General features: G+C 68.3%; 41 protein-coding genes and 2 riboswitches (1 of these 43 running past the window's edge). Of the genes, 25 read left to right on the top strand and 16 right to left on the bottom strand.

Annotated elements, in window-relative coordinates:
- Positions 1–38, top strand: a riboswitch (TPP riboswitch) (it extends 106 nt beyond the left edge of the window).
- A 66-nt stretch (positions 39–104) separates the two neighbouring features.
- The 5 genes from AC1DRO_RS18555 to AC1DRO_RS18575 all read left to right on the top strand — a co-directional run bounded on the left by AC1DRO_RS18555 (position 105) and on the right by AC1DRO_RS18575 (position 6,095).
- Positions 105–752, top strand: a complete 648-nt coding sequence (locus tag AC1DRO_RS18555; protein WP_028275391.1) for an ECF transporter S component — start codon at positions 105–107, stop codon at positions 750–752.
- 28 nt (positions 753–780) lie between these two features.
- Positions 781–2,430, top strand: coding sequence for an ABC transporter ATP-binding protein (locus AC1DRO_RS18560; RefSeq protein ID WP_476951954.1), 1,650 nt, complete (start codon positions 781–783; stop codon positions 2,428–2,430).
- A complete protein-coding gene (locus tag AC1DRO_RS18565; RefSeq protein ID WP_476951955.1) occupies positions 2,427–3,230 on the top strand; it encodes an energy-coupling factor transporter transmembrane component T family protein in 804 nt (267 codons plus the stop codon). Before AC1DRO_RS18560 ends, AC1DRO_RS18565 begins: the two co-directional genes overlap by 4 nt.
- A 105-nt stretch (positions 3,231–3,335) precedes the next feature.
- Positions 3,336–4,859 (top strand): UDP-N-acetylglucosamine 1-carboxyvinyltransferase, encoded by a 1,524-nt coding sequence (locus AC1DRO_RS18570; RefSeq protein WP_028275394.1) that lies wholly within the window; start codon positions 3,336–3,338, stop codon positions 4,857–4,859.
- Between the two features lie 51 nt (positions 4,860–4,910).
- Positions 4,911–6,095 (top strand): glutamate--cysteine ligase 2, encoded by a 1,185-nt coding sequence (locus AC1DRO_RS18575; RefSeq protein ID WP_476951956.1) that lies wholly within the window; start codon positions 4,911–4,913, stop codon positions 6,093–6,095.
- 39 nt (positions 6,096–6,134) lie between these two features.
- Here AC1DRO_RS18575 and AC1DRO_RS18580 read toward each other — a convergent pair whose 3' ends face one another.
- Genes AC1DRO_RS18580 through AC1DRO_RS18590 form a run of 3 tightly spaced genes read right to left on the bottom strand, consistent with a single transcriptional unit; the run spans position 6,135 to position 8,068 of the window.
- Positions 6,135–7,343 carry an O-succinylhomoserine sulfhydrylase gene (locus AC1DRO_RS18580; RefSeq protein WP_476951957.1) on the bottom strand — a complete coding sequence of 403 codons (1,209 nt, stop codon included), beginning with the start codon at positions 7,341–7,343 and terminating at the stop codon, positions 6,135–6,137.
- Entirely contained in the window at positions 7,344–7,763 is a 420-nt protein-coding gene (locus tag AC1DRO_RS18585) for a rhodanese-like domain-containing protein (protein ID WP_476951958.1), read from the bottom strand.
- Positions 7,760–8,068, bottom strand: coding sequence for a DUF1737 domain-containing protein (locus AC1DRO_RS18590; RefSeq protein WP_476951959.1), 309 nt, complete (start codon positions 8,066–8,068; stop codon positions 7,760–7,762). The genes AC1DRO_RS18585 and AC1DRO_RS18590 overlap by 4 nt, the downstream gene beginning before the upstream one ends.
- Positions 8,069–8,080: 12 nt before the next feature.
- Positions 8,081–8,194: riboswitch (SAM riboswitch) on the bottom strand.
- Between the two features lie 318 nt (positions 8,195–8,512).
- Between AC1DRO_RS18590 and AC1DRO_RS18595 the strand changes: the two genes are divergently transcribed.
- A complete protein-coding gene (locus tag AC1DRO_RS18595) occupies positions 8,513–9,466 on the top strand; it encodes an ATP-grasp domain-containing protein (protein WP_476951960.1) in 954 nt (317 codons plus the stop codon).
- A gap of 6 nt (positions 9,467–9,472) precedes the next feature.
- Here AC1DRO_RS18595 and AC1DRO_RS18600 read toward each other — a convergent pair whose 3' ends face one another.
- Positions 9,473–10,441, bottom strand: a complete 969-nt coding sequence (locus AC1DRO_RS18600) for an aminodeoxychorismate lyase (protein WP_476951961.1) — start codon at positions 10,439–10,441, stop codon at positions 9,473–9,475.
- Between the two features lie 93 nt (positions 10,442–10,534).
- Here AC1DRO_RS18600 and cls point away from each other — a divergent pair, with 93 nt between their 5' ends.
- Positions 10,535–12,010, top strand: coding sequence for a cardiolipin synthase (gene cls / locus AC1DRO_RS18605; protein WP_476951962.1), 1,476 nt, complete (start codon positions 10,535–10,537; stop codon positions 12,008–12,010).
- Positions 12,011–12,033: 23 nt separating this feature from the next.
- Here cls and pabB read toward each other — a convergent pair whose 3' ends face one another.
- The 4 genes from pabB to AC1DRO_RS18625 all read right to left on the bottom strand — a co-directional run bounded on the left by pabB (position 12,034) and on the right by AC1DRO_RS18625 (position 15,828).
- Positions 12,034–14,115 carry an aminodeoxychorismate synthase component I gene (pabB, locus tag AC1DRO_RS18610; protein ID WP_476951963.1) on the bottom strand — a complete coding sequence of 694 codons (2,082 nt, stop codon included), beginning with the start codon at positions 14,113–14,115 and terminating at the stop codon, positions 12,034–12,036.
- Positions 14,112–14,684, bottom strand: a complete 573-nt coding sequence (locus AC1DRO_RS18615) for a low molecular weight protein-tyrosine-phosphatase (protein WP_476951964.1) — start codon at positions 14,682–14,684, stop codon at positions 14,112–14,114. The genes pabB and AC1DRO_RS18615 overlap by 4 nt, the downstream gene beginning before the upstream one ends.
- 75 nt (positions 14,685–14,759) lie before the next feature.
- Positions 14,760–15,299 (bottom strand): NUDIX hydrolase, encoded by a 540-nt coding sequence (locus tag AC1DRO_RS18620; RefSeq protein ID WP_476951965.1) that lies wholly within the window; start codon positions 15,297–15,299, stop codon positions 14,760–14,762.
- Positions 15,300–15,348: 49 nt separating this feature from the next.
- Positions 15,349–15,828, bottom strand: coding sequence for a MarR family winged helix-turn-helix transcriptional regulator (locus AC1DRO_RS18625; RefSeq protein ID WP_476951966.1), 480 nt, complete (start codon positions 15,826–15,828; stop codon positions 15,349–15,351).
- Positions 15,829–15,952: 124 nt separating this feature from the next.
- Between AC1DRO_RS18625 and AC1DRO_RS18630 the strand changes: the two genes are divergently transcribed.
- The 6 genes from AC1DRO_RS18630 (at position 15,953) to AC1DRO_RS18655 (ending at position 22,645) form a co-directional block, all read left to right on the top strand.
- Positions 15,953–16,888 (top strand): SDR family NAD(P)-dependent oxidoreductase, encoded by a 936-nt coding sequence (locus AC1DRO_RS18630; protein ID WP_476951967.1) that lies wholly within the window; start codon positions 15,953–15,955, stop codon positions 16,886–16,888.
- A 1-nt stretch (position 16,889) separates the two neighbouring features.
- Positions 16,890–17,783 carry an amidohydrolase family protein gene (locus tag AC1DRO_RS18635; protein ID WP_476951968.1) on the top strand — a complete coding sequence of 298 codons (894 nt, stop codon included), beginning with the start codon at positions 16,890–16,892 and terminating at the stop codon, positions 17,781–17,783.
- The gene (locus tag AC1DRO_RS18640; RefSeq protein ID WP_476951969.1) at positions 17,776–19,035 is read left to right on the top strand and encodes an acyl-CoA dehydrogenase family protein; all 1,260 of its coding nucleotides are present in this window, start codon (positions 17,776–17,778) and stop codon (positions 19,033–19,035) included. The genes AC1DRO_RS18635 and AC1DRO_RS18640 overlap by 8 nt, the downstream gene beginning before the upstream one ends.
- A 79-nt stretch (positions 19,036–19,114) precedes the next feature.
- Positions 19,115–19,570, top strand: coding sequence for a MaoC family dehydratase (locus AC1DRO_RS18645; RefSeq protein WP_476951970.1), 456 nt, complete (start codon positions 19,115–19,117; stop codon positions 19,568–19,570).
- A gap of 45 nt (positions 19,571–19,615) precedes the next feature.
- Positions 19,616–20,995 (top strand): MFS transporter, encoded by a 1,380-nt coding sequence (locus tag AC1DRO_RS18650; protein ID WP_476951971.1) that lies wholly within the window; start codon positions 19,616–19,618, stop codon positions 20,993–20,995.
- A gap of 42 nt (positions 20,996–21,037) precedes the next feature.
- Positions 21,038–22,645 carry an acyl-CoA synthetase gene (locus tag AC1DRO_RS18655; protein ID WP_476951972.1) on the top strand — a complete coding sequence of 536 codons (1,608 nt, stop codon included), beginning with the start codon at positions 21,038–21,040 and terminating at the stop codon, positions 22,643–22,645.
- Positions 22,646–22,678: 33 nt separating this feature from the next.
- Here the strand turns inward: AC1DRO_RS18655 and AC1DRO_RS18660 are convergent, their stop codons facing one another.
- From AC1DRO_RS18660 to AC1DRO_RS18670, 3 genes are all read right to left on the bottom strand, one after another.
- Entirely contained in the window at positions 22,679–23,302 is a 624-nt protein-coding gene (locus AC1DRO_RS18660; RefSeq protein WP_476951973.1) for a LysE family transporter, read from the bottom strand.
- A gap of 49 nt (positions 23,303–23,351) precedes the next feature.
- Positions 23,352–23,903 carry a dihydrofolate reductase family protein gene (locus AC1DRO_RS18665; RefSeq protein WP_476951974.1) on the bottom strand — a complete coding sequence of 184 codons (552 nt, stop codon included), beginning with the start codon at positions 23,901–23,903 and terminating at the stop codon, positions 23,352–23,354.
- A gap of 450 nt (positions 23,904–24,353) precedes the next feature.
- Positions 24,354–25,169, bottom strand: coding sequence for a methyltransferase domain-containing protein (locus tag AC1DRO_RS18670; RefSeq protein WP_028275419.1), 816 nt, complete (start codon positions 25,167–25,169; stop codon positions 24,354–24,356).
- Between the two features lie 142 nt (positions 25,170–25,311).
- Here AC1DRO_RS18670 and AC1DRO_RS18675 point away from each other — a divergent pair, with 142 nt between their 5' ends.
- Positions 25,312–26,700, top strand: coding sequence for an APC family permease (locus AC1DRO_RS18675; protein ID WP_476951975.1), 1,389 nt, complete (start codon positions 25,312–25,314; stop codon positions 26,698–26,700).
- A 15-nt stretch (positions 26,701–26,715) separates the two neighbouring features.
- Here AC1DRO_RS18675 and AC1DRO_RS18680 read toward each other — a convergent pair whose 3' ends face one another.
- A complete protein-coding gene (locus tag AC1DRO_RS18680; protein ID WP_476951976.1) occupies positions 26,716–27,294 on the bottom strand; it encodes a MarR family winged helix-turn-helix transcriptional regulator in 579 nt (192 codons plus the stop codon).
- A 226-nt stretch (positions 27,295–27,520) separates the two neighbouring features.
- Between AC1DRO_RS18680 and AC1DRO_RS18685 the strand changes: the two genes are divergently transcribed.
- Entirely contained in the window at positions 27,521–29,755 is a 2,235-nt protein-coding gene (locus tag AC1DRO_RS18685) for an MMPL family transporter (RefSeq protein ID WP_476951977.1), read from the top strand.
- A 39-nt stretch (positions 29,756–29,794) separates the two neighbouring features.
- Here the strand turns inward: AC1DRO_RS18685 and AC1DRO_RS18690 are convergent, their stop codons facing one another.
- Positions 29,795–30,757: an NAD-dependent epimerase/dehydratase family protein gene (locus tag AC1DRO_RS18690; protein ID WP_476951978.1), complete on the bottom strand. Its 963-nt coding sequence runs from the start codon at positions 30,755–30,757 to the stop codon at positions 29,795–29,797.
- 123 nt (positions 30,758–30,880) lie between these two features.
- On the opposite strand from AC1DRO_RS18690, the gene AC1DRO_RS18695 reads away from it, so the two are divergent.
- From AC1DRO_RS18695 to AC1DRO_RS18730, 8 genes are all read left to right on the top strand, one after another.
- Entirely contained in the window at positions 30,881–31,678 is a 798-nt protein-coding gene (locus AC1DRO_RS18695; protein WP_476951979.1) for a TetR/AcrR family transcriptional regulator, read from the top strand.
- A gap of 91 nt (positions 31,679–31,769) precedes the next feature.
- Positions 31,770–32,246 (top strand): hypothetical protein, encoded by a 477-nt coding sequence (locus tag AC1DRO_RS18700; RefSeq protein ID WP_476951980.1) that lies wholly within the window; start codon positions 31,770–31,772, stop codon positions 32,244–32,246.
- Positions 32,247–32,586: 340 nt separating this feature from the next.
- Positions 32,587–34,449 carry a molecular chaperone DnaK gene (dnaK, locus tag AC1DRO_RS18705; protein WP_223915273.1) on the top strand — a complete coding sequence of 621 codons (1,863 nt, stop codon included), beginning with the start codon at positions 32,587–32,589 and terminating at the stop codon, positions 34,447–34,449.
- A gap of 2 nt (positions 34,450–34,451) precedes the next feature.
- Positions 34,452–35,123 carry a nucleotide exchange factor GrpE gene (locus tag AC1DRO_RS18710; protein ID WP_028275424.1) on the top strand — a complete coding sequence of 224 codons (672 nt, stop codon included), beginning with the start codon at positions 34,452–34,454 and terminating at the stop codon, positions 35,121–35,123.
- Between the two features lie 313 nt (positions 35,124–35,436).
- A complete protein-coding gene (locus AC1DRO_RS18715) occupies positions 35,437–36,420 on the top strand; it encodes a DnaJ C-terminal domain-containing protein (protein WP_459385772.1) in 984 nt (327 codons plus the stop codon).
- A 15-nt stretch (positions 36,421–36,435) separates the two neighbouring features.
- Entirely contained in the window at positions 36,436–36,858 is a 423-nt protein-coding gene (locus AC1DRO_RS18720) for a heat shock protein transcriptional repressor HspR (protein WP_028275425.1), read from the top strand.
- Between the two features lie 557 nt (positions 36,859–37,415).
- The gene (locus AC1DRO_RS18725; RefSeq protein WP_476951981.1) at positions 37,416–37,814 is read left to right on the top strand and encodes a hypothetical protein; all 399 of its coding nucleotides are present in this window, start codon (positions 37,416–37,418) and stop codon (positions 37,812–37,814) included.
- A 91-nt stretch (positions 37,815–37,905) separates the two neighbouring features.
- Complete coding sequence (locus AC1DRO_RS18730) at positions 37,906–40,068, top strand: elongation factor G-like protein EF-G2 (protein ID WP_476951982.1); 2,163 nt, start codon at positions 37,906–37,908, stop codon at positions 40,066–40,068.
- A gap of 21 nt (positions 40,069–40,089) precedes the next feature.
- Here AC1DRO_RS18730 and AC1DRO_RS18735 read toward each other — a convergent pair whose 3' ends face one another.
- Entirely contained in the window at positions 40,090–41,499 is a 1,410-nt protein-coding gene (locus AC1DRO_RS18735; protein ID WP_243180602.1) for an aldehyde dehydrogenase family protein, read from the bottom strand.
- A 349-nt stretch (positions 41,500–41,848) separates the two neighbouring features.
- Here AC1DRO_RS18735 and AC1DRO_RS18740 point away from each other — a divergent pair, with 349 nt between their 5' ends.
- Complete coding sequence (locus AC1DRO_RS18740; RefSeq protein ID WP_476951983.1) at positions 41,849–43,318, top strand: APC family permease; 1,470 nt, start codon at positions 41,849–41,851, stop codon at positions 43,316–43,318.
- A 148-nt stretch (positions 43,319–43,466) separates the two neighbouring features.
- Here AC1DRO_RS18740 and AC1DRO_RS18745 read toward each other — a convergent pair whose 3' ends face one another.
- On the bottom strand, positions 43,467–44,438 hold the full coding sequence (locus AC1DRO_RS18745) for an AraC-like ligand-binding domain-containing protein (RefSeq protein ID WP_476951984.1): 972 nt from the start codon (positions 44,436–44,438) through the stop codon (positions 43,467–43,469).
- A 126-nt stretch (positions 44,439–44,564) separates the two neighbouring features.
- Positions 44,565–45,164: a TetR/AcrR family transcriptional regulator gene (locus AC1DRO_RS18750; protein ID WP_476951985.1), complete on the bottom strand. Its 600-nt coding sequence runs from the start codon at positions 45,162–45,164 to the stop codon at positions 44,565–44,567.
- A gap of 118 nt (positions 45,165–45,282) precedes the next feature.
- Between AC1DRO_RS18750 and AC1DRO_RS18755 the strand changes: the two genes are divergently transcribed.
- Complete coding sequence (locus AC1DRO_RS18755; protein WP_476951986.1) at positions 45,283–47,235, top strand: primary-amine oxidase; 1,953 nt, start codon at positions 45,283–45,285, stop codon at positions 47,233–47,235.
- Positions 47,236–47,476: the final 241 nt, after the last annotated feature.

Genomic DNA, 47,476 nt, shown 5'->3' on the forward strand with positions numbered 1-47,476 from the left:
GGTTAGTACCGGCGCAAGGGAGTCGAGTTCTCAGGGTGCGCGGAGGGCGGCGGAAGCCGAGACCGGCCGGCGCACCCTCCCCTCCTGTTCCTCAGGAGGACGACATGACAGATATTTCAGCACAGCATGGTTCCGCCAGCCGTTCATCCGCCCGGCGCAACTACAGCTGGCGTGTGGTGGACATTGTGGTGGCCGCGTTGATCGCCGTTGCCGGCGGCGTCATTTTCTGGGCCTGGTCCCAGGGCGCGAACCTGATCTCGACTCCGGTCAACGCGGTCTACCCGCCGTTGAGCGGACTCTACGCCGGCGGCTGGATGATCCCGGCGGTGCTGGGCATGCTCATCATCCGCAAGCCGGGCGCCGCGCTCTTCTGCGAAACCGTCGCGGCCACCGGCGAGCTCATCATGGGTTCGCAGTACGGCACCACGGTGCTGATCTCCGGCATCCTGCAGGGCCTCGGCGCCGAACTGGTCTTCGCGGCCTTCCTCTACAAGAAGTTCAACCTGCCCGTCTCCGTGCTGGCCGGCGCCGGGGCGGGCCTCTTCTGCGGCCTGAACGATTCATTCCTGCCGTGGGGCTGGAACATCGCCTACGAGGCCGGCGACAAGCTCGCCTACATCGTCTTCACGACGATCTCCGGCGCAGTGATTGCCGGCGGACTGGCCTGGCTCGCCACCCGCGGCCTGGCGAAGACTGGAGTGCTGGGCTCCTTTGCCTCCCGCAAGGCCGCCACGGAGCCCGTCTTTTCCTGAGCCCCGTCGCTGAATCCTGCAGAGAATCATGAGATCTTCACCGGGCGTCCGGCCGGCCGCCGTCACGGCCCGCGGCTGGGGCTGGCGGCATGCCGGACGGACCAGGCCCGCGGTCAGCGGCCTTGACCTGGACATCCGGCCGGGGGAGCGCGTGCTCCTGCTGGGGCCCTCCGGCGCCGGCAAGTCGACGCTGCTCCACGCCCTGGCCGGTGTGCTGGGCGACGGCGCGTCCGGCGACCCCGGCGACTCCGGCGACGCCGAGAACACAGACGAGACCGGCAGCCTCCTGATCGACGGTGCCGCGCCACGGGCGCAGCGCGGCCGCGCCGGGCTGGTGCAGCAGGACCCGGAAACGCAGGTGGTGCTCTCCCGCCTCGGTGACGACGTCGCCTTCGGGGCGGAGAACCTCGCCGTCCCGGCGGCGGAGATCTGGCCGCGCGTGCGCGAGGCCCTCGACGACGTCGGGCTGGGACAGCTGCCGCTGGACCACCCGACGGCGGCCCTCTCCGGCGGACAAAAGCAACGGCTGGCGCTCGCCGGGATCCTCGCGATGCGGCCAGGGCTGCTCCTGCTCGACGAGCCGACTGCCAACCTCGACCCCGCGGGCGTCCTGGAGGTCCGGGACGCCGTCGGCCGCTGCCTGGACAAGACGGGCGCCACGCTGGTGGTCGTGGAGCACCGGGTGGGGGTCTGGAAAGACCTGGTGGACAGGATCGTGGTGCTCCAGCCAGGGTCCGCCACGGACTCCGCGGTCTTGATTGACGGACCGCCGGACCGGGTCCTGACCGAGGCGCGGGACATGCTCATCGGTGCGGGCGTCTGGGTGCCGGGCTACGTCCCGGCGACGCGGATGCGGACACCGGCGCGGGGCGCGGGACAGACTCTGCTCACGGCCGACGCGCTCGCGGTGTCCCGCGAACGGCCGCGGCGGGCTGGGCTGCGCGACGGCTTCCGCACCATCGCGCCGCGTCCGGTCCAGTCCGGGGTCTCGGTCCGGGTCCGCGCCGGCGAGGCGCTGACAATCACCGGCCAGAACGGCACGGGGAAGTCCACCCTGGCGCTGACACTGGCCGGTCTCCTGCGGCCCGTCGCGGGAACAGTCTCGGCCACGGCGGAGCTGAGCAATCCCGCCACTGGTCACTCCAGTGGTCGCTCCAGTGGCCGCGCACGCGACGGCGCCGGACCCGATCCCTACCGGTGGAAGGCCCAGCAGCTGATCGCCAGGATCGGAACCGTCTTCCAGGAGCCCGAGCACCAGTTCGTCACCGGCAAGGTCCTCGACGAGCTCATGTTCGGCCCGCACCACCTCGGCTACGGCGAAGACCGCGTGGACGAACTGCTGGAGCGGCTGCGGCTGACCGAGCTTGTGGACGCCAACCCCTACACGCTCTCCGGCGGCGAGAAGCGGCGCCTTTCGGTAGCCACGGTGCTGGCGGCGCACCCCCAGGTGCTGGTCCTGGACGAGCCCACCTTCGGCCAGGATGCCAATACCTGGGCCGAACTCGCCTCGTTCCTCTCCGAGCTCCTCGACGCCGGCACCGCCGTCGTGTCCGTGACGCATGACGCCGAATTCAGCGCCGTCCTCGGTGGCGCCGAACTCCGCCTCCGGCCACGGGAACCCGCAGCCGCGGACGCTCCCGGCCCGGATCTCGAGCTGCGGGAGGGAGCTTCGCCGTGAGGGACGCACTGAGCCTGCGCGGCAACCATGCGCTGCTGACCCGGGCCAACCCGCTCGCCAAGTTCACGGCGGTCACCCTGATCACCCTGGTCCTGGCGCTCTCCATTGACTGGGTGTCGGCGTCGGTGGCGCTGGCGTTCGAACTGCTGCTCCTGCCGCTGGCGGGCCTGACTGTGGCCCTGCTGTGGCAGCGCGGCTGGCCGCTGATCCTCGCGGCGGCGCTGGGCGGCTGGAGCACGGCCATCCTGGCGCCCGATTCCGGACCAGTCCTGCTCGATGCGGGGATCTGGTCCGTCAGCGCCGGTTCCCTGCAGCTGGGGATCGGCTTCATGCTCCGCGGGCTCGCGATCGCATTGCCCGCGGTGCTGCTGATGAGCTGCACCGACCCCACGGACCTGGCCGACGCCCTGGCCCAGAACGCGAAACTGCCGCACCGGTTCGTCCTGGGCACCCTGGCCGCGATGCGGCTCGTCGGAATCATGGCCGAGCAATGGCAGACCATCGGCATGGCCCGGCGGGCCCGCGGCGTGGGCTCGAGCGGCAACCCCTGTCAGCGGTTCCGCGCCACGCTGGGCCAGAGTTTCGGCCTCCTGGTGCAGGCGATCCGGAGCGCCTCGCGGCTCGCGGTGACCATGGAGGCCCGCGGGTTCGGCGGTGCCGCCCGGACCTGGGCCCGGCCCTCCACGTTCAGCGGACTCGATGCCTGGGTGCTGCTGGGCGGGCTCGGCATCGCGGCCGCCGCCGTCGCCGCGGCCCTCGGCGCGGGCACCTGGAACCTCGTCTTCCTCACGCGACAGTAGACCGGCGCCGCCGGTTATCGCATGGCGTGGGTATCCGTGTGAGATTGACGCCATTCCGGCCGGAATTGCCGTGGTTTATAAATCATGCGTGATATTTTCGGGAGCATGACTCAACCGACTGCTGAACATGTAGGCATCCTGCTCCGCGAGGCGCGCGGCGCCAAGGGCTGGACCCAGGGGCAACTCGCCGCCGAGCTGGGCACCAGCCAGAGCGCCATCGCCCGGATGGAACAGGGCAAGCAGAACCTGAGCCTGAAGATGATCCAGCGCCTGGAGGCGATCGTCGGGCACAGCATCGTCAAGGTGGGCCGGCCCCAGATGACCCACCTGCGCGTCGAGGGCGGCCGCACCCTCGCCGGCGCGGTGGACGTCAACAGCAGCAAGAATGCCGGCGTCGCGCTGTTGTGCGCCAGCCTCATCAACCGCGGGACCACCACGCTGCGCCGGCTTGCCCGGATCGAGGAAGTCAACCGGATCGTGGAGGTGCTGACCAGCATCGGCGTCGAGTGCACCTGGCTCAACGCGAACGACCTCCAGATCCGCCGCCCCGCCGTCCTGGACCTGGCCTCCATGGATGTGGAGGCGGCCCGCCGGACCCGCAGCGTCATCATGCTCCTGGGCCCGCTGCTGGACGAGGCCGACACCTACCGGCTGCCCTACGCCGGCGGCTGCGACCTCGGCACCCGCACCGTGCAGCCGCACATGCAGGCACTGCGCCAGTTCGGCCTTAGCGTGGAGGCGAAGTCCGGGTTCTACGCGGTGCAGGCGCCGCCGTCGGACGGTCACGACCGCTCCTTCGTGCTCAGCGAACGCGGCGACACCGTCACCGAGAACGCCATCATGGCCGCAGCCCACCGCCGTGGCACCACCATCATCCGCAATGCCAGCCCGAACTACATGGTGCAGGATCTGTGCTTCTACCTGCAGATGCTCGGCGTGGACATCGCCGGGGTTGGCACCACGACGCTGAAGATCACCGGCCGGCCGTCGATCGACGCTGACATCGAATACTTCCCGTCCGAGGACCCCATCGAGGCGATGAGCCTCATCACCGCCGGCATCGTGACGAACTCGGAAGTCACCATCCGCCGCGTCCCGATCGAGTTCATGGAAATCGAACTCGCCACGCTCGAGCAGATGGGCCAGCGGCTCGAGGTTTCGGGGGAGTACTTTGCCCGCAACGGCCGCACCCGCCTGGTGGATGTCACCACCAAGCCTTCGGAGCTGCGGGCGCCGGAGGACAAGATCCACCCCATGCCCTTCCCCGGGCTGAACATCGACAACCTGCCCTTTTTCGCGGTGATCGCCGCCAACGCCCACGGCCAGACCATGATCCATGACTGGGTCTACGAGAACCGGGCCATCTACCTGACCGAGCTCAACAAGCTGGGCGCCCAGGTCCAGCTGCTCGATCCGCACCGCATTTACGTCAACGGGCCCAGCAAGTGGCGGGCGGCCGAGGTGGGCTGCCCGCCTGCCCTCCGCCCCGCCGCCTGCCTGCTGCTGGCCATGCTGGCGGCCCGTGGCGTCTCGGAGCTGCGGAACATCTATGTCATTGAACGCGGCTATGAGGACCTGGCCGAGCGGCTGAACACCATCGGGGCGAAGATCGAGTATTTCCAAGACTGAGCCCCGCGTTGGTGTGGGGCGTTTCGGCGGATCCTGACGCACAATAGATTCATGCGCACCTTCGGCGTGGAGGAAGAACTGCTGATAGTGGACCCCGAATCGGGGATGCTGCTTGCCCTCGCTGAGCTCATGCTGCCGAGTCTGGTGCCGCCGCAGCAGGAAGCCGCCAGGGTTCTCCCGGCACAGAAACCGGTCCACGAAGGCGCCGACTTCAGCTACGAGCTCAAGCTCGAACAGATCGAGACCCAGACGCATCCGTGCCTGGAATACACGGAACTGCTCCGGCAGCTCAGGCGTGGCCGGTCCCTTGCGGACCAGGCCGCCCGGGCGCACGGCGGGCGCGTCGCGGCCCTGGCCACGTCGCCCCAAGGCTCAGCCACCCACCTGACGCCGAATCCGCGCTATATGACCATGCAGCAGCGCTTCGGGCTCACCGTCCGGAACCAGCTGACCTGCGGCCTCCACGTCCACACCTTTGTGGAGTCCCCGGAGGAAGGCGTGGCGGTAATGGACCGGATCCGCGACAAGCTGGCCGTGCTGATAGCACTCAGCGCGAATTCCCCCTACTGGAACGGGGCTGAGACCGGATTCGAAAGCTACCGCACCCAGGCCTGGAACCGCTGGCCGGGCTCGGGTCCCACGATGATCTTCGGCAGCCTGCCCGTCTACCGCCGCGTGGTCACCCGGCTGGTCGAAAGCGGCGTCCTGATGGACGAGGGGATGGTCTATTTCGACGCCCGGCTGGCCCGTCAGCATCCCACCGTGGAGATCCGGGTCGCGGATGTCTGCTTGCGGGCCGAAGATGCTGCCCTGATTGCCGTGCTGGTGCGCGCCCTCGTGGAGTCCGCCGCGCGGGAATGGAACGAAGGCGTCGATCCCGCCCCGGTGCCCACGCTGCTGCTGCGGATGGCCGCCTGGCAAGCCAGCAATTGCGGACTGCGCGGAGAGCTCCTGGACTTCGGAACCTTCACCCCGGCCCCGGCCGCGGACGTGGTCAGGGCGCTCGTGGACTTCGTGGCCCCGGTGCTTGAGGAACAGGGCGAGCTGGAGCTGGCGCGCGAGGGCGTTGAGCGGATTCTGGCAGAGGGCACCGGTTCGCAGCTGCAGCGCGGCCCGTTCCGGGCCGGCGGCCTGCCCGCCGTCGTCGAGCGGGCCATCGAACTGACCACCCAGGGGCCCGTCACCGAGGGGCCGGCAGACAATCGTTCGGCCCTGGGCCGGTTGCGCCCGGCCTGACCGGGAGCCCGAGGCAGTGCAGGGCAGGGGCGGAAGCCCCTAGACCTGCTTGAGCGCCTGGCCGAGGTCTCGGATCAGGTCCTCGACGTCCTCCAGCCCCACCGAAAGCCGAACCACGCCGTCGCTGAGCCCGATCGCCGCGCGGCCTTCCGGGCCCATCGCGCGGTGCGTGGTGGTGGCCGGGTGCGTGATGAGCGTCTTGGCATCGCCCAGGTTGTTGGAGATGTCGATGATCCGCAGTGCGTCCACGAGTGCGAACGCGGCCTGCTTCGCCGTGCGGCCGGGGGAGGGCTGCAGTTCCAGGGTGAGCACGGTCCCGCCGGCCTTCATCTGCTGCACTGCGAGCGGGTACTGCGGGTGGGACGGCAGCAGCGGGTACTTTACCCAGCCGACCGCAGGCTGTCCCTCGAGCCATTCGGCCAGCCGCAGCGCGGAGGCCGAGGAATGGTTGACGCGCAGGGCCATGGTCTCCAAGCCCTTGGTGAGCACCCAGGCGTTGAACGCCGAAAGCGCCGGACCGGTGTGCCGCATGAGCTGCTTGACGGGCCCGTCGATGAATTCCTTGGTGCCCAGGATGGCCCCGCCCAGGACGCGGCCCTGGCCGTCGATGTGCTTGGTGCCGGAGTAGACCACCACGTCCGCGCCGAGGTCGCCGCAGCGCTGGAGCAGCGGGGTGGCGAAGACGTTGTCTACCACCACCGTGGCGCCGGCCGCGTGCGCCAGTTTGCTCACGGCGGCGATGTCCACGATTTCCTGCATCGGGTTCGACGGCGACTCGAAGAACACCGCCGTGGTCGGCTCGGACAGCGCGGATTGCCACTGCTCCAGGTCCGGGCCGTCCACGAAGACCGTCTCGACTCCCCAGCGCGGCAGGATTTCGTTAAGGATCACGAAGCACGAGCCGAACAGCGAGCGGGCCGCGACCACCCGGTCGCCGGCCGCCAGCAGCGCGCCCAGGGCGGTGAAGACGGCGGACATGCCGGACGCGGTCGCGAAACACGCCTCCGTTCCCTCGAGCAGCCGGAGCCGCTCCTGGAAGGTGGCGACGGAGGGGTTGCCGTAGCGGGAGTAGACGAAGCGCTCGTCCTCCCCGGTGAAGGCGCGCTCGGCGGCGGCCGCGGACTCGTAGACGAATCCTGAGTTGAGGAAGATCGGCTCGGTGGTTTCCTGGAAGCCGGTGCGGTCAAGGCCGCCACGGACAGCCTGGGTGTCGGCCGCCCAGCCGGCGGCGTCGGGATTGAAAGTCACTTAGATCTTTCCGAGGTTGGTGGGCAGGCCGCGGTTCTTCCAGCCATTGACGGTGCGTTCGCCAAAGCGGTCGGTCTCGCCTTCGAAGCCCTCAAGGACGTTGTACGAGGTGTAGCCGGCGGCCGTCGCGGCCGTCGCGGCGGCGATCGACCGGGCACCGGAACGGCAAAGGAACACCAGTTCGACGGCGGTGTCCGCCGGCGCCCGCTGCCTTAGCTGTTCCACGAAGTGCGGGTTCGGCATGCCGCCGGCGAGGTTCCACTGGATGAAGAGCGGATCGCTGCGGCTCTCGCCCGCGGCCGCGGTGTCCGGGATGCCGATGTGGGCCCATTCGCCCTCGGTCCGGACATCCACCAGGATGGCTCCGGCCTCCAGCTTGGCCCACGCCTCCTGCGGGCTGAGGTCTCCGGCGTAGCTCATGCGTGGCCCGCGAAGGCCCCGTCGGCGCCAAATTCGTCGGCGTCGAGCTCATCAACCGCATTGGCCACGGCGGCGTCCGCACTGGCAATCGCGGCCGGCAGGACCAGCGCCTGCGCCACGATCACGGTGCTTCCGTTGAAGCTGGCGGCGGGGCTTCCATGCAGCACGTAGCCCTCGGCCAGGGCGGCTGACACCCGCTCGCAAAAGGCGCGGTCATCCGCGCCGGTGAACAGCCGGTAGGCCAGCCTCTCCTCGCCGGGTGCTGAACCGGGTGTGGCTGTTGTGGGTATTGACGTCTCGGGCACGACGGATCTCCTCTTTCACGCTTGCAGCTCGAATTCTCGAATGCCGAGTATTCACCTGAGGCACCCCGCCGCGAAAGGGAGGGTTGCCGACCGGCCAGTCAGGGCTTGGCACCGGTTCTCATTACTCCCCAAAAACGTAACACCTGCGACGCCGGCCCGCACGGCCGCCGTCGTCATGTTCCGTAACCGGACCGCGGCCCGGGCGAGTAGTGGCGGGCTCCAGTTTCGGGTACAGCCCACTCGTGTCTGCCGGGACGTTTCGCCGTCTACTGGGGGGATTAGGTCCGACGCGTCGGCCGGAGCTGCAGGTGATTCGAGCAATGTGTGAATCGAGCAGTCCCGGAATCGACTCGTCTGTCCATCAACAAGCTGTCTGGGAATCGGTGGCTGGAACGGTCGGAGCCGCAGCCGCGGTCCGGCCGGTGACGGCGGAATGGAGCAATCGTGGGCCCGCGCATACTCGTTACCGGGATTACAAGCGCCGCCGGACGGGCCGTCGCGGCCCAGCTCGAAGCCCGGGGCCTCCCGTACCTCGGCACCGACGCCCGCGCCGACACCCGCCAGGCCGGGGAGGCTCCCGCCGCCGCGGTCAGGCTCCTGCCGGCTACGAACCCGGACATGGTCCTGGACCTGCGCCGGGTGGTGGACCGCGAAGCCATCAACGTCATCATTCCGACCCTCACCGTGGAGCTCCCGCTCCTGGCCGCGGCCCGCGCCGGATTCGCCCAGGACGTGCGGATCATCGTGGCCGACCCAGCCGCGGTGGCCCTCGCCAACGACCACCTGTTCACCACCTGGGCGCTGCAAGCCGCCGGCATCCCGGTGCCCCGGTTCGCGGTTCCGGGCGACCTCGCCGCCGCGCCGGCATCCCTCGCCGGCCTCAGCGGCCCCGTGGTGGTCAAGCCGCGGGTCTTCAAAGGCTCCCATGGTGTCCACCTGCTGGCCGGAACCGACTCCGTTAGCTGGAAGAACATGCCGGCGGGGCAACTGGTCCAGGAATTTATCCCGGGCGCCGACTATGTGTGCCTGGTGTTCGGCACTCCGGCACGCAACGCGATGGCGCCGGTGGCGGTGGTCCTCGAGAAGACCAGGACTCCGTATGGACGCGCCGGCAGCGACGAGGTCAGCCGCAGGGTGCCGGCGAACCAGGCAGGGGATGTGCGCAAGCTGGGCCTGGCCGCCGTCCGCACGCTCGGGCTGGCCGGGCCGGTCCAGGTCCAGATCCGCCGCCGCACCGACGGAACGCCCGTGGTGCTGGGTGTCTGCGCGACCCTGGGGGAGAACAGCACCTGGGCCCCGGAAATGCTCGACGCCGTGCTCGCAACGTTCATGCTCCCGGCGTTCAACCCGGCCTCGTTCCGCCGGTGCCCGGCAGTGCCCGCGGACGCCCTGGGGTGAGCGTTGCTATTCGATGGTCGCGAAGAGGGCGTTGAGTTCGGCAGTGAGCTGGCGCCGGAGTTCCGGGGTGCCGATTTCCTGCCCGTCGATGTGGTTCACCGGGGCCAGGAGCCGGATGCTGGAGATCAGCCAGACCGCGTCGGCGTCCAGCAGGTCCTTCGGCTCCAGCGGGCCGTAGCCCAGCTCCCAGCCGGCGGCCTTGGCAGCGGTGAACAGGGCGCCCTGTGAAGTGCCGGGCAGGATGCCGCTGTCCAGCTGGGGCGTGATGAGCCGCCGGACGGTGCGGACTCCGCCGGCGCCGTCGTCCGAGGTTTCCAGGTGGGCCAGCAGAACGGTCGACGTCGGACCCTCCAGCACCCTGCCGTCCGCGGACGTGAAGATGACGTCGTCGGCGCCCTGCCGGTGGGCGTAGCGCAGTGCCGCCATGTTCACGGCGTAGGAAAGGGTCTTGGCGCCGAGCAGGAGCCACGGGGCGCGCTCGCCAACTTCACTGTCGTAGCCGCGGTCGAGCAGGATGACGTCGATCCCGGTCTCGCGCTGCCGTCGTCCCGCGGCGGCCGGGGCGGAGGCCTGGACCCAGCACGTGGGGGCAGCCGCGCCCTCCGGCCCGCGGGTGACAATCAGCTTCACCACCACCTCGTCCTGCTCCGCGCCGCCCGCTGCAGCCGCGGCGGGGTCCTGCCCGCGGAACTCGCGGATGGCGGTTTCCACCGCCCGCCGCCATGCATCCTCGGCGGGGATGTCCAGCTCCAGAAGCCGGGCCGAGCCCGCCAGCCGGGTCAGGTGCGCCTGGATCTTGCGGGGCCGGCCGCCGACGGCCAGGAGGGATTCGAAAACGCCGTCGCCGCGGGTGGCGCCCAGGTCCGTGGCCATCAGCTGCGGCTGCGACGCGTCGGCAACGCGGCCGCCGTCGAACGCCGGGTCGAGGAAGACCAGAACGGTCGCGGGCGCAGGAACAGGGGCAGGAGTGGTCATGGCTAAAGCTTAGTCTCGGTGGTCGCGGGATAGGATTTGGTCACTGCCCGTTCGGAACTGTTCCGCGTGGCTTGTACGTTGAGGGGTTCGCCTGTGCTGTGGCCATTTCCGCTGGCGGAGACTTTACCGTCCTGGGCGATTCTGATTTTGACGGTGATCGACTTCGCCATCCGGGTGCTGGCACTGGGCATCATCCCCGGAAACCGGCGGCCCACCACCGCGATGGCGTGGCTGCTGGGCATCTTCATCGTGCCGACCATCGGCCTGCTCCTGTTCCTGCTGTTCGGCAACTTCCGGCTCTCCCGCAAGCGCCGCGCGCAGCAGGACGCGGTCAATACCCGAGTGCGCGCCGGGACCTCGGAACTGGCGATGCTGGAAAGCCGCTACGCCGGACCCGAATGGGTGGCTTCCGCCGCGGAACTGAACAAGACGCTGGGCTCGCTGCCGATGGTGGACGGTAACCAAGTGGAGCTGCTGCCCGGCTACCCCGACTCCATCAAGGCGATGGCCGCGGCGGTCCGCGGCGCAAAGTCCTTCGTCAACGCCGAGTTCTACATCATGAGCTCGGACCACGTCACGGACGATCTGCTGACCGCGCTGGAAGAGGCCGCCGAGCGCGGCGTCGAGGTCCGTGTCCTGTTCGATCACCTTGGCACGCTTCGCATCAAGGGCTATCGCAAGCTGATCGCCCGGCTCAAGGCCAGCAAGATCCGCTGGCGGCCCATGCTGCCGCTCAACCCGCTGCAGGGGCAGTGGCGCCGACCGGACCTGCGCAACCACCGCAAGATCATGGTGATCGACGGCGAGATCGCCTTCACCGGATCGCAGAACCTGATCGAGCCCTCCTACAACAACCCCAAGCACCGCAAGATCGGCCGTGAATGGGTCGAGCTGATGGCCTGCCTGCGTGGACCGATCGTCACCACGCTCAACGTCGTCTTCGCCACGGACTGGCTCAGCGAGACCGACGAATCCATTGAGGAACAGCTCTCGCACCGGCCCGAACTGCACGCCGGCAACATCACCGCCCAGGTGGTGCCCAGCGGCCCCGGCTTCATCACCGAAAACAATCTGCGGCTCTTCAACACGCTGATTTACTCGGCTCAGCGCAAGATCTCGATCTGCAGCCCGTACTTCGTCCCGGATGACTCGCTGCTGTATGCGGTGACGACGGCGGCGCAGCGCGGCGTCGACGTCGAACTCTTCGTCTCGGAAAAGGGCGACCAGTTCCTGGTCCACCACGCCCAGCAGTCCTACTATGAGGCGCTGCTTGAAGCCGGGGTGCGGATCTACCTCTACAAGGCCCCCTTCGTGCTGCACGCCAAGCACTTCACGATCGACGACGACGTTGCCGTGCTGGGTTCCAGCAACATGGACATGCGCTCCTTCTCGCTGAACCTGGAGGTCTCCGTGATGCTCCTAGGGGAGGACATCGTGCGGCGGATCAGCGCCGTGGAGGACACCTACCGGGGCATTTCGCGCGAACTTACGCTCGAGGACTGGATGAAACGTCCGATGGGCGTCAAATACGTGGACAACGTCGCGCGGCTGACGGCCACCCTGCAGTAGCCGGGGGCGGCGGGACAGCCGACTCAGCCCGTGGGAAAGCCGGCGCCGAGCGCCGAGAGGACACCGAACGCTTTGGTCCGGATTTCCTCGTACTCCTCCTGCGGGGTCGAGTCGGCGGTGACAGCGCCGCCGACGCCGAGACTCAGTTCCGCGGCACCCTCGCCGGGGGCGCTGACCACGAGGGTCCGGATTGCCACGGCGAGATCGGCGGCCCCGTTCAGGGAGAAGTAGCCGATCGCCCCGGAGTACACGCCGCGCGGCGCGGCCTCCAGCCGGTCCAGGATGGCCATGGTGCTGACCTTCGGGGCGCCGGTCATCGAACCCGCGGGGAAACAGGCCGCGACCGCCTCGGCCCGCGGCATCCCGGGCCGCAGCCGGGCATCGATGGTGCTCACCATCTGGTGCACGGTGGCGTAGCTCTCGATCGCGCACAGCCGGCTGACGGCCACCGAACCCGGGACGGCGAAATGGCTCAAGTCGTTGCGCAACAGGTCCACGATCATGATGTTTTCCGCCCGGTCCTTGGCCGAAGATTCCAGTTCCTCGCGCAGCGCGGCATCCGTGCCTGGGTCTGTGTCCCGGCGGCGCGTGCCCTTGATCGGCTCGGCCCGCATCCTGCCGTCCGCGGCAATCTGCAGGAACCGCTCCGGCGACGTGCTCGCCACGGCGAGCCCGCCGAACCGCAGGAAGCTGGCGAACGGGGCCGGGTTCCGGCGCCGCAGGTCCAGGTAGGCCGGCCACGGATCCACGCCCTGAGGCCCCGCGGGCGAGGCAGCCGTGAGCACCGTGGTCAGGCAGACCTCGTAGGTGTTTCCTTCCGCGATCTCACGCTGGGCCTCGGTGACCTTCGCCTTGTAGCCGGCTTCCGTGTCCCGGGCGGCGAAGCGCGGGGCGGTGGTTTGCGGGGCGGTGGGTTGCGGGGCGCTGACACGCTGGGCCGGGGAGGCGTGCGCGGCCCCGGGCGCCGGCGCGGCCGCGGTGACGGCCGTGCGTGCCGCCTCAAGCCAGTCCCCGGCGTCGGGTGAGTCCAGGGTCAGCAGCCAGGCTGTGCCCTCGGCATGGTCAAGGACCACGGCACGGCCGGCGAAGATCAGGCAGGCGTCCGGGGTGGTGGCGGTGACGTCGTTCCCGCCGGTTTCGCGCTTGAGCTCGTAGCCGAGGTACCCGAGCCAGCCCAGGGTGAACTCGCACGGGTAGGCCTCAGGTGCGCGGAGCGCGCGGCTGCCCCACACGCCGTCGAGCCAGCGGAAGAACGGGCCATCGGTGGTCACGGTGGCCTGGCCCGTGCTGACGCGGGTCCGTCCGGAACTGTGCCGGACGGCCTGGCCGAAGCGGCCGCCGTCGTCCGCCAAAATGCTGAAGCGGCTCCGCTCCGCGGCCTCCGGGGCCAGTCCTGCCGGGTCCAGGGAGGAGTCGAGCCACACGGCGTTGGGTGAACCGCCAAAGAGCGCCGCAAACAGCTGCCCGGCCTCGGGCCGGGCCTCGACCCGTTCCGCCAGCAACTGCAGCCCGCGCCGGGCGGCGAGTTCGGGCAGCAGGGCGGGGGCGACGGCGGGAAGGTACTGAAGGGCTTGCAGGACGTCGTCCGGGGCGGTGCCGTCCGCCAGGTTGAGCACGTGCACATCAGCGCGGGCCGGGACGTCATCGGCCGCCAGCCACTCCGCTTCCTGCGCAGCCCACTGGTCCCAAAACGGTTCGTAGGTGTCGCCGTCCCGGGCCAGCGCCCGGGCCCGGCGGTCCGCGTCGGAGGAGTCCGCCCAGATCACGGCGTCCAGCAGGGGCACTGCGGCCGCCGCGCCGGCACCGACGCCCTCCACCAGGACGATTTCGGCCGGGCGTGTGGTGCGGGCCTCGCCGTCGTAGTGCCGTGCCCAGTCCCAGCTGACCCATTCCGCGTTCTCCCCGCGCCGCAAGGGCGAAAGCACGGTGCTGACGTAGCGTTCGATCCCCGCCGCCAGCCCGTTCCAGCCGGGATAGATGTCCTCGAGGTGGAAGAGCGAGACCTTGTGGTGCTCCCTCAACCGCGCCGCCAGTTCGATGGCCAGGGTGGTCTTGCCGGAGCCGGAGCGCCCGTCGATTGCGATGATGACGGGTGCGGGGCTCATGAAATAGAGCGTACCGGCTGCTGTGCATTGGGTTGATCACTGCCGTGATGTTGCCCGTCCTGCCGCTCAAGCTCGGTGCGTACGTGCTGCACAATCCCCGGAAGGGAGGCCCGGATGAGGTTCCAGGTGGTGTCGAAGTCGGTGTGGCCGCCGTACCACGGGTCCTCGATGCCCTGCTCCAGCGGGTCCTTGTCCGCCACGGCGGGGTCGAAGCTGCGGAGCATGCGGATCTTGGCCAGGGAGTCCCGGTCCGGTGCTGCCTGCCGGAGCCAGCCGTAGTGGTCGACGTCGAGGGCCAGGATCAGATCCCGGCTCGCGAACCATTCGGGCCGCCATTCGCGCGCCACGTGGCGGTCCGAAGCGATGTTCTGCGCCGTGAGTTTGCGCGCTGCCCGGGGATCGATGGGCCGGCCGGCCTCATACGCGGTGGTGCCGGCGGAATCGACCACGGCCCCCGTGAGGCGCTCGGCCCGGAATGCCTCCGCCAGCATAAGTTCCGCCATCGGGGACCGGCAGATGTTTCCGGTGCAGACCGCGATGATCCGGTACTGGCTCGACATTGAGGTCATAGCTAAGCATGAACGATCCCGGGCCTCTTGGCTAGCTGGCCGCCGCGAAACATTACAAAAAATGTCAACTGGCTTTTACTTGTTGTCATGCCCGGGTCCGGGTGCGGCCGGGTCCAGCCCTAGGTGCCGGACCAGCGCGTCCAGGACCGGCAGCTGGCCCTTGACCAGCCTGGACCGGGCTGCGGGCCCGGCGGTCCATTCCGCGCGGTCGATCTCGGGGAAGCTTCCGATTGTGCCGGATCCCCTCGGCCACTCCTGCTCGAAGGTGTTGCTCACGATGCGTTCGGGCTGGAAGTCCGCTTCCGCCGTGAAGACCGTGATGATCTTGCCGGAGGGCTGGCGGAAGTCGCCGAGCCGGTGGTAGTCGGCGGCGGGTGCCGGTGTGCCGATTTCCTCCGCGAACTCGCGGTGCGCGGCCGCCAGGGGGTCCTCCTCGGCGAGGTATTCCCCCTTGGGGATGGACCAGCCGCGGGCGTCCTTGCGGGCCCAGAACGGTCCGCCCATGTGGGCTATCCAGACCTCAAGCTGCGGTGTGCTGCCGGATGGCGGCGCCCCGCCGGGCGGGGATGCACTCCTTAGCCGGTACAGCAGAAGGCCGGCGCTGCGAACGGTCATGGCTCCCTCCTGCCCCAAGGGTATTCCCTCATTGCTTGAGCGGCCGCGATCAGGCCGCCGGCCCCCATAGCGCCTTGCGGAGCAATCCCTTGAGTGTCGCGATCTCCGGGGCACTGAGGCCGGCCAGGGCGTGAGATTCCGCGTCCCGCGCCGCGGCCTCGGCCCGCCGGAAGAGGGCTTCCCCCTCCGGCGTCGAGGAAACAATCTTGGCGCGCCGGTCCAGCTTCCCGGGCGCCCGGATCACCAGCCCGCGCTTCTCCAGCTCGTCGATCAGGGCCACAATCTGGCTCGGGTCCAGGCTGAGGAACTCGGCCATCTCCCGCTGGGTTGGTTCCAGCCCGCTGTTGGCCAGGGCGAGCACCGAATAGGAGCGCTCCTTGAGATCGAACGCGGCCAGGGCGCGGTTGTTCAGGACCGACCCGCCGGCATGCAGCTTGGCCAGCAGGAAGCCCGCGTCCAGGCTGATGGTTGCCGCCGTGAGCTTCTCCGCCGGCTCGGTGCCCGGCCCGTCGTCAACTTCGGTCGCCATGCCCAACTCCAATAGTCCAAAAAATAAATCGTTGACTTTTTCAACTATCCATATTTTCATGGATACAGAACAGCATCCCACGCCGCGGGGCCGGATGCACAAGGCAGCTAGCAAAGGAGCGGCAATGAGCCTGTCAGGAAAAGTAGCAATCGTCACCGGAAGCGGACGGGGCCTCGGCCTGGCCTACGCCCGGGAACTGGCCCGCCAGGGCGCCGCCGTCGTCGTCAACGATGTGGACGCCGAGGTCGCCGCCGACGCTGTCCGGACGATTCAGTCCGACGGCGGCCGCGCAGCCGCCGTCGTCGCCCCGGTGGGCAGCTCCGACGTCGCCAAGAAGCTCGTGCAGGCAGCCGTCACCGAGTTCGGCAGGCTGGACATCCTGGTCACCAACGCCGGCATCCTGCGGGACAAGAGCCTGCAGAAGATGACGGACGAGGACTTCGACGCCGTGATCAACGTCCACCTGCGCGGCACCTTCACCTGCGCCCGGGAGGCCTTCGGCTACTTCAAGGAGCACGGCATTCCCGGCCGCATCATCACCATCGGCTCCCCGACAGGCCAGCGCGGCAACTTCGGCCAGACCAACTACGCCGCCGCGAAAGCCGGAATCGTGGGCATGGTGCGCACCTGGGCGCTGGAAATGAAGAAAGCCGGCGTCACCGCCAACGCCGTCATTCCCGTGGCCGCCACCGCCATGACCAAGACCGTCCCGTACTTCCAGAAGGCCGTCGAGGCCGACGAGCGCGGCGAGACGATGCCGGCCTTCTTCCGCCACGACCTCGGGTTTGGCACGGCCGGCGACGTCGCCGGGCTGGTGGCCTTCCTGGCCTCCGACGCTGCCGCCGGCGTCACCGGCCAGGCAATCGGAGCGGGCGGTGACCGGCTGCAACTCTGGACCCACCCCGACGCCGCCGCCACCGAATACCGCGAGGGCGGCTGGGGCTACCAGGATCTCGTGGACAACTTCGGCGCGCTCTTCGGGGACAAGCTGCAAAGCGTGGGCGAGGACTTCCTGCCGCTGCCGGCGGAACTGCAGCCCGAACCGGCCGAGGTCCGCTGAGATGGCTGCCCGGCGCTACGAACCCGGCATCGACGCCGCCTCACTCGATGCGATCGACATGCACGTCCACCTCGAAGTGGACGGCCACGGCCACGAGTCCCTGCCGGCGGCCCTGACCGAGGCCTCCGCCAAGTACTTCAAGGCCGAGGACCGCAGCCCTTCGCTGGACCGGATCGCCGAGATCTACCGCGAACTGAACATGGCCGCCGTCGTCTTCACCGTCGACGCCCGGACCCAGCTCAAGCACGAGCCCAACAGCATCCCGGACCTCATTGCCGGGGCGGCGCGGAACAACGACGTCCTGATCCCCTTCGGGAGCGTGGACCCCCGCACCGGCGCCGAGGCGATCCAGGGCGCCAAGCACCAGGCAATCGACCTCGGCGCGCGCGGGTTCAAGTTCCACCCGAGCCTGCAGGGCTTCGACCCCTCCAACGAGCAGTTCTACCCGCTCTGGGAAACCCTGCAGGAACTGGGCCTGCCGGCCATCTTCCACACGGGACAGAACGGCATGGGCGCCGGGCTCCCGGGCGGATACGGCATCAAACTGGCCTACTCCAACCCGCTCCTGCTCGACGCCGTGGCCGCGGACTTCCCGGAGCTGCAAATCATCATGGCCCACCCCTCGGTGCCGTGGCAGGACGAGGCCAACTCGATCGCCACGCACAAGGCCAACGTGTTCATCGACCTCTCCGGCTGGTCCCCGAAGTACTTCCCGGAGTCCCTGGTCCGGATGGCCAACTCGGTCCTGCAGGACAAGGTCCTGTTCGGCACCGACTTCCCGCTCATCACCCCGCAGAAATGGCTGGGCGCCTTCGCGGACCTGCCGCTGAAGGACGAGGTCCGGCCCAAGATCCTCAAGCACAACGCCGTCCGCCTGCTCGGGCTCGGTGGCTGAGGTGCCCGTCGAAACCGCGCCCCAGACAACAGCCCAGGAGCGCCTCTACAGCGTCTGCGACTACTACGACGCCGAGTCCCTCCTCACCGGCGGGGAGCGGAAAGTGCTGGGGCGGCTGCGGGAGTTCCTGGACACCCAGGCCCGCCCGCTCCTGGCCGACTACTGGGAGCGCGGCGAGTTCCCGGACCAGCTCACCCGGCCGCTGATCGATCTGGACCTCATGGAACCGGCGGAACTGACCGGCGTCCCGGGTGCGGGTCAGACACCGGCCCGGGGCATCTACCAGGGCTTCCGGATCTTCGAACTCGCCCGCACGGACGCCTCACTGGCCACCTGGTACACGGCCCAGGCCGGGCTGTTCCGGACCGCCATCCGGGTCGGCGCCTCCGCGGAACAGCAGGCCGACTGGATGCCCAGGGTCATCGACTTCTCGCTCAAGGGCGTCTTCTCGCTGACCGAGCCGGAATCCGGCTCCGACATCGCCGGCGGACTCGCGACGACGGCCCGCAGGGAAAAGGGGCGTGAGGCTGGCCCGGACGGCGAAAACTGGGTCCTGGACGGCGCCAAGCGCTGGATCGGCGGCGCGGCAACGGCCGACGTCCTGGCCGTCTTCGCCCGCGACGTCGCCGACGGCCAGGTCAAGGCTTTCCTCGTGGACCGCGAGGCGGACGGCGTGACCCTGGAGAAGATCCACGGCAAGACCGCGCTGCGGATGATGCAGAACGCCCACATCACCCTCGACGGCGTCCGCGTCCCCGAGGCCAGGCGGCTCCACAACGTGAACTCGTTCCGGGACGTGGCGGCGATGCTGCGGGCCATGCGCTCGGACGTCGCGTGGATCGCAGCCGGCATCGCGGCCGGAGCTTTCGAAGCCGCCCTGCGCTACGTCTCCGGGCGCCGGCAGTTCGGCCGCCCGCTCGCGTCCTTCCAGCTCGTCCAGGAAAAGCTCGCCCGGATGCTCGGCAACGTCACCTCGGCGCTGTCCCTGGTGGTCCGGCTGACTGAACAGCAGGAGAAAGGCATCTACCGGGACCAGGACTCGGCCCTGGCCAAGATGCAGACCTCCCTGCTGATGCGCGAGACCGTGGCGCTGGCCCGCGAAGTGGTGGGCGGCAACGGCATCACGCTCGCGGCCGACGTCGCACGGTTCCATGCCGATGCCGAAGCCGTCTACTCCTACGAGGGGACCCACGAGATCAACGCCCTGATCGTCGGCCGGGCCCTCACCGGCCACAGCGCCTTCACCCACTGACGCTCTATACCCGCTGACGCTCTTTACCCGCTGACGGCGTTCCGCGTACAACCAAACCCAACCGCTCCAGGAGCCAAAGATGCCCAACCTCGTCGTCGACTTCGACAAACTCCTCACCCTCGCCGGCACCGACCTCGGCGCCACCGACTACCGCGAAATCACCCAGGAACAGATCAACAAGTTCGCCGACGCCACGGGCGACGACCAGTGGATCCACGTGGACCCGGAACGCGCCAAGGACGGCCCCTTCGGCGCCCCGATCGCCCACGGCTTCCTCACGCTCTCGCTCATCATCCCGTTCTGGGGCGAGCTGTTCGACGTCGACGGCGTCACCACCAAGATCAACTACGGCCTCGACAAGGTCCGCTTCACCTCCCCCGTCAAGGTGGGTTCACGCATCCGCATGCGGGCCAGCATCGCGGAAGTCACCGAGGTCAAGGGGGGCGCCCAGATCAAGGTCGCCAACACGATCGAGATCGAAGGCCAGGAACGCCCGGCCGTCGTGGCCGAGTTCCTCGCCCGCTTCTACAAATAATCCGCCACACCCCTTCACCATCCCCCTCTGCCATAAGGAACAACGATGTCCCAAATTTCGCAGTTGCAGGCCATGGACGCGGGTACGCGTCGCCGTGAAGCACGGACCGTCATCGCCTCCAGCTATCTCGGCAGCACCATCGAGTACTACGACTTCCTGCTCTACGCCACGGCCGCCGCGGTGGTCTTTCCCAAGGTGTTCTTCTCCGGCGCGGACGAATGGGTGGGGGTGGTGGCCGCGTACGGGACGTTCGCCGCCGGCTACGTGGCGCGGCCCCTCGGCGGCATCATCTTCGGCCACTTCGGCGACCGGCTGGGACGCAAGAACATGCTGATTGTCTCGATGCTGGTCATGGGCATCGCCTCCACCCTGATCGGACTGGTGCCCGGGGCCGCGGTGGCCGGAGCCTGGGGTGCCGTGATGCTCGTGTTCCTTCGGGTCTGCCAGGGCATTGCCGTCGGAGGGGAGTGGGGCGGCGCCGCCCTCATGGCGCTGGAACACTCGGAATCGGGCAAACGCGGCTTCGCGGCCTCGTTCGTCAACGCCGGCGCCCCCACCGGCGCGGTGCTGGGCACCCTGGTCATGGGCGCGTTCGCGGCCCTGCCCAACGAGCAGTTCCTGGCCTGGGGCTGGCGCGTGCCCTTCCTGCTGTCCTTCGTCCTGCTGGGCATCGGCATGTTCGTCCGGCTCAAGGTCTCCGAAAGCCCCATCTTCAAGGCGGCACTGGAACAAGAGAAAGCCGAACGGGAACAAGCCGAACGGGACAACACCCAGCCGACGGTGCCGGGCAGCGCGTCGGCGCGCCGGGAGATTCCGCTCCTGCAGGTCCTGCGCCGGCCCAAGACCCTGATCTTCACCATGCTGGCCGGCGCGGCCGGGTTTGCCCTCCAGGTGGTGCTGGCCACGTTCTCCGTGACCTACGCCGTGTCCAAGGGCGCGGACCGGCAGGGCGTGCTCTACGCCTTCGCGGCCGCCTCCTTCGTGTCCATCGCCTTCGTGATCATGGGCGGCCGGCTCTCCGACAAGCTGGGCCGGCGGCCCGTCATGGTCGGCGGCCTGGTGCTCTTCATCCTTTACCTCACACCGATGTTCCAGCTCCTGTCCTCCAACAACATTGGGCTGATCTTCGTGGCCTTCGCCGTGGGCCTCATGATCCATTCCACCCTGTTCGGCCCGCTCGCAGCGTTCGTGTCCGAGCAGTTCGGCACCACCTCGCGCTACACCGGCGCCTCGCTGGGCTACCAGCTCGCCACGCTCCTCGGCGCGGGATTCACGCCGGGCATCGTGGCGCAGATCTTCAAGGACTCCGGACAGGACACCGCCGCCGTGGTCTGGTACCTGGCCATCATGTCGGTCGTGTCGATCGTCTTCATCCTGCTGACTCGAGAGCCCAAGAACAACGATCTGCAGGCTGTCCGGTCCTAACCCGGCCCGCTGGCGCTACCGTCTAACTAGAAAGGATTTTCCGTGGAGAATTTTGGCATCGGCTCGTGGCTGCAACGGCGCCGCCCGAAGTCGGGCACCAAGACCGCAATCATCGCCGGGGAACGCAGTCTCAGCTACATCGAGCTCGCGGACCGTTCCGCCCGGCTCGCGAACGCCTTCCGGGACCGCGGCGTAGTCAAGGGCGACAGGGTGGCCTACCTGGGCGAAAACGATCCCTCCTTCCTGGAGACCCTCTTTGCCGCCGGCCTGGCCGGGGCGGTCTTCGTCCCGCTGAACACCCGGCTTGCCCCGCCCGAGATCCAGTTCCAGCTCCGGGACAGCGGCGCTGTCCTGCTGGTCCACTCGGCGGCGCTCGCGGTGCTTGCGGAACGCGGCTCGGCGGAGACCGCTGTGGGTTCGCGGATCGTCGTCGACGAGTCGACGGTGCCAGCCAAAACAGTTCCCGATTCAACGCTGCCCGATTCGACGGTTCCCGACGGCGGTGCTGGCCGGGGAACCGCCGTGGAGGCGTATGAGGCCGTCATTGAGTCCGGTGCGGCGCTGGCGCCGGACGAGCCCGTGGGCCTGGACGACGCCGCCATGATCCTCTACACCTCCGGAACCACCGGAAACCCCAAAGGCGCGCTCCTGACCCACGGCAACATCACGTGGAACTGCGTCAACGTTCTGGTCGATTTCGACTTTGCCTCCACCGACGTGGCCCTCATGATCTCCCCGATGTTCCACGTCGCCTCCCTGGACATGGGCGTCCTGCCCACGCTCCTCAAAGGCGGCACCGTGATATTGGAGGCCAAGTTCGATCCCCGCCGGACGCTCGAGCTGGTCCAGCAGCACCACGCAACCACCATCAGCGGGGTGCCCACGACGTACCAGATGCTGTGCGAGCACCCGGACTGGGACGCCACGGACCTCAGCTCGTTGAACAAACTGACCTGCGGCGGGTCCGCGGTGCCGATGCGGGTCCTGGAAGCCTACGAGCGGAGGGGGTTGCGCTTCTCCAACGGCTACGGCATGACCGAGACGGCCCCGGGCGCCACCACGCTGCCGGCGGCGAGGTCCCGGGACAAGGCCGGGTCCTCCGGACTGCCGCATTTCTTCACCGATGTCCGGGTGGCCGATCCCCTCGACCCGGCGTCCGGGCCCGCTGCGCCCGGAACGGTGGGGGAGATCCAGATCAAGGGTCCCAACGTCATCCACCAGTACTGGAACCGGCCCGAGGCCTCGTCGGACTCCTACACAGGGGACGGCTGGTTCAAGTCCGGCGACATGGGCTACAAGGATCCGGACGGTTTCGTGTTCATCTCCGACCGGCTCAAGGACATGATCATTTCCGGCGGTGAGAACATATATCCCGCCGAGGTGGAGCAGGCGATCGCCGAGCTCGACGCCGTCGGAAGCGTCGCGGTGATCGGGGTGCCGGACGAGAAATGGGGCGAGGTGCCGCGGGCCGTGGTGCTGCTGCGGGAGGGCGCCCGGCTCACGGAAGAGCAGCTGCGCTCCCACCTGGAGGGCCGGCTGGCGAGGTACAAGATCCCCAAGTCCGTCGTCTTCGTGGACGAGATGCCCCGGACGGCGAGCGGCAAGATCCGGAAAGCGGACCTTCGGAAACTGGCGCCCGGCCACGTCTGACAGGGGAGCGGGGACGGCGGCCGCCCCCGGGGGCTAGTGGATTGCGGCCAGCAGGACGCCGACGCCGACGAAGAGCCCGCCGAAGGTCCGGTTCAGGACCTTCTGTCCGCGGGCGTCGCGGGTGAAGCGGTGGAAGGACCGGGCAGCAGCCGCGAAGAAAAACCACATGACCAGGACGTCGATCACAATCACGGTGGCGGCCAGGACCACGTACTGCGGCAGCAGCGGCTGCTCCGGCCGGATGAACTGCGGCATGAAGGCCAGGAAGAAGACCACGGCTTTGGGGTTGAGCAGATTGACCCAGAGGCCACGGCGGAACATGGACAGGCCCGGCTCGTTGTGCAGGGCCGCGGCCTTCTCCTGATCCAGGTCCGGCTTGTGCAGGAACTGCCGGATGCCCAGGTAGACCAGGTAGGCGGCGCCGGCGTAGCGGATCACGTTGAAGGCAACCGGTGAGCTCGCCACGAGCACCCCGACGCCGAGGGCCACGATCAGGATGTGCACCACGAGGGCGGCCTGCTGGCCCAGGATGCCCCAAAGGGACCGACGGAATCCCGAGTTCAGGGAGTTGCTCATGGTGTTGATGGCGCCCGCGCCGGGAGTGAAGCTGATCAGGACGCCGGCGCCGGCCAGGGCCAGCCAAAGGGAGGGTTGCACCAGGTAAGTTTACGGTCCCGGCCGTGGCGGGTCCGATTGATGACGGGAGTCAGTCGCGGCGGAGGCCGTAGCTGAGAATCATGTTGCCTTTGCTGGTCTGCTGGGACGACTGCAGCTCCAGCCGGGTGAGGGCATCGCCGTCGTTGAACAGCCGCCGCCCGCTGCCGGCGATCACGGGATGGACGATCAGCATCAAGGTGTCGAGCAGCCCGGCGAACAGTAACTGGTGGACCAGCGAAATGCTGCTGAAGATCCCGATTTCGCCGCCGTCGCTGTTCTTCAGGGCCGCGACGAAGTCTTCCAGCGGCCCCTCGATCAGGCGTGAATTTTGCCATTCCAGCCCGCCTGTCAGGGTCCGGGACGCGACAAATTTCGGCAGCGGATTGATGAATCCGGCAAAGTCCGCGTCGCTTTCGGCGTTGGGCCAGTATTCTGCCCATTGCTGATAGCCCACGCGGCCGAGGAGCGCAGTGTCGATCCGGCCCATCATCTCGCCCATCCCGGCACCGAGCTCTTGGTCGAAGCTGTCGAATTGCCACTTGAACGGGTCTTCAACCACGCCGTCCACAGAGCAGAAAAGGCCGGCCGTCAATTTGCGCATGGGTTTCTCCTTGCCGTGGGTCTCCAGTGCAGATATCTAATGCACCCTATCCGCAGACCCGGAAGCAGGGAATGGCTGCAGGCAACTCGACGGCGAACGCCCCGGAGGCCAGCCGAGCCGCCAGCATCGCGGGCCTTGGGCGTGCAAGGAGCGCGCCCAAGACCCGCCAAGGGTTAGCCGTTGGACGTGTAGCCATCCGTGGCGGTGTCCCCGGGGCCGCCATGGCCGCCGCCGGGGCCGCCATGGCCGCCGCCGGGTCCGCCCTGGCCTTCCTGGGTTGCGGTCACCGTGAAGTTCGCAATCCAGCAGGACGGTGGCGCGCGTGAAACTCCTTTGCTGGGGCCCGGGCTTCCGGGCCGGCCGAGGATTCGGCCTGTAGCCAGCCTCAGGCGCGGAGTTATGGCTGCACTTTCGGCGGGCTGTGCCGGTGCTGTGACCGCTGGCCGCCGCTCACGCCCGGGCGATGACCTCGCCGTTGGGAATCAGGAACCAGCCGTCGTCGGTGGAGCCCCACCGATGCCAGCCCGCGGAAATCCGGGCCAGGTCCGCCTCACTGGCCAGGCCGTACTCAAGCGCCTGGTCGGCAAAGGACGAATGCAGCACCCGCTCGCCCCACACCCGGGCCTGCCAGCGCCGCTCATGCCCGGTGGCGTAGAGCCAGTTGCTGCTGGACGGCGCCACATCCGTGAAGCCGGCGGCCTGCGCCCAGGACACGAGCCGGCGGCCGGCGTCGGGCTCGGCACCATTGCGTCTTGCGATCCGCTGGTAGAGCTCCATCCAGTCGTCGAGCTCGGGGATGGCCGGGTACCAGCTCATGCCGTGGAAGTCGGCATCGCGCACCGCCACTATCCCGCCGGCCTTGGCCGCCCGCCGCATCTCCCGCAGCGCCGCGACCGGGTCCGTGAGGTGCTGGAGGACCTGATGGGCGTGGACGACGTCGAAAGATTCGTCCGGGAAGTCGAGGTCGTAGATGTTGCCCGCGGCAAAGCCGACGTTGTCCACGCCCCGCTCGACGGCGAGGGCCGCGGCCTGGGCGATGATGTCGGGGGAGCGGTCCAGGCCCGTGACCATGCCCGGCGCCACCAGCTCCGCGAAGTCGCAGGTGATGCTGCCCGGGCCGCAGCCGACGTCGAGGACGGAGGTCCCGGGCATCAGATGCGGGAGCACGAACGCTGCCGAGTTCTCCGCCGTGCGGGAGGCATGGGCACGGACCACCGACTCGTGGTGGCCGTGCGTGTAAACATCGTCAGGCTGCTGCGCACTCATAATGGAACGCTACCCTCCCGCGCCCGGAAAAGGATGGATCCCCAACTGCGGGTCAGCAGGCGCGCGCCCGCAGGCAGTTTTTTGCGGGTGGCCGTCAGTTTTGCCGCTTCCGGCGCAGGCGATTCTACGGATGAATGGAGGAGTGAAGATCAGCAACAGCAACAGCAACAGCAACAGCAACAGCAACAGCGGCAGTGCCAGCGGCGCCGGCAGCGGACTGGGCCTGTTCCGGGCCACCGGAATCTATGTCGGCGCGATCCTGGGCTCGGGTGTCCTGGTGCTTCCCGCCATCGCAGCCAAGGAGGCCGGCCCGGCGTCGCTCCTGGCCTGGGCCGTCCTGCTGGTGTTCTGCATTCCCGTTGCCTTCAGCTTCGCCGAAATGAGCCGCCAGCAGCCCGACGCCGGAGGGATCGCCCACTTCGTCAAGCGTGCCTTTGGTCGCCGCGCCTCGGTGGTGGCCGGGTACCTCTTCTTCTTTTCGATCCCCTTCGGCGCCCCGGCTACGGCCGTGATCGGCGGCAACTACATCGCCCACGCCGTCGGCGGCGGCCGGGACACCGCAGTCCTCGCGGCGGCGGTGATCCTGCTGGCCGCCTTCGCGAGCAACGCCGTCGGCATCAGGGTTTCCAGCCGCATGCAACTGGCGCTCATGGTGCTGCTGGTGGCACTGCTCGCGCTCGCCGTCGTGCTCGCGGCACCACACGCCAAAGCGGAAAATTTCCAGCCCTTCGCCCCGCACGGCTACTGGGCGGTCGGCGGTGCCGCGAGTCTGCTGTTCTTCTGCTTCGCCGGCTGGGAAGCCGTCTCGCACCTGGCCGGTGAGTTCCGGAACCCCGGGCGCGATCTCCGACGGGCCACGTGGCTCACGCTGATTGTGGTGGGCGCGGTCTACATTGGCGTTGTCGCCGCCTCGGTGGCCGTCCTCGGCCCGGAACTGCCCGCTACTGCGGTGCCCGTCGCGGCGTTGCTGGAGAAAGGGCTGGGCTCATTGGCGGCCCCGCTCACCGCGGTTGCGGCGGCGGTTTTGACGTTCGGCCCCATCAACACCTTCGTGGCCGGGGCCAGCCGGCTCGGGGCTGCCCTGGCGTCCGACGGCGTGCTGCCGCCCGCCCTTGCACGCGGTGCCGGGCGGGGACAGGTACCCGCCGCAAGCCTGGCAACTCTGGCCGTCCTGACCTTGCTGTCCTTCGCTGCCGCCGTCGCCGGACTCACCGACATGCAGTTCCAGATCGGCGCGGCCTCGGCGTGTTTCACGGCCGTCACCGCGTTTGGGCTGGCGGCCGGCATCCGGCTGCTGCAGCCGCGGACCGTTGCCTGGTACGGCGTGATCGTGGCGGCCGGGGTCATGGTGGCCGTCCTGATCTTCAGCGGCTGGGCGCTGGGGGTTCCGCTGGCACTGGCAGCGGCCGCCGTCGGCGTCGGCAGGCGCTTTGGCGGGACCTCAGAACAGGAAACGCTGCCGGAAACGGCGGCTTCGGCACTGGCGGAGTCGCTCCCCGGTCGCCGGCCGGAAACCGCCGCCCATCCGTGACGTCCGGGCCGCGGGTCAGCCGGGGCGCTGCCCCGGCGCTTGCTCCTGCCCTGGGCCGCGGGCCGCTTCCTCGCCCGCCCGGACAGTGGCATCGATCATGGAGTTCATGAACCGGGTGACGATCTCCAGTTCCTCCGGCGTGAAGTTCGCCATGGCTGCACCCATGTGGCGGGCCAGCGGCAGGAACATTGCGCCGCCGTCCCGGTAGGCCTTGGGCGTCATGCGCAGCTGCACCTGGCGGCGGTCCGCGCCCTCGCGCTCACGGACCACGTGGCCGGAACTGTGGAGCCGGTCGATCAGTGCGGTGGTGGCCGGGGAGCTGAGGTTCAGCTCTTTCCTCAGCACCCCTGGAGTGACAATCTGGTCCCGCGCCGCGTGCCGCATGATGACGGCGAGGGCGTTGAGGTCCGTGCGGTGCATGTCATTGCGGCCGCCGGCGGAGTCCACATAGCGGTTGGCTTCGAGGGTGAATTCCTGCAGGAGCCGGACGAGGGGCGGCGGACCGGCGGCTTCGGGCGGGACTGTGTTCCTGGGCGAGGCCGCGTCTTCGGATAGGCCTGCGTTTTCGGATAGGCCCGGGGATTCGGCTGACACGGCGGACCTCCTTCGTCCCTTGATCCTGCCCCCGCGGTCTGACCGCGGCAGGTCGGCGCTGTCGACGGCGCCTTCGGGAGTCTACTGCAGGGTCTGCGCAGCGGCCTGACGCAGGCTGTCTCTATTCTCCTCCGGTGCCCCGGCCAATGGGTTATCTCTATGATGGAGATAGTCTACTATGGAGTTGATCTCTGCTCCCACTCCGAGGCGCACCCTGGAAGGAAACATGAAAACGACTTCGTCCGCGGCGACCCGTGTCCCGTTCTGGCTGCGCTGGCTGGTCCCCGCAGTGCTCGTCCTGGCCTGGCTGGCCATCGCCGGCGTCGGCGGCCCTACATTCGGCCGCCTGAGCGAGGTGTCATCCAATGACCAGGCATCGTTCCTTCCCGCCGGAGCCGAGGCCACCGAGGCCGCGGACTGGCAGGCCAAGTTCAGGGACTCCAAGGAGATCCCGGCAGTGATCGTGGTTGAGAGTGACTCCGCTTTCACTCCGGACCAGCTCCGCGAGACCGCGGCCCTCAAAGGCAAGCTGGAGGCCCTGCAAGCCGGGAGTACGGTGATCGGTCCCATCCCCTCCGAGGACGCCAAGGCAGTCCAGTTCGTGGTGCCCATTGCTTCCTCGGCGGAAGTGAAAACGGTGGTCAAAGAACTGCGCAACGAGGTCCGGGCGTCCGCGCCGGCCGGAATGCAGACCTTCGTCACCGGACCGGCCGGGCTCACCGCGGACCTTGTGAGTGCCTTTGCCGGCATTGACGGCATCCTGCTGCTCGTGGCCCTGGGCGCCGTGTTCCTGATCCTGCTGATTGTCTACCGCTCCCTGCTGCTGCCCGTCATGGTGCTGTTCACCTCGGTCTTCGCGCTGTGCGCCGCGATCCTGCTGGTGTTCGGCATGGCCAAGGCCGGCTGGATCCAGTTGAACGGCCAGAGCCAGGGCATCCTGTCCATCCTGGTGATCGGCGCAGCCACCGACTACGCACTGCTGTATGTGGCCCGGTTCCGCGAAGCCCTGACCCACACCACCAACCGGACGGCCGCCGCCGTCACCGCATGGAAGGCGGCCTGGGAACCGATCCTGGCCTCCGGCGCTACGGTAATCATCGCGCTGCTCTGCCTGCTGTTCTCCGACCTCAACTCCAACAAGGCCCTCGGCCCGGTGGCGGCGGCGGGCATCCTCTGCGCGCTCTTCGCCGCCCTGACCCTGCTGCCGGCCCTGATGGCACTGCTGGGCCGGGCCGCGTTCTGGCCGTTCCGGCCCAAGCTGCTCCCGGAAACCGATCGGGAACCGGAACTGGTCACCGGCCTCGAGGGCCAGAAGGGACTCTGGCGGGCCACCGGTTCGCTCGTATCCCGCCGGCCGCGCACGGTCTGGGTCGCCTCGGTGCTGCTGCTCCTGGTAGCCGCTACCGGCCTCCTGCAGCTTAAAGCCAACGGCGTCGCCCAGACCGACGTCATCCTCACCGCCTCCAATGCCGTCGACGGGCAGGATGCCCTGGGCCGGCACTTCGACGCCGGGTCCGGCAGCCCTGCGGTGATCGTGGCCGACGAGGCAAACGCCCAGGACGTTCTGGCGAAGCTGCAGACCAGCGACGGCGTCGGAGACGCCTATCTGCTGGCCGAAGGCGGCGCCCCGGTCATCACCGGCGCCCCGGGCGCGCCGGCTGCCCCCGCAATCAGGGACGGGAAGGTCCTGATCAACGCGACGCTGAACCACGCCGCGGACTCCGCTGAGGCCGAAAACGCCGTGGTGTCGCTCCGCCAGGACCTGAAGAAGATAGACAGCGGTGTGCTGGTCGGCGGTGTGACGGCCACGGCGCTGGATACCAACACCACTGCCCAGCGCGACCTCGTCACCATCATCCCGGTGGTCTTGGGCGTCATCCTGGTCATTCTCATGCTGCTGCTGCGCTCGGTGCTCGCGCCGGTCCTGCTGGTCGCCTCCGTGGTCCTGTCCTATGCCGCGGCGATGGGCGTCTCCGCCTTCGTGTTCAACAATGTCTTCGGCTTCCCGGGCGCGGACGCGACGGTGCCCCTGTTCGGCTTCGTCTTCCTCGTGGCACTGGGCGTCGACTACAACATCTTCCTGATGAGCCGGGTCCGGGAAGAATCCCTCAAGCACGGCACCCGAGCCGGCATCCTGCGCGGCCTCGTAGTGACAGGCGGGGTCATCACCTCTGCCGGGGTGGTCCTGGCGGCCACCTTCGCGGCCCTCGGCGTCATCCCGATCATGTTCCTGGTCCAGCTCGCCTTCATCGTCGCGTTCGGCGTCCTGCTGGACACGGTGCTGGTCCGCTCGCTGCTGGTGCCCGCGCTGGCCTACGACATCGGCCCGCGGCTTTGGTGGCCCGGCAAGCCCGGCCGGCCCGGGCGCGGGGCCGCTGCCCGCGATGGCGCCCGGGTCACGCTGTCCGCCGAAAATCCGAAGGCAGATCCGGCTGAAAACGAGGAGGCCGGGGTCCGCTAGGCGGAACCGAAGACCGCAGCCGCCGTCACTGTCCGCCAGTCACCGCCCGCCGTCCCTCCACCAGGCGACGGTGGCGGCGGCTGCCTCGTCCAGCGGGGTCGGTGTCAGACCCAGGGCAGCCTGGCTCGCCATGGAATCCATGACGAAGGGGTGCTCGAACTGGTACAGGGTCTCGGCCAGGTCCCGCATATCCGGAGAAAACACTCCCATTGCCCTCACCGCCCACCCGGGAACTCCGGTAACACGCGGTGCCCGGGCGCCGGCCGCCTTGGCGAATGCCCCCGCGATCTCGCGCTGGGTCAGTGCAGGTCCGGTGGGCGCATGCCATACCCGGTTCCACACCTGAGGCCTGTCAGCCGCCGCAATCATGGCGGCTGCGAGGTCCGGAACGTACGTGAAGGAATGCGGCTGGTCCGCCCGCCCGATCACCTGCATTGGCTTGCCGGCCGCGACGGGCCGGACCATGCGCTCGCCGGCGTGCGAGTTGCGGACCCGCGGCCCGAAGAAATCGCCGGCCACCATGCTCACGGTGGTGGTGGGGGAGGCCGCCCGGGCTGCGAGCAGTGCGGTCCGGACTCCGCGCTTGCCGCCCTGCGCCTGCCGGGGGCTGTCCTCGGTCATGATGTTTTCCGGGGTGCTGTAGGAGTACAGGCTTTCCGGGAAGACCACGACGGCGCCCGCTGCGCCCGCCGCAGCGAACACATTCAGCTCGGCGGCCGGGAGTTCCCTGGCCCACACCTCGGCGTTGTACCGCGAGCCGTGGATGCAGTGAAAAACGGCCGCGGCGCCCTGGAAGGCCTCGCCGAGCCGGGCGGGCTCGGACACGTCGATCGACACTCGTTCCACCAGCGGGTGGGCGGGTCCGCTGCCGGACCTTGTCAGGAGGCGCACCCGGTGTCCCGCCGCTGCCAACTGTTCGGCGACGGTCCAGCCCACCGGGCCGGCCCCTGTGACGACGTGGAGCCTGGACGGTTGGTGCCCGGAGGCTGCAGGTTGGGACATTCCGATCTCCTTTTCAATAACGAGAGCAGTGCTCTCCCATTCAGGATGCGACACCGTTGCCGGCAAGTCAAGAGCGGTGCTCACATTTGTTGACAGTGCTCTTGGATGTGGAATGCTGGACTCATGCCAGAGGACAGGATTGCGGGCGCGACAGACGCCGGCGTTGCGGCCGGCCCGGCCGGAGCGGCCCCGGCGGCGGTGCGGCTGCGCACCCCGCGCGAGCGTGCCCGCGCCCAGACGGTGGCCGATATCGTCCGCCTGGGCCGGGAGCATCTGGCGCTGCACGGGGCCGCCGCGCTGTCCCTCCGTGCCGTGGCCCGTGATCTCGGGGTCGTCTCTTCGGCGGTCTACCGCTACGTGGAGAGCCGCGAGGAACTGCTGACCCTTCTGCTGATTGATGCGTACAACGAACTTGGCGATGCGGTGGATGCCGCCGTCGGGGCCGTGCCGGAGGAAGACTTCGGCGGGCGCTTCGCGGCGCTGGGCGGCGCGGTGCGGGACTGGGCGGTGCGCGAGCCATCGCGCTACGCCCTGCTCTTTGGCAGTCCGGTGCCCGGTTACCAGGCCCCGGCGGAGCGGACCACCGGCCCCGGGACGAGGGTGATTACGGCCCTCATTGGAATCCTCGACGGCGCCTTCCGGGCCGGGCGGCTCGCCGCGACCGGCCGGCAGGGTCCTGCCATGGCCGCCGGGCTGGCGGGGGACCTGGCGAAAATCCGCGCCGAGTTCGGCCTGGCGGTGCCGGATGACCTCCTGGCCCGCGGCGCACTGGCCTGGACCTCACTCTTCGGCGCCGTCAGTTTCGAGGTTTTCGGCCAGTACGGCCCAGGCACGTTCACTGCCCGGGAGGAGCTCTTCGGCCACCACCTCGCGGTGCTGGCCGACGTCGCGGGCCTGCCGGCGGCCGGCACTGCCAGGTAAACCAGGTTCCCCTGTTGCCCTGCCGTGGCGCTCGATAGACTGCCCCTGCGCCCGCACGGGCGCGCCAGATGCGTCCAGGAAGGATCCATCCATGTCTGAAGAGACCAGGCCTGAAGAGAACAGGCCTGCAGAGAACACGCCTGAAGAGAATGTCCCCGGAGAAGCGGCGGCGCGGAACGTCGATGCCGGTCCCGCGGAAGTTGAGGTAGAGGCCGCAGCACCTGAGGGGCAATACGTTGAGGGCGACTACGGCTCCGCCGGCACGGCCGGCCAGGTCCCGCCCACCGCCGTCGAGGGGGAGTACGCGGCGGGGGACTATGGCGAGGCCGGTGTGGCCGGAGCCGCCGTCGTCGGCGACGTGGAAGGCGACTATCCCGAGGGCGACTACGGCGAGGGCGGGGTCTCAGGTGAGCCCGCCGGCGTCGCCGGTGAGTCGGCCGGCGTCGCCGAGGAAGGTGAATACCCCGAAGGCGACTACGGCAGCGCCGGTACGTCCCGTCCCGAGCGATCCGCCCCGCCGGCAACGGGAGAGCCTGCCGACGGCGACGCCGCTCGGGGCGACAACTAGCGGGACCAAAAGCTGGCGGGACCAGCCGGCGCGGGCGCCGGCTGGTCCCCTCGCCAGGTCTGCGCCCCTGCGCCCAGCGTGCAGGTTCGCGCAGGGCGAAACGCCGCCCGGGACGCGCCGGAAGGGCTGGATTGAGGGGAATTTAGGCGGCGAGGAGTTGCCTCGGGCGGGACGGGTAAGCAGGGTTGAGTCGACTTCGCTCAACTTTAAATTGACTTATGTCCCCCTCTGGGTAAAGTTGAGTGTAGATCGCTCAATAACGGTCGGACCCACTGCGGTTAGAGCCACTGCGGGTCCGCGGCCATCTCCGCAAGATTCCTAGGAAGTAAGGAAACAATCCATGTCACGTGCAGTAGGTATTGACCTCGGAACCACTAACTCCGTCGTCTCCGTTCTCGAAGGTGGCGAGCCCACCGTCATTGCCAACGCCGAGGGTGGCCGCACCACGCCGTCGGTTGTTGCCTTCTCCAAGTCCGGAGAGGTCCTGGTCGGCGAGATCGCCAAGCGCCAGGCCGTCAACAACATTGACCGCACCATCGCGTCCGTCAAGCGCCACATGGGCACTGACTGGACCGTCGCCATTGACGACAAGAAGTACACGGCGCAGGAAATTTCCGCCCGTATCCTCATGAAGCTTAAGAACGACGCCGAGTCCTACCTCGGTGAAAAGGTCACCGACGCCGTCGTCACCGTGCCGGCCTACTTTAACGACGCCCAGCGCCAGGCCACCAAGGAGGCCGGAGAAATCGCCGGCCTGAACGTCCTGCGCATCGTCAACGAGCCCACTGCGGCCGCCCTGGCCTACGGCCTGGACAAGGGCAAGGAAGACGAACTCATCCTGGTCTTCGACCTCGGCGGCGGAACCTTCGACGTCTCCCTCCTGGAGGTCGGCAAGGATGAGGACAACTTCTCCACCATCCAGGTCCGCGCCACCGCCGGTGACAACCACCTCGGCGGCGACGACTGGGACCAGCGCGTCGTTGAATACCTGCTGAACCAGCTCAAGGTCAAGGGCATCGACCTCACGAAGGACAAGATTGCCCTGCAGCGTCTCCGCGAAGCCGCGGAGCAGGCCAAGAAGGAACTCTCCTCCTCCTCCAGCACCAACGTTTCCCTCCAGTACCTGTCCGTCACCCCCGACGGCCCGGTCCACCTGGACGAGCAGCTGACCCGCGCCAAGTTCCAGGACCTCACCAAGGACCTGCTGGACCGCACCAAGAAGCCGTTCCAGGACGTCATCAAGGAAGCCGGCATCAAGCTCTCCGAGATCGACCACATCGTGCTCGTCGGCGGCTCCACCCGCATGCCGGCCGTCTACGACCTCGTCAAGGAACTGGCCGGCGGCAAGGAGCCCAACAAGGGCGTCAACCCCGATGAGGTCGTCGCCGTCGGCGCCGCCCTGCAGGCCGGTGTTCTCAAGGGCGAGCGCAAGGACGTGCTGCTGATCGACGTCACCCCGTTGTCCCTGGGCATCGAAACCAAGGGCGGCATCATGACGCACCTGATCGAGCGCAACACCGCCATCCCGACCAAGCGGAGCGAAACCTTCACCACCGCGGATGACAACCAGCCGTCCGTGGCCATCCAGGTCTTCCAGGGCGAGCGTGAGTTCACCCGCGACAACAAGCCGCTGGGCACCTTCGAACTGACCGGTATCGCGCCGGCCCCCCGCGGCGTTCCGCAGGTCGAGGTCACCTTCGACATTGACGCCAACGGCATCGTGCACGTTTCGGCGAAGGACAAGGGCACCGGCAAGGAACAGTCCATGACCATCACCGGCGGCACCGCGCTGTCCAAGGAAGACATCGACCGCATGGTCCACGACGCCGAAGAGCACGCAGCCGAGGACAAGGCCCGCCGCGAGGCAACCGACACCCGCAACACGGCCGAGCAGCTCGCCTACTCCGTGGACAAGCTGATCGCTGACAACGCCGACAAGCTGCCCGAAGAGGTCAAGACCGAGGTCAAGGCCGACGTCGACGCCCTCAAGAAGGCCCTCGAAGGCACCGATGACGCCGCAGTGAAGACCGCGTTTGAGAAGCTGCAGGCTTCCCAGAGCAAGCTCGGCGAAGCCATCTATGCCCACGCCGGATCCCCCGACGGCGCCACCGGCGCGGAGGGTGCCCCCGCGGGCGAGCAGGCAGCCGGTTCCGATGAGGACATCGTCGACGCCGAAATCGTTGACGAAGACGAGAAGAAGTAATTATGCCGCACCACGGTAACGAAGAAGAGCACGGTTCTTCCGAGAGCCGGCGCGACGCGGAACAGCAGGAGAACGAGCCGCAGAAGCCGGTGATCCACGATAACCGCAAGGTTGATCCGAAGACCGGCCAGGCCCGCCACCCCGGCCAGGATCACGCCGCTGCCGCGGCAGACTCCGGGGACGCCCTGTCCCAGGCAGAGGACATCCTCAACAGTGTTGAGGTGCCCGCCGCGGAATCTGTAGCGCAGGGCGTTGACGCGGCCGCGGCGGAGGAGCTCAGGAATGACCTCCGCCGGCTGCAGGCCGAGTACGTCAACTACCGCAAGCGGGTCGAACGCGACCGGGCCGTGGCGGGGGAGATGGCCGTCATCGGCGTCCTGAACTCCCTGCTCCCGGTGCTGGACGACGTCGACGCCGCCCGCCAGCACGGCGACCTCGCGGACGGCCCCTTCGCCGCGATCGCCGCCAAACTGGAGGCTGCGCTGAAGACGTACGGACTGGTCCGCATCGATGAGACCGGCGTGGAGTTCGATCCGACCATCCACGAGGCCCTCATCCAGCAGCCTGGCACGGATATCGAAATCGATACCGTCAGCCAGGTGCTGCGCTCGGGCTACAAGTCCGGCGACCGTGTCCTCCGCGCGGCCCAGGTGATCGTGGCGGTACCGGCGTAGGTTGCGCCCACGCCTTCGCGGATAAGGGGGCCCCGCCCCTACGCGTGGTGGCAAAGTCCTTACGGACTTTGCCACCACGCTCCGGCAGGCCCGATGCCACTCCCGGGCCCCCTCATCCGCTCCGGCGTTCAGCGTTCGCGTCACCTAAGGTGAGATGATCACAAGCTCGGAGCGATGCATGGGCCCCGGGAGTGGCATCGGGCCTGTCGAAGCCGGGTGGCTTGGGATCGTAGATCCCGAGCCACCCGGCGAAGGGGCGGGGGCCCATGCATCGCGGAGAGTTCGTTAAGAACAGATTTGAAAGGAAACGCCATTGGCTAGCCAGGACTGGGTGGACAAGGACTTCTACAAGATCCTTGGTGTCGCCAAGGACGCTTCCGACGCCGACATCAAGAAGGCCTACCGCAAACTTGCCCGGCAGCACCACCCGGACACCAATGCGGGGAACGTCGCGTCGGAGAAGAAGTTCAAGGACATCTCCGAGGCCTATTCCGTGCTCTCGGATCCCGATGAGCGCCAGCAGTACGACGCCATCCGGGCCATGGGCGGCGGTGCACGCTTTGCCCCCGGCGGAAGCGGCGGGGCCGGCGGCGGAGCTGGCTTCGAGGACCTCTTCGGCGGGCTCTTTACCGGCGGCGGGGGCCGCCATTCGGGCGGTTACAGCACGGCCGGCGGCATTCCGCCCGAGTTCGCAGATCTCTTCGGCGGCGGCGGATTCGGCGGCGGGGGCCAGTCCTTCCAGCGGGCCCCGCAGAAGGGCTCGGACCGCACCGCGTCGACCTCGATCTCATTCGGCGGGTCCATCCGCGGCACCACGATCGGCCTGCGTGAACCGGACGGCGAGGTCATCGACGTCCGCATCCCGGCCGGCATCAAGGACGGACAAAAGGTCCGCGTCCGCGGCAAGGGGCAGTACGCGCCCGCCGGCAACGGCGACCTCATGGTCACCGTCTCGGTAAAGCCGCACGAATTCTACGTCCGCGACGGCGACAACCTCCGGATCCACGTCCCGGTCTCCTTCCCGGAGGCGGCCCTGGGCGCCGACATCGAGGTTCCGACGATCGACGGCGACACGGTCAAGGTCAGGGTTCCGGCAGGGACGCCCTCGGGCAGGACCCTGCGCGTCAAGGGCCGCGGCGTCAAGCACGCCAAAGCCACCGGCGACCTGCTGGTGACGATCGACGTCGCTGTTCCGCGGAAGCTGAACAAGGAAGCGGAGGAGGCCGTGAAGGCCTTCGCCACGGCCACCGCCAATGAGGACGTCCGCGCGGGCCTGACAGCCAAGGCCCGGCTCTAGGAACGGGATCCAGCCATGGCCATCGACTTCGACCAGCCGATCTTCGTCATCTCCGTTGCCGCGGAACTGGCGGACATGCACCCGCAGACGCTGCGCCAGTACGACCGGCTGGGCATCGTTTCGCCCAGCCGTGCCCCGGGCAAGTCGCGGCGTTACTCGCAGCGGGATGTGAACATGCTCCGCGAGGTCCAGCGGCTCTCCCAGGAGGGGGTCTCGCTCGAGGGCATCAAGCGGATCCTGCAGCTGGAGAACCAGGTGGCCGCCCTGCAGCGCCGGGTCGGCGAACTGACTGAGGAGCTGGGCCGGCGCCGCCAAGGGGCCGATTCGCGGATCTTCGCCGCAGGAACTGCCGGCGACGTCGTCAGCCTGGCCCGCGGCAAGCGTCCGCAGGCGCGGTCGCAGGCGCTGGTGGTGTGGCGGCCGAGGGGCATGGGCTAGGACTCATCGGCCAGGACACGCAGCTGTGCCCGGGACCAGTGGTCCCGGGCACAGCTGTTGTTGCGTCCTGTTGTTGCGTCCGGTGGGGGGCTGCCGTGGCCTACTTGCTGGCGGCGATGAGCTGGTCGACGGCGGCGCGTTCGCTGTTTCCCCAGGCTTCCCTGCTGAGCAGGGCGGCTTGGTGCCGGGCAGGTGTGCCGACCAGGAGCAACGGAGCAAGAAGTCTGTTTTTTGCCCGATCAGCCGGCCGGCGGGCTGTGGAGCGAATCCGCCGGGGCAAGTAGCGGCAGGAGCGAACCGAGTACACCGGAACGCAATCAGGTACCCGACCATCCGATAGTCGGGTACCTCATTTGCGTGACTTCATGCCCATTCCGCGCGTTGAATTGGAGTGTCAGAAAAGGCTGGCATGACACGCCTACAGCTCCTACGGGAAGCCCGGGCGCGGAGCCAGCGCAGGAGCAGCGTAGACGCCGGGGGCATCGCATGCATGATTCAACCGAGTATGATCCGTCCACTGCCGATTCTTCACGGCCAGCTTCTTTGACGGGCACGCCGTGAGCCCGGGGCTCCAGGCGGCCGTGCTGTTTGCCGGCTCCCTGCCGGGGCACATCCTGATGTCCCTGGGGCAGGCCCTGGTGGTCGTCTGCCTGTGCTTCGATTTCGTCCGCGCGGTCTCCGTGCCGCGATCCCGCAGCCGGTACGTCGCCAACACGTGGTTCCGGACACTTGCGCTGCCTTCCATCCTGGTCATGGCGGTCAGCGTGCTCCTCGATGCCGCCTCCGGCTCTTGGCCCGAGGTCGCGGCCGGAGTGTTCGTCCTGGTCGCTGTGATCTTCCGGTGGCACTATGGCAGCGACGAGGACAGCTGGTGGAAGGGCAAAGGCAAGGCCCTGGGCCGTTGGCTCCGGAACCGGGCAGCCTCCGGTTCCCTGGTTGCTCCGGCCACGGCCTGAAAAAGACCTTGCTGTCCGGGCGTCCCAGGGTGTCCAATCCTTAACACAAGGCCCTGCAGGGCACGAGTGGATGCGACGCCGGGAGGTTCTCATGCCGTCGAAAGGCGCCAAGACGCCGTCAAGGGGACCGGTCCGGGGTACGTCTGACCTCCGGCGGGCAGACGCCAACGGCGTCGCGCCGCCGGAACAGCCGGACAAGGTCCGCAATGTAGCACTCGTGGGGCATTCCGGTTCCGGAAAAACGATGCTCACCGAGGCACTGCTTGCCGCCACCGGAGCCATCACCCGCAAGGGCTCGATCGCCGAGGGCACTACGGTGAGCGACTCGGATCCTTCCGCCATCGCGCAGCAGCGCTCCGTGGCGCTCGCGGTGGTGCCGGTGATGGTGGGGGACATCAAGGTCAACCTGCTGGACACTCCGGGCTATACGGATTTCATCGGCGAGCTGAGGGCAGGGCTCCGGGCGGCGGATGCGGTGCTGTTCGTCGTCTCGGCCACCGACGATGTCGACGCAGCGACCACGGCGCTTTGGAGCGAGTGCCAGCGGCTCGGGATGCCGCGGGCCGTGGTCATCAGCCGCCTGGACCATCCGCGCGCGGATTTCGACGCCGCCATCGCCCGCTGCCGCCTGGCATTCGGCGACTCCATCCTTCCGCTCTACCTGCCGGTCCCCGCCGACGGTCCCGTCACCGGGCTGCTGGGACTGCTGACCGGCACGGTCTCCGACTACAGTGATGCGGAACCGGCGCCGGCCACCCGGGCCGCGACCGGCGTCGAACTCGCCGCCGCGGAGTCCGCACGGGGCGCGCTGATCGAAGGGATCATTGCCGAGAGCGAAGACGAGACGCTCATGGAGCGCTACCTCGGAGGCGAGGAAATCGCCCCCGACGTCCTGATCACCGATCTTGAGACGGCGGTGGCCCGCGGGTCCTTCCATCCGGTGCTGCCGGCCTCGGCGGAGTCCGGACTCGGCCTGTCGGAACTGCTCGAGGTCCTGGTGCGTGCGTTTCCGACGCCGGCGGAGCGCGGCGTCCCCGCAGCGACCGACCTCGACGGGGTGCCCGCCGGCGCGCTCGGCTGCGACCCCGACGGCCCGCTGCTCGGTGAAGTGGTCCGTACGACGATCGACCCGTTCCTTGGCCGCGTCTGCCTGGTGCGCGTCTTCTCCGGCGTGGTGCGGGAGGACGCCGCCATCCATGTGGGCGGCCGCGGAATGGCCGACCGCGGCCACGAGGACCACGACAGCGACGAGCGGGTCACCCACCTCTACTCGCCGCTGGGATCAGGACTGCGGCCAGTGCCGTTCTGCGTCGCGGGGGATATCTGCGCGCTGACCAAGCTGGGCACCGCCGAGACCGGCGACACGATTTCGGCCAAGGAGCTGCCGCTGCTGGTGGCCGCCTGGGACATGCCGGACCCGCTTATGCCGGTCGCCATCGAAGCCGCCACGCACGGCGACGAGGACGCCTTGGCCAGGAACCTGGGGAAGGTCACGGCCGGGGACCCGACGCTGCGGGTGGAACGCAACTCCGAAACCCACCAGCTGATCCTGTGGTGCATGGGCGAGGCGCACGCCGACGTCGTCCTGGGCAGGCTGCGGGACCTAGGGGTGAACCTGCAGAGCGTCCCGGTCATCACGCCGCTGCGGGAGACGTTTGCCGCGCCGGCCGCCGGGCACGGGCGCTACGTCAAACAATCCGGCGGCCACGGCCAGTACGCGGTGTGCGACATCGAGGTGGAACCACTCGACCGTGGCGGCGGGTTCGAGTTTGTCGACAAGACCGTTGGCGGCGTGATTCCCGGGCCGTTCATCACCTCGGTGGAAAAGGGCGTGCGGGCCCAGATGCAGAAAGGCGTCTCGGCCGGGTTCCCGGTCGTGGATATCAAGGTAACGCTGATCGGCGGCAAGACGCACAGCGTGGATTCCTCCGATGCTGCCTTCCAGGCGGCCGGGGCGCTGGCCCTCCGGGAGGCGGCCGGGGCAACCCGCATCCAGTTCCTGGAACCGGTCTCGTCCGTGACCATCAGCGTTTCGGAGGACCATGTGGGCGCCGTGATGAGCGACTTGTCCTCCCGGCGGGCACGCCTGACCGGAACCACCTCCGCCGGCGCCGACGGCACCGAGATCAGCGCCGAGGTGCCGGACCAGGAACTGTTGCGGTACGCGGTGGAGTTGCGGGCCCTGACCGCCGGCAGCGGCCGGTTCCGGCGCAGCTACCTGCGGCACGAACCAGTGCCGCAGGCGCTGCGCTGATGGCCCCTGCTAAGTGCAGCGTCAGCCGTTGATGACCTGCGGAACGCCGAGGGCCTTGAGGCCTTCGACACCGAATTCGAGTCCGTAGCCGGACTGCTTCGCGCCACCGAACGGGATGCGGGGGTCCACGGCGCCGTGCTTGTTGATCCAGACGGTGCCGGCCTCGAGCCGGGCCGCCACCTTGCGGGCTTCGGCGGGGTCGGAGGACCAGACCGAGGCGCCGAGGCCGACGTCGACGGCGTTGGCCATTACGATGGCCTCGTCCACGGTGCCGTAGCGGATGATCGGCAGGGCGGGGCCGAACTGCTCCTCCGCGACCAGCGGGTTGCTGTTGGCGATGTCCGCGACCAGGGTGGCGGGGTAGAAGTTCCCGGGCTGGTCGTTCTCCGGGTTGCCGCCGAGCAGGATCCTGGCGCCGGAGTCGCGGGCTGCCCCGACGAGGCCGGCGACGATGTCGAACTGCTGGCGGTTCTGCAGCGGGCCCAGGACGTTGGCCTCGTCGAGTCCGTTGCCCATGGGCATGGCCCGGGCGACGGTGGTGAGTTCCTCGCAGACGGCGTCATAGATGTCGGCGTGGACGTAGAGGCGCTTGAGCGCCGCGCAGGTCTGGCCGGTGTTGATGAAGGCGCCCCAGAACAGGCCCTCGGCGATCGCCTTCGGGTCGGCGTCGGGCAGGACAATGCCGGCGTCGTTGCCGCCGAGCTCCAGGGTGAGGCGTTTGACGGTGTCGGCGGAGGATTTGATGATGGCCTTGCCGGTGGCGGTGGAGCCGGTGAACATGATCTTGCCGATCGTGGGGTGTCCGGCCAGGGCCTCGCCCACGTCACGGCCGCCGGAGACCGCCGTGAGGAGGCCTTCGGGGAGTTCCTGGTTGAGGACTTCGACGAGGGCAAGGACGGACAGCGGGGTGTATTCGGACGGCTTGATGACGACGGCGTTGCCCATGCGCAGGGCTGGGGCGAGCTGCCAGACGGTGATCATCATGGGCCAGTTCCAGGGGCCGATCGCGCCGACGACGCCGATGGGCCGGTAGTGCAGTTCGGCGCGGGTTTCGCCGTCGTCCACCACGGTTTCGGGGTCCAGGGGCGTGCCGGCGGCGACGCGGAGCCAGGCGGCGCAGGCGCCGACCTCAAAGCGGGCGTTCGGGCCGTTCAGCGGTTTGCCCTGCTCGCGGGAGAGCAGGCGGGCGAGTTCCTCGGCGGAGCGTTCGACGGCGTCGGCGGCCTTGAGCAGCGCGGCGGACCGGGCGTCGTGGCCCAGTGCAGCCCAGGCCGGCTGCGCGGCGGCTGCGGCGGCGATGGCGGCTTCGAGGTCCTGAACGGTGTGGACCGGTGCTTCGCCGACCGGCTGTCCGGTGGCCGGGTCAAAGATCGTGCGGGTTTCCCCGGCCACCGGGGTGATCGAGGCGAGTAGGGCGTCGTAGGTTTCCATGGGGGTACTCCACATCGAGTAGGTCAGAGAACGCGGCCGGTGCGGCCTAAGAGTGCTGTTTCAAGCGTGCTCCGGCGAGGGGCCGAGGGGCTTGTCTATCCGCGAAGAGCTGTTGTGCGGGAGCGAACGGAACACCGAAAGCAATTTCCCGAGGCTGCGGACCGGAGGGCGTCCGGCCGGCCGTGCAGGCGGCGACGGCCCTGGTGCTGACTACGCTCAGGAACAACAACCGGTCGCTCAGCGACAACAGCGTGACGGGCGCCACCTGCCATGCTGGATTTCACGGTGCAACGCACCCCCATTTCCCAGACCGCCGTTCCCCAGACTCATGACCGTTAAGAAGGATCCGATGAGTATTTCAAATTCAGATTCCCGGACCGCAGAATCCAGCCCCCGCACGGAGCACTCCACCGCGCTGCGTGCCGGCAGCGTCGGCGTCATGGGCATTCTTTTCTTTGTTTTGTCAGCCCAGGCGCCGTTGACCGGAATCGTCGGGGCGTCACCGCTGGCCGCAGCGCTCGGCAACGGCGCCGGCGCCCCCGGCGCGTATCTGGTGGTGGGCATCGTCATCGTGATCTTCGCGGTCGGCTTCGTGGCCATGAGCCGGAAGATCCAGGCCAACGGCGCCTTCTACGCCTATGTCACCGCCGCCTTCGGACGCAAGGTTGGCGCGGGAGCGGCGTGGCTCGCGCTCCTCGCGTACAGCACAGTCCAGGCCGCGATGTATGGATTGTACGGCGCGGCGTTCTCGGGCCTCCTCGGATCTGCCGGGATCGTGGTCCCTTGGTGGCTTCTGGCCGCCATCACCATGGCGGGCGTGCAGGTGCTGGGCTCCCTCAACATCGAACTCGGGGCGCGGGTCCTGGCGGTGCTCGTGGGCCTGGAGGTCGCCATCCTGCTCATGTTCGGGTTCACCGTGCTGTTGCGGGGCGGCGGGCCGGAGGGGATCAGCCTGGCGGCGTCCTTCTCTCCCGCGGCGATCGGCGCAGGCGCCCCGGGCGTTGCCATCATGTTCGCCGTCGCCTCCATGTTCGGCTTCGAATCAACGGCCATCTACTCGGCCGAGGCCAAGGACGCCCACCGCACCGTAGCCCGGGCCACATACCTCTCGGTAGTCGTCATCGCGGTCTTCTTCTCCTTCATTTCTTGGATGCTGGTCAGCTACTACGGACCCTCGCATGTCATCGACGCCGCGGGCGCGGCCCTCGAATCGGGCGATTCCACCGCGTTCGTGCTGACGCCGATGGTGGAGCTGTTCGGGCCGTGGGCCGGAACGGTCACCGGCATGCTGCTCGTGACCTCCCTGCTGGCCGGCATCATCGCCTTCCACAACGGCATCAACCGCTACCTCCATTCGCTGGCCCTGCGCGGGTCGATGCCCCGCGGAGTGGCCCGGACCAACCGGCACATGGCGCCCGCCGTCGCTGCACGGATCCAGACCGTGGTCGCCTTCCTGCTCGTGGCGCCGTTCGCGGTGCTGTCCCTGGATCCTGTCCTCACCCTCTTTTCCTGGTTCAGCGGGCTGGCCGTGGCCGCGCTCCTGGTGCTCTACATGCTCTGTTCGCTGGCCGTCGTCGCGTACTTCCGGCGGGAAAGGGTGCCCGGCCAGCTCTGGCAGACCGCGGTGGCACCGGTGCTCGCCACCCTGCTGCTTGGCTGGGTCCTGTCCCTCGTCATCATCAACTTCACCGCTCTGATCGGCGGCAGTGCCGAAACGGCCGTGGGCCTGCTGCTGACCGTACCCATAGTGTTTACCGCCGGTGTGCTGGTGGAAATTGCCGTGGAGGGCAGGGCCGCGCGCGCAGGGGTCACTGTCTGACGGGCGGCGGTGGGCATCAGCAGTGGAAGCAGAGGGGGCGGTGCCGGACAGATCCGGCACCGCCCCCTCTGCCTTTGTAGTTTCCGCGGCGCCGACAACGGCGGTGCTGACGACAGCAGGTGCTCTCGGCAGGGGGTGAAGGCCAGGCTCAGGCGCCGCGCCGCCAGTCACTGGGGGACTCACCGAAGGCATCCCGGAAGGAGCGGCTGAAATGGGCCGCATCCAGGAAGCCCCAGCGCGCGGCCACGGCTCCGACCGGCATTCCGGCCAGGAGCGGATCGCGCAGTTCGCGGCGCGCCCCCTCCAGCCGCTGGGTCCGGATCCAGCTCGCCACGGTGGTCCCGGATTCATGGAAGACGTTGTGCAGGTGCCGGGTGGAGATGAAATGGGCCGCCGCGATGGACGCCGGTGACAGCATTGGATCGGCCAGGTGGGCATCGATGTACTCGCGGACGGATGCCGCCAACAGGGCCTGGGGTTTCATGCGGTCGGGGGACATGTCCAGTTCCGAATGCAGCATCGTGGAGACGAGATCAAGGGCGTTGGTGGCCAGCCGCGATCCGCTGGGGCCGCTCAGCGCCTCCAGGTTCTCAGCGAGGTGGGCAATGAACGGCCCGACGATGGCGGCGAGGCCCCCGTCGGAGGCCAAACGCACGGCCGAAAGCTGTGCGATGCACTCCGGCGGCAGGGACAGTGCGTCCCAGGGAAACATCAGCACCATGAGCCGTGCGTCGCCCTCGAAGGCAAGCGTGTAGGGGCGGCTGGTGTCATAAATGGAGAGATCTCCCGGATGCAGGACTGCCTCGCGGTTGTCCTGGATGAGGAGCCCGGTGCCCTGCAGCTGGAGGTTGAGCTTGAAATAGCGCTGGTTGGACTGCGCAATCAGCGCCGGTGTGCGGTGGACCTCATGGCTTGTGGAGGAGACCTCGACGAGTGCCATGCGGTCCAGCCTGCGGGCCCGTAAGCGGCCGTGGAAGTTGTCCGCATTTGCGCTCGAGGCGGCCAGGGGAACGAAGGATTCCGCGACGAGGTGCCGCCAGTGGTCGAAGGATTCTGCCGTGCTGGTTCGAACGTCCTGTCCCGTGGGACCGAGCGAGGGGCGGGCTGCAACTGCGGTCATAGGAGATCCTGACGCCGTCGTATTTCTGGGAGTGTGTCATGGGACACAGTCCTTTCAGGGTAGCGCCGCAGCCCGCCGCTGTCATCTTTTTTCGACAACCGGCGAAAAAAGATCGCCCGGGCCCAATTACCGGGCCTGGCAGCCCAGCAGGGTCAGGAAGCCCTCCAGCTGCTCGTTCAGCCCGAGTTCCACCTGGCCTTCCGGGGTGAGTGCCGCCGTAATCTGCGCGCCGAGCAGGAGGTTGAGCAGCTGCCCGGCCAGGGCGGCGTCGTCGACGGTAGTGGTGACGGCGCCGGTCTGCCGCGCCTCGGCAAGGAACCGCCGCATCGCCGCAAGCCACTGCTCCATCGAATCCCGGTGGATCCGGGCCTTGCCGGGGTCGTTGATGGCCTTCTGCCAGAACGGGATGACAATCCGGGCCTCATTGATCCGCTCCTCATCCAAGGGCAGCACCTCGACGCAAAACGACCGCAGGGCCGCCAGTCCGGCCTGCCCGGCGGTGACACCTGCGATGCGGTCGTTGGTGCGGTTGAAGACGTGCCCGAACGCGAAAGTCAGCAGGTCATCCTTGGTGGGGAAGTACGGCTTGAGGGCGCCGTTCGCGAATCCTGCCTCGAGGGCAATTTCCCGCATGGTGGCACTTTCAATCCCGAGCCGGGCGATGATCCGCCACGTGGCGTCGACGAGTTCAAGCCGCCGCTGGTCGTGGTCGACAATCTTTGGCACCGGACAGCTCCCCAAATATTTTTCGTCGGACTCTTGTGGCACAGCTTACATTTCCGTATTCTCTACAACTATAGAAAATAAAGTTCTGACCCGCCAAGGTCACCGAACGAAGGCCGTCATGATGACCGCACAAACTGACACCCGTACCCCTTACAGCCCCCACAGCCTGGCCACGGGCGCCGAAATCACCGCGGTCCAGGGCATCCTGCGTGCCGCGGGACTGCTGGGCGAGACCCGCCGCATCGCGTACCTCGGTCTGCTGGACCCCGCCCGGAACGCGCCGGCCGAAAGTGAGGACCGGCGGTTCCGGGTCTTCCTGCACGATGCCGCAGGGGGAAGGCCGGCCGATGTGACCGTTTCGGTCTCCAGCGGCACGGTGGTTTCCGCCGTCGAGCTGGACACGGCGGTGACCGGCGAGCTCCCGGTTCTGGAGGAGGAATTCGAAGTCGTCGAACAGCTCCTGGCCACGGACGAGCGCTGGCTCAAGGCCCTCGCCAGCCGCGGTCTGGACGTCAGCAAGGTCCGCGTTGCCCCGCTGTCCGCCGGCGTCTTCGAGTACCCGGAGGAAAGGGGCCGCCGGATCCTTCGGGGTCTGGCCTTCGTGCAGGATTTCCCCGAGGACAGCGCCTGGGCGCACCCGGTGGACGGGCTCGTGGCATATGTCGACGTCGTGAGCCAGGAAGTGACGCAGGTGCTGGACACCGGCGCCGTCCCGATTCCCGCGGAGCACGGCAACTACACCGATCCGGAGCTCACCGGCCCGATGCGCACCACGCAGAAGCCGATCAACATCACGCAGCCGGACGGGCCCAGCTTCACGGTCACCGGCGGCAACCACGTTGAATGGGAAAAGTGGAGTGTCGACGTGGGCTTCGACGTCCGCGAGGGGGTGGTGCTGCACAACCTTGCCTTCGAGGACGGCGGCCGCCTGCGTCCCATCATCAACCGCGCATCCATCGCCGAAATGGTGGTCCCGTACGGGGACCCGTCGCCGATCCGGTCGTGGCAGAACTACTTCGACACCGGCGAATACCTCGTGGGCCAGTACGCCAACTCCCTGGAACTGGGCTGCGACTGCCTGGGCGAGATCACCTACCTCAGCCCCGTCATCAGTGACGCCTTCGGCAACCCCCGCGAGATCCGCAACGGCATCTGCATGCACGAGGAAGACTGGGGGATCCTGGCCAAGCACAGCGACCTCTGGACGGGCATCAACTACACCCGCCGCAACCGCCGCCTGGTGATCTCGTTCTTCACCACCATCGGCAACTACGACTACGGCTTCTACTGGTACCTCTACCTCGACGGCACCATCGAGTTCGAGGCCAAGGCCACCGGCGTCGTCTTCACCTCCGCCTACCCCGAAGGCGGCTCGGCCAACATCTCCCAGCTCGCCCCGGGCTTGGGCGCGCCGTACCACCAGCACCTGTTCAGCGCCCGTCTCGATATGGCGGTCGACGGCCTCACCAACCGGGTCGAAGAAGAAGACGTGGTCCGCCAGGGAATGGGCGAGGGCAACGAACGCGGCAACGCGTTCTCCCGGAAGCGGACTGTCCTGGCGCGCGAGTCGGAAGCCGTCCGGGAAGCCGACGCGCGCAGCGGCCGGACCTGGATCATTTCCAACCCGGAATCACGCAACCGCTTGGGCGAACCCGTGGGCTACAAGCTGCATGCCCAGGGCCAGCCCACTCTCCTGGCAGATCCGGAGTCCTCCATCGCCAGGCGCGCGGCCTTTGCCACGAAGGACCTGTGGGTCACCCGGTTCGCGGAGGAGGAGCGGTACCCCACGGGGGACTTCGTCAACCAGCACGCCGGGGGAGCAGGCCTGCCGGCCTACATTGCCCAGGACCGCGACATCGACGGCCAGGACATCGTGGTGTGGCACACCTTCGGCCTGACCCACTTCCCCCGGATCGAGGACTGGCCCATCATGCCGGTGGACACGGTCGGCTTCAAGCTCCGCCCCGAGGGCTTCTTCGACCGGAGCCCCGTGCTGGACGTGCCGGCCAACGCTCAACAGTCCTCAAGCTGCCATGGCGATGGCAACGCCGGCGCACACTGCCACAGCTGATATGTAGGTGTTCTTGTCAATAGGGCAAGGGTGAGCGGTCCAGGGCTGGTTTGTCTTGGACCGCTCTTTTCGTATCCGTTCTTCGGCGTCGTCCGGTTGGCTGGCGCGTCATGTTCGACGAGGGAGCGCTGTCTGGCTGATATGCGCGGGTTGGTTACCGCAGGACGAGGTGTTCGGCTGGAGGGGTGCCGCTGGTCTAGGAATGTCGGGCGTCACCGGTGTTAGCCGGTTGTCCATAGTT

This window comes from Arthrobacter sp. P4_F11, assembly GCF_056401395.1.

Coding starts and splice junctions, on each gene's coding strand:
- AC1DRO_RS18730 (WP_476951982.1), top strand. CDS start 37,906: ATGCCGTCGAAAGGCGCCAAGACGCCGTCAAGGGGACCGGTCCGGGGT.
- AC1DRO_RS18600 (WP_476951961.1), bottom strand. CDS start 10,441: ATGACCACTCCTGCCCCTGTTCCTGCGCCCGCGACCGTTCTGGTCTTC.
- AC1DRO_RS18685 (WP_476951977.1), top strand. CDS start 27,521: ATGAAAACGACTTCGTCCGCGGCGACCCGTGTCCCGTTCTGGCTGCGC.
- pabB (WP_476951963.1), bottom strand. CDS start 14,115: ATGAGCCCCGCACCCGTCATCATCGCAATCGACGGGCGCTCCGGCTCC.
- dnaK (WP_223915273.1), top strand. CDS start 32,587: ATGTCACGTGCAGTAGGTATTGACCTCGGAACCACTAACTCCGTCGTC.
- AC1DRO_RS18670 (WP_028275419.1), bottom strand. CDS start 25,169: ATGAGTGCGCAGCAGCCTGACGATGTTTACACGCACGGCCACCACGAG.
- AC1DRO_RS18755 (WP_476951986.1), top strand. CDS start 45,283: ATGATGACCGCACAAACTGACACCCGTACCCCTTACAGCCCCCACAGC.
- AC1DRO_RS18585 (WP_476951958.1), bottom strand. CDS start 7,763: ATGAGCTACGCCGGAGACCTCAGCCCGCAGGAGGCGTGGGCCAAGCTG.
- AC1DRO_RS18555 (WP_028275391.1), top strand. CDS start 105: ATGACAGATATTTCAGCACAGCATGGTTCCGCCAGCCGTTCATCCGCC.
- AC1DRO_RS18560 (WP_476951954.1), top strand. CDS start 781: ATGAGATCTTCACCGGGCGTCCGGCCGGCCGCCGTCACGGCCCGCGGC.
- AC1DRO_RS18700 (WP_476951980.1), top strand. CDS start 31,770: ATGTCTGAAGAGACCAGGCCTGAAGAGAACAGGCCTGCAGAGAACACG.
- AC1DRO_RS18745 (WP_476951984.1), bottom strand. CDS start 44,438: ATGACCGCAGTTGCAGCCCGCCCCTCGCTCGGTCCCACGGGACAGGAC.
- AC1DRO_RS18570 (WP_028275394.1), top strand. CDS start 3,336: ATGACTCAACCGACTGCTGAACATGTAGGCATCCTGCTCCGCGAGGCG.
- AC1DRO_RS18615 (WP_476951964.1), bottom strand. CDS start 14,684: ATGACCTCAATGTCGAGCCAGTACCGGATCATCGCGGTCTGCACCGGA.
- AC1DRO_RS18720 (WP_028275425.1), top strand. CDS start 36,436: ATGGCCATCGACTTCGACCAGCCGATCTTCGTCATCTCCGTTGCCGCG.
- AC1DRO_RS18690 (WP_476951978.1), bottom strand. CDS start 30,757: ATGTCCCAACCTGCAGCCTCCGGGCACCAACCGTCCAGGCTCCACGTC.
- AC1DRO_RS18650 (WP_476951971.1), top strand. CDS start 19,616: ATGTCCCAAATTTCGCAGTTGCAGGCCATGGACGCGGGTACGCGTCGC.
- AC1DRO_RS18645 (WP_476951970.1), top strand. CDS start 19,115: ATGCCCAACCTCGTCGTCGACTTCGACAAACTCCTCACCCTCGCCGGC.
- AC1DRO_RS18695 (WP_476951979.1), top strand. CDS start 30,881: ATGCCAGAGGACAGGATTGCGGGCGCGACAGACGCCGGCGTTGCGGCC.
- AC1DRO_RS18625 (WP_476951966.1), bottom strand. CDS start 15,828: ATGGCGACCGAAGTTGACGACGGGCCGGGCACCGAGCCGGCGGAGAAG.
- AC1DRO_RS18735 (WP_243180602.1), bottom strand. CDS start 41,499: ATGGAAACCTACGACGCCCTACTCGCCTCGATCACCCCGGTGGCCGGG.
- AC1DRO_RS18665 (WP_476951974.1), bottom strand. CDS start 23,903: ATGCGCAAATTGACGGCCGGCCTTTTCTGCTCTGTGGACGGCGTGGTT.
- AC1DRO_RS18635 (WP_476951968.1), top strand. CDS start 16,890: ATGGCTGCCCGGCGCTACGAACCCGGCATCGACGCCGCCTCACTCGAT.
- AC1DRO_RS18710 (WP_028275424.1), top strand. CDS start 34,452: ATGCCGCACCACGGTAACGAAGAAGAGCACGGTTCTTCCGAGAGCCGG.
- AC1DRO_RS18630 (WP_476951967.1), top strand. CDS start 15,953: ATGAGCCTGTCAGGAAAAGTAGCAATCGTCACCGGAAGCGGACGGGGC.
- AC1DRO_RS18740 (WP_476951983.1), top strand. CDS start 41,849: ATGAGTATTTCAAATTCAGATTCCCGGACCGCAGAATCCAGCCCCCGC.
- AC1DRO_RS18575 (WP_476951956.1), top strand. CDS start 4,911: ATGCGCACCTTCGGCGTGGAGGAAGAACTGCTGATAGTGGACCCCGAA.
- AC1DRO_RS18620 (WP_476951965.1), bottom strand. CDS start 15,299: ATGACCGTTCGCAGCGCCGGCCTTCTGCTGTACCGGCTAAGGAGTGCA.